Genomic DNA, 57,671 nt, shown 5'->3' with positions numbered 1-57,671 from the left:
TAAACAGTTAAAAATCCCTAGTTTTAGTCTAATTATTCTTCGTCATACCAGCTATAGTGATAAATACCCTCTTTATCAGTGCGTTCATAAGTATGGGCACCAAAGTAATCCCGCTGAGCTTGAATTAAGTTTGCTGGCAAGCGTTTAGCACGGTAAGAATCGTAATAAGAAATTGCTGAAGAGAAAGTTGGAACAGGAATACCTGCTTGAACAGCAATTCCTACAACTTCACGAACAGCTGCTTGGTACTTGCTTCCAATCTCTTGGAAATAGCTGTCTAGCATTAAGTTAGCTAAATCAGTATCTTTTTCGTAAGCATCTGTAATCTTTTGCAAGAATCGGGCACGAATAATACATCCAGCACGCCAGATTTTAGCAATATCACCAAATGGCAGATCCCAATCATACTCTTTTGAAGCAGCACGAAGTTGTGCAAATCCTTGCGCATAACTCATAAGCTTACTGAAATATAACGCTTCACGGATTTTTTCAACTAATTCTTGTTTGTCGCCATCGTATTTATACGGAGCAGGACCGCTTAAAACTTTACTTGCTTCAACACGTTCTTCTTTGTAAGCTGAAATGAAACGCGCAAAAACTGACTCAGTAATCAACGGAAGCGGCACACCCAAATCTAAAGCACTTTGAGAGGTCCATTTTCCGGTTCCTTTATTTCCTGCAGCATCTAAAATTACATCTACTACCGGTTTATCAGTACCTTCATCGTCTTTTCTAGTTAAAATGTCTGCGGTAATTTCAATTAAATAGCTGTCTAATTCACCCTTGTTCCATTCGGCAAAAACATCAGCCATTTCATCAACAGACAGACCTAACAATTGTTTCATTAAGTCATAAGACTCAGCAATTAATTGCATGTCTCCGTATTCAATACCATTGTGAACCATTTTAACGTAATGACCGGCACCATTTGCGCCAATGTAGGTTACACATGGTACGCCGTCTTCAGCCTTAGCAGCAATTTGTTCGAAGATTGGGGCTACTAGGTCATAAGCTTCCTTTTGACCACCAGGCATCATAGAAGGACCTTCTAAGGCACCCTTTTCACCGCCAGAAACTCCTGTACCGATAAAGTTGATCCCTGAGTTAGCCAATTCTTCATTTCTGCGCATTGTATCCTTAAAGAAGGTATTTCCTCCATCAATTAATACATCGCCTTTATCTAAATGAGGCAACAACTCTTGAATAGTGGCATCCGTTGCCGGACCCGCTTTAACCATTAACATAATACGACGAGGTTTCTCAATCGCATTTACGAATTCCTCAATAGAGAATGTTGCTTCAAAGTTGCGGTCTGGATGTTCATCCACCACTACTTGAGTTTTTGAGCCCGTACGGTTATACAAGGCAACAGTGTAACCTCGGCTTTCGATATTTAGGGCTAGATTCTTACCCATAACCGCCATTCCGACAACACCAAATTGTGCGTTTGACATAATATACCTCCTAATTATTCCGCTATCTTCTACATTATAGCCTAAGGTGCAAAAAATGAAAAAGGAATTGTGCGTAATAAATAAAAAACCTCAAGACTCCATGGTTAGTCTTGAGGTTTTTTGCTTTTCTATCATTAAAAAAGCTATTATGCTTCTTCTTTAGACATAACATCTTTTCCATCGTAGTAGCCGCAGTTGGCACATACGTGATGACTCTTTTTCATTTCACCGCAGTTTGGACATTCGTTCAAACCTTTGATGGTTAATTTGTAATGAGTACGACGTTTTGCTTTTTTTGCTTTTGAAGTTCTTCTAGCTGGTACTGCCATTGGTGTTACACCTCCTTGTAAAATGAAGTATCTTAAAATAGATACGTATTATTCCAATCTTACTTGTTATCCTCTTCGTTAAAAAGTTCGGACAATTTTGCAAGACGAGGATCAATTGCTTCTGCTTGTTCCTTTTTCGCGAAGTATTCTTCTTCAGAAACCACTTGCCAATCATTTCCCTTAGGTAATTCTTTAGCACTTTTCTCTTCATCTGATAATACTTGCAATGGAATTGCCAGCAGTATGTTGTCTTCGACAGAATCCGTAAGATCGATTGTGTCACTCTCTAACACAATGACTTCTTCTTCACGGTCTTCTTCCTGCGCCGACCATTGCTCTTTTGTCATGAATATCTCATCCACAGAAAGATCAAGTGGCAGGTCTACTGGTTCAAGCGAACGGGAAGACGGAACAGTTACAGTTGTCGTTAACCGATAATGTAAGATATATTCTTTTTTCCCGACAGACAAGATTCCTGTAACCTTTACAGGTGCTACTGCCAAAATTTCTGAATCGCGTTGTTTTAAAGAGTCATTAACATCCATTGTTTCTGAGAAATTTAATGGTTCTTCTTGATAACGTCGCAATTCTATAATGGACCATTTCATTATTCATCACCTCTAAGCAACAATCGATATTATACAGGTGGAAAAATTCTTTGTCAATGAAATTTTCTTGACACCTTAAAAAAACTGATGCTACTGCGTTTTTTTATCATCATTTTTATGAAAACAAGAGAAAAGGGTGAACCAAATTTAATTGGCTCACCCCAAGAAAGACAACCTTAGATGGCTGTAGTTTCTCCACGGTAAACAATTCCACGACGAGGGTCTACTGTTACTAACTCGCCATCAACAATAATTGTAGTTGCATCTTTAGCGCCAACAATAACTGGAATATCTTGTGCAATGCCGACAACAGCAGCATGAGAAGTTAATCCGCCATCTTCAACGATTAAAGCAGCAGCTTTTTCAATTGCAGGCATATATTCTTTATCAGTTGTTGGTACAACTAGAACCATGCCTTCTTTAGCGTTTTTCACAGCTTCTTCAGCAGAAGATGCGATCACTGCGTTTGCAACAACAGCTTTTTCACCAACACCTTGTGCTTCTAATAATTTAGAGCCAATTAATTGGATTTTCATAACGTTAGTTGTTCCGCGTTCGCCAACTGGAACACCTGCAGTGATTAGAATTAGGTCGCCTTCTTTAGCGAAGCCTAAATCTACAGCTTTTTTAGTAGCTAATTCAAACATATCATCTGTTGTAGTTGGTTTTTCTGCAACAGTTGGGTAAACACCCCAGTTTAACATCAAGCCGCGTTTTGTGCGTTCGTCAAAGGTTACAGCCAAGATGTCTGCATCTGGACGATATTTTGAGATCATTTTAGCAGTGTATCCTGATTCTGTTGCAGCAACAATGGTTTTAACACCTAAGTTGTGTGCAGCGCGTGCTACTGACAAGCTGACAGTTTCAGTTACATCTGTTTTATCAAATTCATTGATTTGGAAAGTACCCATTTCTTCAAGTGCTTTTTCTGCTTCTTGGTCAATCCGAGCCATAGTTGCAACAGCTTCTACTGGGTAGTCACCGTTTGCTGATTCACCTGAAAGCATAGTAGCATCTGTTCCGTCGAAAACAGCGTTCGCAACGTCAGACGCTTCAGCACGTGTAGGACGTGGGTTGCTTTGCATAGATTCCAACATTTGTGTAGCGGTAATAACTGATTTACCAGCAGCATTACATTTTTTGATAATTGATTTTTGAACCATTGGAACTTCTTCCGCTGGAATTTCAACACCCATGTCGCCGCGGGCAACCATGATACCATCAGAAACTTTGATGATTTCGTCAATGTTGTCAATACCTTCTTGAGATTCAATTTTAGAGAAGATTTGAACATGCATCATGTCTTTTTCTTCTAAAATTTCACGAATTTCTAAAACGTCTTGTGCTTTACGTACAAAGCTGGCAGCGATGAAGTCAATGTCGTTGTCCAAACCAAAACGAATATCTTCTGCATCCTTTTCAGTGATTCCTGGCAAGCTGATTGAAACGCCTGGTGCATTAACACCTTTGCGTGAACCTAACATACCAGCATTTTTAACGACAACAACTAGCTCACGTGCTGCTTCATCTTTTTCGATAATTTCCATGTCAATTAAGCCATCATCGAATAAAACGTGTCCGCCAACGTGAACATCCTCGAATAAGCCAGGATAAGTAACCGCAATTTTTTCTTTTGTTCCTTTATGTTCAGGGTTCATTGAAATACGAGTTTTATCTCCAACTTCAAATTGGATATAGCCCGCACGACCATAATCTGCTTCTGTAGTGTCTTGTACCGTTGTGCGAATTTCTGCACCTTTTGTATCTAAAAGAATACCGACGTCTTTTCCTGTTTTCTTAACAGCTTCACGAACAAGAGTCATACGACTTAATTGTTCTTCATGGTCACCGTGAGAAAAGTTGAAACGAAAGACATTTGCACCAGCCTCGATCAACTCTGAGATGATTTCAAGTGTATTACTTGCTGGTCCTAATGTACTAACGATTTTTGTTTTTTTCATTATATAAACGCTCCTATTCTTGTTGTCATTGCTTTTATAATTAAATAGCCTCGGGCTACCTAGTTAACGAGATTAAAATGAGATTGTTTGGTTCAGTTCATACAGAGATAAGTCAGGTTTATGTTTATTGTTTTCTAAAGTATCAATAATATCAGCTGCAACCACTTTATTGTTTAACATACCAATACACAATCCACCTTTTTCCTGTTGCAACAATTCGACTGCATACGAGCCAAATTTACTTGCTAATACGCGGTCGCGGGCGCTTGGAGATCCCCCACGCACAACATGGCCAAGCACACTAACTCGGGTATGGAAATCACCATACTCTGATAACTTATCCGCAAAATCATTGCCGCCCATGACACCTTCAGCAAGAACAATTAGACAATGTTTTTTTCCACGATCACGTCCCGCTTTAATTTTTTCAGCAATCTGAGCCATATTGAAGTCATGCTCTGGAATGACAATTTCATCTGCCCCACCAGCAACACCTGACCATAAAGCAATATCACCGGCTCCACGCCCCATTACTTCAATTACGAAAGTGCGTACATGAGAAGTCGCTGTATCACGAATTCTATCGATTGATTCCAAGACTGTGTTGATGGCTGTATCAAAACCGATAGTGAAATCTGTTCCTGGAATATCATTATCAATTGTCCCTGGAATACCCACTGCTGGGAAACCGTGTTTAGTTAATGCCATTGCTCCATGATAAGAACCGTCTCCACCAATAACTACTAATCCTTCGATCCCAAACTTTTTCAATTGTTCGATCCCTTTTAATTGACCTTCTTCAGTCGCAAATTCTGGGTAACGAGCAGAATATAAAAATGTTCCTCCACGTTGGATTTTATCACCAACATCAGCAACATCCAAACGTCGAATATCACCTGCAACCAAACCTGCAAAACCGTAGTTGATTCCATAAACTTCAAGACCTTCATAGATCCCTTTACGAACCACGGCACGAACAGCTGCGTTCATTCCTGGAGCGTCTCCTCCACTTGTTAAAATTCCAATGCGTTTCATTTTCTCACCTCAAAAAATTATTAATCAAGCATTGTTCTCAATTCATGGTACATTCTACCATCAAAGCCGCTAAAAGTCTTGGAAAGATGTTAGGAAAGTTTGATATACCTGAAAAAAGTTTTGAAAGTTACAAGAAATCATCGTAATACGACGTTTTTATTACCCAATATGTCACGTAAATCGGTCAATAAGTCCTCATTACGCCCTATCCAATACTCCTTTCCTAACACAATCTTTCTTTGATCTTTTTCAAAATAAAGAATTACCGGAATATTCCCAGGAGCGGTTTTCAGCTTTTCTGCAATTTCTTGATGAAGCGTACGGCTATCCTGTTCACTGGAAATTCTCAGATAAAGAATTTCTTCTGAGAGACTGTTTTCTACCGTGTCAGCTGACTCAAATTCTTCCACCAACAATTGCAATGATTGATCATAACTACTTTTTTCAATTTTTCCGGAGACAAGATAAACTTGGTCTAAGTGAATCATATTGCGAACTTTGCGATAAAGAATCGGAAAAATAGTTAGGGAGAGTTCTCCGCTTTGATCATTTCCGTTAAGAAATGCCATCTGCTCTCCTTTTTTTGTCCTTATTTCCCGTAGCTCTTTCAAGTAAATAAGTATGGTTGCATTTTGACCTGGCACAACATCACTGGTTAAACGAATATTTCTCTGTCGTTTTAGTTTCGGATAGTTTTCAGTTGGATGTCCCGATACATACAAGCCCAAATATTTTTCTTCATAATCAAGTTTTTCTGCTAATGAATATTCTGGAACTTCGTGCTCCTTCAGACTCATAACGTCTAGCAGAGAATCACTACCGCCACTATACAAAACATTTTGAATTTTTCCTTCCAATTCAACTTGCAATTGACGACGATTTTCATGAAGCTCATCAAATGCACCTACTACGATTAACGGTTCAATATATTCTTCCTTTAGCCATCGATCTTCAATTCTCAACAAGAAATTGTCTAACGATTTATAAAAACCTTGCGCTTTACGTTCAGCAAGAATACTCGCTACATAATCGCGCCTGATACCTTTAATCGCATCTAGGCCAAAGCGAATCGTATCCTTCTCGACTAAAGTAAAACTATAAAAGCTTTTATTGATATCTGGAGCCAATAAGCTAACTCCGGCCTGATTTGCCTCGGCTATATATTCACGCATCTTTTTAGCGTCGCTCCGAACTGATTTAAGTAAGGCCGCATAGAAAGGTCCTGGATAATGAACTTTAAGATAAGCCATTTGGTAGCCGACAAAAGAATAGGCAAACGCATGTGATCGGTTAAACCCATAATTGGCAAAACGCTCTATATAATCGTATACCTCTTCAGCGCTACTTTGTGTATAGCCTTGCTGAATTGATCCAGATACAAAGTGCTGCCTCTCTTCGTCTAATAAATCCTTTTTCTTTTTGCTAACAGCGCGCCGCAATATATCTGCCTGTCCTAGACTAAATCCGGCCATTCGCGCAGCAACTTGCATAATTTGTTCTTGGTAAACAATGATGCCATAAGTGTTTTCCAAAATTGGTTTCAGCGACTCTTCAGGATATTGAATGGCTTCTTTTCCTTTTTTCCTAGCGATAAAATGATCTATGTTTTGCATGGGTCCTGGTCGATACAACGCATTTACGGCTGCGATATCCTCAATCGAAGTTGGACCTAGGCGACGTAACACATTTCGAATGCCCGCAGATTCAAATTGAAAGACTCCGCTGGTTTCGCCTCGCTGAAAAAGTTCCAAAGTTTGAGGATCATCTAATGGAATCTGCTTAAGATTGATTTCTTGTTGATAAACTTTTTTTATATTGCGTAAAGCAGTATCAATAATCGATAGGTTACGCAGACCTAAAAAGTCCATCTTCAGAAGTCCAATTGTTTCGATATCGCTCATTGTAAATTGAGTTAGCAGAATATCTTCCGAACCATTTTGCAAAGGGACAATTGAAATTAATTCTTGATCACTAATGACTACACCCGCAGCATGAGTGGATACATGTCTAGGCAAACCTTCTAAACTTAAAGCTGTTTGAAACATCAATTGGCTTTTGGAGTTTGTGTTTACTAATTGTTTCAGCGTTTCAGATTGCTCGTAAGCATCTCGCAAAGTAATTTTCAACTGATTGGGAATGGATTTGGACCAACGACTCGCTTCACTTTGAGATAAACCGAAGACTCGTCCCACATCTCGTAAGACCATTTTGGCTGCCATTGTTCCAAAAGTCGCAATTTGAGCTACATGAAAACGACCGTATTTTTCTTTTACGTAATGCAAAATTTCATTACGTCGATTATCGGGAATATCCAAGTCAATATCAGGCATACTGTTTCTTTCTGGATTTAGAAAGCGTTCGAAGAGCAGGTTATATTGAATAGGATCTACATCCGTGATTGACAAAACATACGCTACCAAAGAGCCTGCGGCAGATCCACGTCCGGCTCCCGTCACAATTTGATTGCGGTGAGCATAATCCATCACATCCCATACAATCAGAAAATAATCATCAAATCCCATTGTGTGTATGATAGACAACTCTTTAGCCAATCGTTCTTGATAAACCGTTGATATATCGTTGACTCGAAGTGGCAACCGTTCCCAGCACAGTTTTTCTAAAAACTCTTTTGCATTTTGGTCAGTTTCCAACGGATAATGCGGCAGCAGCTTTTGATGCAAAGGGATTTCGAATTGGCAGCTTTCTGCTAATGAAATGGCATTACTAATAGCTTCTTCTCTTTTTTCCTCTTGAAAATAGTGATTAATTTCTTCTTCTGACAACAAGTAGCTGTTGCCTTTTTTTTCTACTAATGCGTCTTTGCTTATCTGCTTCCCGGACTGAATTTTTTTCATCACGTCGATAGCAAAAGCTTCTTCTGGCTTTAAATACTTTACCTCGTGCAAAGCAAGAAGAGGCAAACCGTGTGGTTGCCTAATAGCATCAATTTGTCTGCTGTTAGTCAAAGAACAGCCTAAAAATACTGTATCGTGGAAGGTTTCTTTTACTTCATCCATTATGTAATCGATGTTCTCTTCTAAAGTAATTTTACTTATAGGTAAAACAACCATCAAATTCTGGCTGTTAATTTCATACTCAGCTAAATGCTGTGACTTCTCTTCAATCATTCTTTGAGAAGAAATACGCATCAAGTTTTGATAACCTGCTAAATTTTTAGCATATAAAAGAAGTGTAAATGCCTCTTCAGCTTTTGATAAGATATCTAGTTCCATGCCAATGATTGGTTTTATATCCTGATGTATGCACGCCTGATAAAATTCAACTGCTCCATAAAGTACATGCTCATCCGTTAAGGCCAAAGATTTATAGCCCAACTCTTTCGCTTTTTTGACATATTCTGAAATTGTCAAGGTACTTTTCAGCAATGAATAGGAAGTTTTAGTATATAGTTGTGGAAAATTCATGGGGCCCTCCTATAAAATATTTTCATGAAGACTTTTCTTTACTTTTTTTGAAAAAATGCTAAACTAGTTCTAGAAATCTGCAAGAAAAGAGGTTTTGTTAATGAAATATCTCGTTACTTTCTTTTGGGCATTTGCCATTGGTCAGGCAGTTTGTTACCTGGGCGGCGCCTTGCAAAGTGCTACTTATGACTTCCAGCTTTCAACGATTGTTTCGCTAATTATTGGTGTTATTACAGTTTTACTTTCTTTTGCAATGAAGCCAACTCATCGATCAGCTAACCACTAGAAAATAAGCCAGTTACTTTATTGTAACTGGTTTTTTCTTTCTGTTGAACCTGTAAAAAAATCTTCCACTTAACTTATATTTTTGTTTTACTCATCAGAAGCCCTCGGAAGTTGAACAGACTAAGCAGAATATTCCCGAATACACAAGCGCTCGTAACCAAAAAGACGGCTGAATAGCCTAAAGAATGCGCTACAGTTGATCCAATCATCGGACCTAATACTTGTCCAAAATTGTTAAACATCTGATTATAGCTATATATACGGCTAACTCCTTCAGGTGGACTGATTTTGCCGATTAACGTATTAATAGACGGCATCAAAGCGCCTGTTGAGAATCCTAAGAAGAAACGAAGCACTCCTAATTGAAAGGGGGTTTTTACAAAAGCCATTGGAATAAAGCAGATGAAGGATAAAAACAACCCAAACAAAAGAATTTTATGATTTCCTATCTTGTCACCAATCTTACCTAGAGTCGGTGAAGAAATGACCGCTGAGACCCCTGCTGCCGAAATAATAAATCCACTAATCATCAACGCATTATTGCTGTTTCCACTTAATTGACGAATATATAGAGTTAAAATTGGGCTAATGCTTGTTGCTCCTAATTGTAGAATCAACGTACTTACAAACAAACCTACCAAGATTGACAGATAGTTTATTTTCTTCGTAAGTCCTCTCATACTGACCATATCCTGCTTTTCGATCGGCTGAAAATTTTCCTGGACCATAAAGATAGTTAAAATTGTACAGATCAACAAAATAATTCCAGTAATTATAAAAACGTTCTCTAAACCGAACCATTGAGCCAACACACCACCGATTGATGGTCCGATTAAATTGCCAGCAACTGCTCCCGTTGACAATGTTCCTAACGCCCATCCACTCTTTTCGCGAGGTGCCTGTGAAGCGATCATCGCAGTAGCATTGGGAATATAACCAGAAAGAACTCCTGTCATAAACCGCATGCCTAACAACCAATACACATTTGGAACAAACGCTAAAGATCCCATTGTGATAGTCATTCCAGCAGCTGCGCGAACCATCATTAGCTTTCTTCCTTTGCGATCAGCAAGATTACCCCAAATAGGTGAGACAATAGCTGCTGCAAAAGCCGTGACCGAAATTGCCAAACCAGCAAACATCTCTACTTGAGGTACCGGGGTTCCCATTTGTTCAATATATACCGGCAAGAAAGGCATGACCAAACTAAAACTTGCTCCTGTGAAGAAACAACCAATCCAGGATACGAACAGGTTTCTTCGCCAATTGATTTTCATTTTTTTCAGCTCTCTTTTTTACATTTTTCTTCAACTACTACTATAACAAAGATTGTCAAGCTTTGTAGTCATAAACAATTTTATCATTTACTAAATTTATTACTAGTTGGTTGCGTTTTTTATAAGATATGCTAGACTGAAACAAATTGAGACAAGGATGATTACTATGAAAAAGATGATTGCCATCGATCTGGATGGGACGACACTAAACGAAGAATCTAAAATATCTGAACGAACAGCAAAAACTTTAAAACGGGCAATGGAGGACGGCCATTCTGTCGTAATTGCTACAGGCAGACCTTACCGCATGAGTAGTGAATTTTATCGTGAACTGCAGCTAACTACACCGATGGTCAATTTTAATGGTGCCCTAGTTCATTTACCAGAAAAGCAATGGGATAATGAACTTGAAACTTCTTTTAACCGGAATATCGTCTTTGATATTATGCAAGAAAAGAAAAATTTGAAGTTGGACTTCATTGCAGCCGAAGACCGCAATACTTTCTTTATTGATGATTTGAATTTCTTTGACAAGCATATGTTTGCCAGTAAAGCAACAGCCGACAACTTGTTAACGACCGATTCATTAGTTAAAGATCCAACTTCTGTGATTGTACGCAGCCAGCCACAAAACTTAAAGAGTGTTGCCGAAGAACTAAAACAGCAATATGGCGCTTCTGTTGAAGTTAATACTTGGGGTGGACCTAACTCAATCTTAGAGATCGTGGCTAAAGGCATCCAAAAGGCTCACGGGTTAGCTCATATCGTTAAGGTTTTCGACATGAATAAAGAAGATATTATTGCATTCGGTGACGAACACAACGATGTGGATATGCTAGCTTACGCTGGCTGGGGGGTTGCTATGGCCAACGGAACTGAACAAGTGAAATCAGTGGCAAACGATATTACCGCCAAGCCAAACTCTGAGGATGGATTAGCTGATTACTTAGAAAAATATTTGGATCTATAAGTTGATGAATTTTTCGTCAGCTTTTTTCAGCAAAAAGACTTGTCATCTACAACTACAGAAGATGGCAAGTCTTTCTTTTAAAGTTCATCACAGATCAACGAATTTATCGTAAAACTCTTCCCCGAGTCACTCCTAACGCCTTTTTAGTCATTAGGATCCACAAGTGCTCAATAGCTATTATAGGTGTCATCATATTTTCCACAGCTATTTCTTTCGAATAATACTTTGTTAATAGCTGTTGCTTAATTTCTGCAAAAAAAGGAACCGTTTTTGAGTAAGAATCACAAAAAACTGGAACAGTGACAGGTATTAAATTACCTCAGCATTCCAGCTCTTTAGAAGATAAGATATAAGGAAGGTACGGGATTTGAACCCGTGCACCACATTACTGCGGCTCGCCGGATTTCGAGTCCGGTGCATTACCACTCTGCCAACCTTCCGCAAAATTCATCTTACCTTTTTTCTTTCAAAAGTCAAGCTTTTTTAGAGTTTATCTAAAACTGCTGTATCCTCTGTACTCAAAATACTGTCGATCGCACGATTAATTAGATGAACAATGTCTTCTTCAGTGGGTTCAATAATACCTGAAGACATCAACGTAGCAATCCCTGTAACAGTGATCCAAGTACCCACGTGTAAAGCATTAATATGCTCATCATCTAAGTTTTTATACTTCGGATGCTTTTTGATTAATTCATAGAAATATTTATAAGAAAAATCATGCATTTTTTGTCCGCCGCCGTATTCTTGTACGTATAAAGCATTGTATAAATTGCTTCTTTCTTTCGCAAAATACACATAATTTAATCCCAAATCAATGATTGTATCCCCAGTGCGCACTTCCGGGAAAATATCATAATACAAATGGTTGCAAATTTCATCCAGCAATGTATCCTTCAAATCTTGCATATTCTTGAATTCTAAATAAATTGGTTGTGTACTAATTCCCATCTTTTTAGCAATGTTCCGAGCAGTGAAACCAGAAAACCCCTCATTTTCCACAACTTCATAAGCAGCCTTTAGAATTTGATCCTTCGTGTACACTTTTCTTCTCATACTTTTTTCCTCCCAAGATGTTATTATTTTTCTTGTTAATTCATTTTAATCAAAAAGTGAACAGTTTTGCAACCCTAATATGTTACGTTATCTAAATTAGAGCAAAAATTCTTGAAAAACTTGTATTATTGCAGTGCAATTCCATATACTAACATCTGGAATCGTTTTATCACCCAGTGTTTTGATAACATGTGTTTTCCTAACACAGAAATACGTTATACTTAAAAGAAAAAAATTGCAAGAGTATTTTTTCAAAAGAAATGAATTTTTTTGTTCATCTGTTACTTTATCTCATATTATAGCAGGAAACCTTCGCTTTTTCTTGCCTATTTGACTTCTTTTTTTTAAGATGAGAGAGTTAATACTAAAAGGTGGTGTTTATTTGGCTCAACAAAGTTACGCTCAACTAGTCTTGATTACTTGCCTGAAGGCTGGGAAAATAATGATGGAATCGGGATCCGAGGTCTATCGGGTAGAAGACACTATGAAACGGATTGCGAAAAATGCAGGTCTTGAGGATATTCAAACCTATGTAACTGCTACAGGATTGATTGTCGGTTCACCCTCAGAAGAAAACAGTCAAGTTATTCAAATTACCCAACAATCCATCAATTTAGAAAAAGTTGCAGCTGTGAATCGTGGTTCTCGTTTATTTGCTGAAGGGCAACTGTCGCTTCCAGACTTTTATAATCATTTGAATGAGATTGATCATATTACTCCTGATTTCCCTTACACTTGGAAGATTTTAGCTTCCGGAGTTGTCAGCAGTACCTTAATGATTATTTTACGAGGCGACTGGCAGGATTTTATCGCTACATTTATCATCGGCATGCTGGGTTTTTCGGTCCATACCTTTTTTGGAAAAAAACTTGAAATGAAATTCCTAAATGACTTCTTAGCAGCTTTGCTAATCGGAGTTTTAGCTATCTGCTCCGTGCATTTATCACTAGCAAGAGAGATCAACAATATTATTATCGGCTCAATCATGCCACTAGTCCCTGGACTAGCAATCACTAACTCTTTTCGTGATATTATGGCTGGCCACTTAATTAGCGGAGTGGCTAGAGCTACTGAAGCCCTATTCGTTGCTGGAGCTATTGGCGGTGGAATTATTGTGGCATTCAATTTCTTTTAGGAGGAACCTAAATTGGTTTTTTTAATTAATTTTATTTTTAGTATGCTTAGCACGATTACTTTTGGTATCATAACTAACATTCCTCGTAAAGCCTTCATAACTTGCGGGCTAACTGGTGCGATGGGGTGGATGACTTTTTGGACTTGCCAAACGTACCTTGACCAAAATATTGGTTTCTCTAACTTTTTGGCTGCAATGGTGATTGGTTTAATGAGTATTTTTTTCTCTCGCAGAAAGCAAATGCCGGTAATCGTATTTAATGTTCCCAGTTTGGTTCCTTTGGTACCCGGTGGGCCCGCTTATTTAGCGGTAAGAGAAATGATGGATCAGAATTTTGATGCTTCCATGCAATATATTGCGATCGTATTAGTAACTTCTGGAGCAATCGCTTTAGGATTTATGTTCACTAACGTAATTGAACGTTTCTTAAAACGGACGACGGCGACATTAAAACGTGATAGAAGACGTTAATGCTAAAGATACCCAAATACTGATATTTATTCCGCATTTGGGTAAGCATTTTACTATTACTTTTTCGCTATAAACACAGAACAAGCTGAATTTTGAACCATGTAATCGGCTTCCTCACCCAATAAACTTCTGTGCTTCTTTTTAATTGACGATCCACAAATTAATAAACACAAATTAATAAATCAGGCCGGTAGGTGGGCAGAACTTTTTTAATAATTACCTTTGTTGGGCCTCCCTCATCTACAAAGGCTTCTGGTGCAGGAAGTCCTTTCCCCTCTGCTTTTCGAACATCTTCTTTTGCAAGATTTATAGCCTTGTCTTTCTGCTTGCGCAATACATCTGGATTCAAATATTCGTAGACGTTTAACTGGTCAATTTCAAAAATGGTCGCTACCACTATTTAAGCATTTATCAGCTGAGCGAACTCAACTGCGTAGTTAAAAACTGCAATAGATGAAGAAGAATTACTAACAGCAACTAATATCTTCTGAAAATCCATTTACTTCATCTCCTTAATTAGTAGCTGTTAATGTACTGTAAATCAAAAACAAATTCAAAATGGTCAGGATTATTGTAATCACCCAAGCTAAATATTTTTCCCAACGTGGATTAACAAATTTACCCATCAAACGTTTATCACTTGTAAATAAAGTCAATGGAATAATTGAAATCGGCAAAGCAACGCTTAAAAAAACTTGAGTATATAACAATAGGTCCTCTACAGCATTCTCATTTCCGCCGTATAAGATGACACAGATAATTACTGGAATAATCGCTAGTAGACGAGTAACCACCCGACGCATCCATAAAGGCATCCTTAAGCGAATGAATCCTTCCATCACAATCTGTCCAGAAAGTGTCCCTGTAATAGTAGAATTTTGCCCGGAAGCCAATAGAGCAACAGCAAATAAGGTGCTTAGAAGTGGGCTTGCAATATTACTGACAATCTTCGGGTCTTTTAGTGCATCGTAGAGATCAACAAATTTGCCAAGATCACTGTTGCTTCCATAAAAAAGCGCTCCACCTAAGATCAACAATAAACAGTTAACAATAAAAGCAACACTCAATTGAATATTTGAATCCCACGTTGTAAATCGCACTGCCTCAGCTATTTCTTGCTCGTTTTCCCGATCAAAATCTCTAGATTGTGCAATAGATGAATGAAGATACAAATTGTGAGGCATAACAGTAGCTCCAACAATTCCTAATGCTAATAAAAGCATTGAACGGTCAGTAGTAATCTCAACCGTCGGAATAAATCCACTAAATACCTCTCCCCAGTAAGGATCTGCCAAAGCGACTTCATAGCCAAAAACGCAGAAAATAACCGTAATCAGCACAGCAACAATCGCTTCGATTTTACGAAAGCCTAATTTAGTCAGCAAAAGAAGCAGTAATACATCAAAGGTAGTGATAAGTACACCAATCAATAGTGGCAAACCAAACAACAGCTGCAAGGCCACCGCTCCGCCAATTACCTCAGCTATGTCAGTTGCCATAATTGCCATTTCATTGACTACCCACAATGCAAAGCCTAACCCTTTACTCGTTTTTGAACGAGTCATTTGAGCCAAATCTTTTCCTGTAACAATACCAAGCTTAGCAGCCATGCTTTGGAGAAGCATGGCAATTAAACTTGATAGCAAAACTACGCTCAACAGACTGTATTTATACTCTGCTCCGCCTGCGATTGAAGTGATCCAGTTCCCAGGATCCATGTACCCAACAGCGACTAAAGCTCCTGGACCACTATATAAGGCCATCTTCTTCCAGAAGCTAGCATCTTTGGGGATTTTTACCGTACCATTTATTTCTTCAAGGCTCACTCCATCTGATTCATGGATTAGACCTTTATTCTTATTCACAAAGAACCCCTCATTTCACTTAGCAATAATCATCCTTCACAATTAGGATAGCCTATAATAAAAAAAGTGTAAAATATTTTAAAGTTTCTATCTTTTTGTCAAAAATCCGACGCAAGACCTATGCAGAAGATTGAAATCTGTCATATACTCCATGTAAGATGATCAATACTAAGGAGATGAGTTAATGAGTATCGCACAGTCACGAAGATTGCTTAATGCAATTTCTTTTGCCGGGTTGGCCTTTTCTATTGGTTTAGCTATCTATTTTTACCATCTAGGTGTTTTCAAGGATATGAATTCCTTGCAAAGCTTAGTTGGCCAATCGGTAATCGTCGGACCGCTCCTTTTTATCTTAATTCAAATGATTCAAGTGATCATTCCTATTTTACCAGGTGGAATTAGTTTAGCTGCAGGGGTCTTGATTTTCGGACCATTTTGGGGCTTTGTATATAATTATGTTGGAATTTGCGCAGGTTCAATTGTACTTTTTCTTTTAGGAAGGCATTACGGCAGACCGCTCATTAGTCATCTAGTTAGTGATAAAGTTTATCAAAAGTACAGTCACTGGCTGGAAAATGATAAACGCTTTGAAAAACTCTTTGCTCTAGCCATTTTTTTACCCGTCGCACCCGATGACGCTCTGTGCTTGATGGCAAGTGTCACAAATATGTCTTTAAAAAAATATACCGCGATTATTTTAATTGCTAAACCAGCTTCGATTTTCTTATATAGTTTAGCTTTGCTTCACGGTGGCAGCTGGCTTACAGGATTGCTGACTCACTAATACAGTGAGTCTTTTTTTATGTCTGAATTAATTAACTAAAACAGATATTTCGCACAACGAACTTACCGTTATTCTTTAATCGTAAAAGTATAAAGAAACTGTTTTTCTATTTAAATAAACAAGGAAGCATCGTTTTGCTTCCTTGTTTATTTAAATGTTGAATTCAATCACAATTGTTTGTTTTTTAAGCTGGGTGATCCAGTTCTATCTGGTTAGAAATCTCCTCATATTTCACTAATAAGCGATTTTGTAATTCAATCACTTTCGCTCGATCAATGGGATCATAAGTTACCACATTAATCATCGCAGTGTTGATATACAGCTGTTCTACAACCCCTACTACTTCCTTTTCCAAACCAATTGCACGACATAAATAAGTTCTACCAATCTCAATATTTTCCATTTACATCCTCCTCTTCCCATGTTCTTATAATAACATAATCATTTTCTAATGAAAATGAAATTCGACTAATTTTTTCTAAAATATATTTTCCCACACTGTAAAATATTTGATATATAAAAACCAGGAAGATTAATTACGTTCGTTATTTATACAACAACAGAATAATAACTCTTGTTCATCATCCACTTATTTCATATAAGTATTCAGAAGATATGTATAAGCATATAGTATTGTAATTTTTATCAGATATCTTTTATCTTATAAAAAAGCACATTAAGTATCTTCTATAAACAGAAGGTACTTAATGTGCTTAATAATAAATATTATAGACGTTCGTTCAATTCTTTAGCTAAATCTTCAAAACCAGGTTTGCCAAGTAGTGCAAACATGTTTTTCTTGTAAGCTTCCACGCCTGGTTGGTCAAATGGATTAACACCTAATAGGTAACCAGAAACACCTACAGCAATTTCGAAGAAGTACATAGCATAACCTAAAGTATAAGCATCCATTGTTGGGATGTTTAATACTAAGTTTGGCACTCCTCCATCAGTATGAGCTAACAATGTTCCTTCGTAAGCTTTAGTGTTTACAAAGTCAACATTTTTACCTTCCAAGTAACCTAGTCCATCAAGATCAGACTCTTGGCTTGGAATTGAAACAGATTTGCGAGGTTTTTGTACCTTCACGATTGTTTCGAAGATATTCCGACGGCCTTCTTGGATATACTGACCAAACGAATGCAAATCAGTTGAGAAGTTAGCACTTGAAGGGTAAATACCTTTCAAGTCTTTCCCTTCTGATTCGCCATATAATTGTTTCCACCATTCATTGAAGTATTGCATGCCTGGTTCGTAATTTACTAAAATTTCGGTTACCTTACCTTTACGGTATAGCAAGTTACGCATTGCTGCATATTGGTAAGCTTCATTTTCTTCCAATTTGTCACTCGAATAAGCATCACGAGCATCGGCAGCCCCTTGCATCAAGGCATCAATGTCTGCGCCACTTGCAGCAATTGGCAATAAACCAACGGCAGTAAGAACAGAAAAACGTCCGCCAACATCATCAGGGATAACAAAAGTTTCCCAGCCAGCCGCATCTGCTTCAGTTTTAACAGCTCCACGAGCTTTATCAGTAGTAGCATAAATACGTTTGTTTGCTTCTTCTTCCCCGTATTTCTTCACTAACAGTTCTTTAAAAACACGGAAAGCAATTGCCGGTTCAGTTGTAGTACCAGATTTAGAAATGACATTGACTGAGAAATCACGGTCACCAATAACTTCAATTAAATCAGCAATGTAAGTTGAGCTGATTGAATTACCTGCGAAAAATACTTGTGGTGCCTTGCGGTCTTGTTTATCCAAAACGTTAAAGAATGATTGGTGTAAAAATTCGATTGCGGCACGAGCTCCTAAATAAGATCCTCCGATTCCGATAACAACCAGTACTTCAGAATCCGATTGAATTTTTTCTGCAGCTTTTTTGATGCGAGCAAATTCGGCCTTGTCGTAGTTAACTGGCAAATCGATCCAACCTAGATAATCGTTCCCAGCACCAGTTCCTTCACGTAATTCTTTGTGTGCTAAGGCAACCTGACCTTTGATATACTCCATTTCATGTTCATTGACAAATGGAGCGACTTTCGAATAATCGAAATGAATGTGTGACATGCTTTTTTCCTCCTTGAAAATCACTTCGTACAGGTTATACTTTACGTTTCTTTTGCTTTTTTTTCAAGCCTCAGCCATCAATTTTTGCGATTAAACCAAACCTTGAGCAATCATTGCGTCAGCAACCTTAGCAAAGCCAGCAATATTAGCGCCTGCAGCGTAGTTATCCTTTTCAGAATATTTTTCAGCTGTGTCACGACACGTTTCATAAATATTTTTCATGATTCCATCTAGTTTTTGATCTACTTCGTCTTTTGACCAAGCTAAACGTTGAGAGTTTTGACTCATTTCCAAAGCAGAAACGGCAACGCCACCAGCGTTAGCTGCTTTACCTGGTCCGTAAAGAACGCCTTTTTCATGGTAAACCTTCACTGCATCCATCGTACTTGGCATGTTAGCACCTTCAGCGACTACCTTTACACCGTTAGCCGCTAAACGTTCAGCCTTGGCTTGATCAATTTCATTTTGAGTTGCACATGGTAAAGCAATGTCTGCTGATTGCTCCAAATCCCAAACAGAGCCTTCATGGTATTCGGCATTGCTGCGCTCCTTCACATATTCAGTTAAACGGGCGCGACGAACTTCTTTAATGTCCTTCAGTAAATCAAGATCAATACCATCTTTATCATAAACATAACCGTTTGAATCAGAACAAGTAACTGCCTTGCCGCCAAGCTCATGGACTTTTTCAATTGCATAGATAGCTACATTTCCGCTACCGGAAACTAGAACCGTTTTTTCTTTGAAAGAATCGTTTCTATCTTCCAATAAATGCTTAACAAAGTAAACAGCACCGTAACCGGTAGCTTCAGTACGTCCTAAGCTACCGTTAAATCCTAATGGTTTACCAGTTAAAACGCCTGCATCGTATTCACGTAATCGTTTATATTGGCCAAATAAATAACCGATTTCACGACCGCCAACACCAATGTCTCCAGCAGGAACATCCAGATTAGGACCGATATGTTTAGATAATTCAGTCATAAAACTTTGGCAGAAACGCATAATTTCAGCATCTGATTTTTCTTTTGGATCAAAATCAGAGCCACCTTTACCGCCGCCGATTGGCAGGCCAGTTAAACTGTTTTTGAAAATTTGCTCAAAGCCTAAAAACTTCAAGATACTTAAATTCACGCTTGGGTGGAAACGTAAACCACCTTTATATGGTCCAATAGCAGAATTGAATTGAACACGGTAACCACGGTTAACGCGCCAATTTCCTTCATCGTCCTGCCAAGGTACACGAAATTGAATCATCCGCTCTGGTTCTGTGATGATTCCTAAAATATTATGCTCAATGTATTCAGGATGTTCTTCTAAAAAAGGCACAATTGTAGGCAAAAACTCTTCCACAGCTTGCAGAAATTCCGACTGATTTGGATCTTTTTCCTCTAGATACTGTTGAATCTGTTCGACATATTGCTTTGCTTCCATAAAACTCCTCCTCACATTTGATACTCATAGTTTACATCATTTTCTAATAGAAGTGTTGAAAAATTCATGATAAACTTTGCAACGAGGTGAAAAAAATGGAAAAACAAGTGGATGTAATCGTAGTCGGCGCAGGTCCGTCAGGTATGATGGCGGCTATTGCGGCGGCATCTAACGGCTCTAAGGTTGCGCTCTTCGATAAAAATAAACGGCTGGGAAAAAAATTGCTGATGACTGGCGGCGGTCGCTGCAATGTTACCAATAATCGTCCGGTTGAGGACTTAATTCGACATATTCCTGGAAATGGCCGTTTTCTTTACAGTACCTTTTCACAATTTGATAATGAGGATATTATGAGTTTTTTTGCTGAACGAGATATCCCTTTGAAGGAGGAGGATCATGGTCGGATTTTCCCAACAACCGATAAGTCAAAAACGATCGTAGACGGTCTAAGAAATGAATTGGAACAATTAGGCGTTACTATTATTTATCAGTCAACTGTTGAGAAGCTTATCCATGATCAGGAAAAAGTTACTGGTATCCGAACTTCTGATGGGGACTATTCGGCTAAAAGTGTAGTTTTAGCTACGGGCGGGTTAACTTACCCTTCTACGGGTGCTACGGGCGATGGCTACCGCTTGGCCAAACACGTGGGTCATCATGTGACTCCATTGTACCCAACGGAATCACCGGTTTTGTTAGATGAGGCTTTTATCCAGAAGAAGGAATTGCAAGGACTTTCCTTACGCGACATTGGTTTAAGTGTCCTGGATGAAAAAGGAAAGACCGTTACTTCCCATGAAATGGATGTATTATTTACCCATTTCGGCTTATCTGGTCCGGCAGCGTTGCGCTGTTCTAGTTTTATTAATCAACTGCTGAAGCAGCAGGATCGGGTTACCTTGACCCTCGACTGTTTCCCGAATACTAGTAAGCAAGAGTTAATTCAGCAATTAGAGAATCAGCTGCAGCCTTCAACCAGACAAGTGAAAAATGCGCTGAATGGCTTTTTACCAGAACGACTTCTGAAGTATTTCTTAGAAAAGTTAGACATTGACGATTTAGGTGCGAATCAAATGAAAAAAACAAAAGTGGAAGCTTTAGCGGAACTATGCAAGAACTGGAAATTATTAGCTAAAGGAACTTTTGGCCTAGAAAAATCTTTTGTTACTGGTGGTGGCGTTGACCTAAAGGAGATATCTCCAAAAACGATGGAGAGCAAAAAAATCACCGGTTTATTTATCGCTGGTGAATTACTAGATATTAACGGGTATACTGGCGGTTTCAACATAACCAGCGCTTTTTGTACTGGTTATGTCGCTGGAACCCATGCAGCCTACCACTCATTTGCTTAACTATTTACCAACGATGCGAACTGCCCTTTTGTCAATAGTAAAATTGATGAAGGGGACAGCTCCATCTGCAAGCCGCGACGACCAGCAGATACAGCAATTTTCGCAAAATCTTTTGCTGATTCGTCTAAAAAGGTTGGGAACAACTTTTTCATTCCAATTGGTGAACAGCCCCCACGAACATAACCAGTGGTTGCTTCTAACTCCTTTAGATGCAACATTTCAACTTTTTTATTACCGCTTACTTTGGCGATCTTTTTTAAATTCAGCTCATGGTTGCTGGGAATAACCGCTACCACTGGGCCAGTCTTATTCCCAACAGCTACCAGTGTTTTGAAAATTCGTTCTGGTTCTATCTCGACCTGCTCGCTCACATGCCCAGCTCCTAAATCATCTTCGCTCCACTGATATTCGTGTTCAACATACTCAAGCTTTTTTTTTTCAACTAAACGAATTGCATTGGTTTTCGTAATTTTTTTCTTTGCCATTTCTCCCACCTCATTAAATGCACATCAAAGAACCTCAGGTCAGATAATTAACAAAAAGAACGTCATGCTTATCGTACACAAAACGTCCTTAATTGATTAACTAAGTTCCTCTAATATTGCTACTAGTTTCTCTACCTCAATCTGCCCCTCTGCAGAAGAATGACCTGGAAGGCATCCATAAGTCATACAAGAACCGTCCAAATAACCTGCTAATCTTGAAAGCTTGCCCAGCTTACCAATCGATACTGTGATAGTTGGTAATGTTACAAAGGTTTGCGCATTCATGGTCATTTCCATTAAACGAATGACATCCCCTTCGTTCTCTGGAACAACCACAATTTTAGCAATATCTGCTCCCCAATGCTCCATCATATTTAAGCGAAAAAGCAATACAGCATTTTCTGGAGTTCCTTCATAATTGTGATCACTCAAAATCACTTTAGTATCCAAAGCTTGCATCCATTTAATGAAAGTTGAGCCCAATTTATCGACATGACTTAACTCGATATCAGCAATGTCAATAGCTCGAGAAGAAACAGCGAATTCATTAATACGGCGATAATCTCGCAGAGTCAGCTCAACTTGTCCACCTTCTAGTTTAGTCCGCAGATTAAAGATTAGTGGAATCTCTCGTAGCTCATCACGTAAGGCCAGCAAAGTAATCAGTAATTCTTCATCATCTAAGAGATCTTTATAATAATCCGCCCGCCATTCAATCACATCTGCATATTTTTTTGCTAGGCTGGCCTGTTCCATAATTTCTTCAAAGGTAATACCAATCAGCGGTACACAAATTTTCGGTTTCCCCGCATCAAAGCGCATATTTCTCACTTGTACATCCATCATTGTCATCGTCTCCATCACCGTTTTTGAATTTCGTATACTAAGACTTTTAAATAATTGCTTTCGGCTAGCTGTTCAATTACAGGAAAATCCGCTGGCAAGCGATAGCTATCATTTAAGCTATAGCTGACTTTTTGGTCCTTAAGTACTTGCTCGATTGCTGTTTGAAATTTTTCAATGGCATAATTTGAAGCATTCGTAGAAGCAACAATTGTCCCCTTAGAAGATAAAATGTTTAAACTGCCTTCAATTAACCGTCCATAATCTTTTAACACAGAAAAAGTTTTCTTTTTATTTCTGGCAAAGCTTGGTGGGTCTAAAACAATCAGATCATATTTCAGATTCTTTCTGGCAGCATAGCGGAAATACTCGAATGTATCCATTACAACGATTCTGTTCTGTTCCAACGATAGGCCATTTACCTCAAACTGTTCCTTAGTTTTAGGCAGGCTGCGTTGAGCCAAATCAACACTAGTTGTTTCTACAGCACCACCATAAGCAGCAGCTACGGAAAAAGCTCCCGTGTAACTAAACATATTGAGCACTCTTTTTCCTAAAGCAGCACCTTCAGTTAAACGACCTCTAACCTCTTTTTGATCCAAAAATATTCCGGTCATATACCCCTCATCTAGATAGGTAGCATAACTAACACCATTTTCTAAAATTATCAAAGGTTCGTGAGGCTTTTCACCAGAAACCCAGTTACTTTCAGGCAACTCACTAGAGAAACGAATTTTCTCGACGATTCCTTTGGGGTGAAGTATCTTCTGCAAACAGTCCGTAAGCATCCGGCGAAAGTGATGAATGGTTTCGTTGTACCAAGAAACAACTAAATAACCATCGTAATAATCCACAGTTATTCCGCCCAAACCATCCCCTTCTCCATTAAACAAGCGAAAAGCGGTGGTATTATTATCCGATAAGAAAAACTGACGCTGGTCAATAGCCTTTTGAAACAGTTGATCAAAAAAGACCGGTTCCATTGATGCTTGCGAGCGATCTACTACCCAGCCAACACCCTTATTTTGTTTACCCAGGTATCCGGTTGCTATATATTTTCCTTGTTTATCGATAAACTCTACCCATTCTCTGGGTAGTTTTTCATCGTTTTTCTTCAAGTCTTCTTTTTGAATTAACGGAATTCCGCGGCGAATTTTCTTCGCTGCCTGATCTTTTATTTCTATGCGCACAATTAATCCCTGCTTTCTTACTTAATAGTATAGCAAAGAAATCGCTGTTGTTGTGCTTATAAAGTTTTTTTAAATATCATTTCTTCAGCTTTGGGAAAGATTGACGTACCCCCTTTGAGCAGGTAGAATGACAAGGAGTGAACATAATTCACATTCTGACACTTCTTCTATAGAAAGGAAGTCATTCATTGAAAAATTTAAAATCACCCACTTTTTTGAACAAGCGTCTCGGCTTTTACGCTTTATTAACATTTCTTCTGTGGGCGAAAAGCATCTTTGCTTACTTATTTGAATTTAACTTAGGAATTGAAAGTCTTCGTCAATACTTCATTTTATTTCTAAATCCAATCGCTACGACAATGTTCTTATTGTCGATTGCTTTATATGTTAGAAGACCTAAAGCAGCCTATCGAACCATGCTGTTCATCTATGCTTTAGCAACTATTCTGCTTTTCTCTAATGTTGTTTATTATCGAGAATTTACGGACTTTATTACAGTTAACACCCTGTTAGGTACAGGGAAAGTTGCCAGTGGTTTGGGAGAAAGTGCGATTCGCCTTTTCCGTCCTTATGACCTACTGTTTGTTCTGGATTTAATAGTTCTTCCATTTTTACTTTGGAAAAAAGTGATCAAACGAGAAGAACGCCCAGTTAGAGCAAGAATGGCCTTTGCTATGACAGCATTATCTGTAATGGTTTTCTCAGCTAACCTATTCCTAGCAGAAGCAGATCGTCCAGAATTGTTAACTCGGACCTTCTCACGGGATTACTTGATTAAATATTTAGGAGTTAACGCCTTCACAGCCTATGATGGCATTCAAACTTACAAGACTAATCAGGTTCGAGCAGAAGCCAGTCCCAATGATCTAACGGAAGTAGAAGCTTATGTAAAAGACCATTATGCTGCTCCTAACGATGACTTGTATGGTATTGCTAAGGATAAAAATGTTATTTATATCCATTTAGAAAGCTTGCAACAATTTCTAATTGATTACAAACTGACCGATGAAAATGGCCAAGAGCATGAAGTAACTCCATTTATTAATAGTATTTTCCATGAAAACAGCACCTTCAGCTTTGATAACTTTTTCCATCAAGTAAAAGCAGGAAAAACTTCTGATGCTGAAACTTTATTAGAAAATTCATTGTTCGGACTAAATCAAGGATCTTTATTTACCCAATTAGGGGGTAAAAATACCTTTCAGGCAGCTCCAGATATTTTAAAACAGGAAGCTGGCTATACCAGTGCCGCTTTCCACGGGAACTCTGGGAACTTCTGGAATCGTACAGAAACTTATAAACGTTTTGGCTATGACTACTTCTTTGATTCATCTTATTATGACGTCAATGAAGATAATTCATTTCAGTATGGTTTGCATGACAAACCTTTCTTCCAGCAATCAGTGAAGTACTTGGAACATTTGCAACAGCCTTTCTACTCTAAGTTTATTGCGGTATCTAACCACTATCCATATAGTGAATTTCAAAATGACGAAGCTGGTTTCCCCATGGCTAAAACGAGTGATGAAACCATTAACGGCTATTTTGCAACAGCAAATTACTTAGACAAAGCTGTTGAAGAATTTTTTAATTACTTAAAAGCTAGTGGATTGTATGATAATTCAGTTATCGTGATGTACGGTGACCACTACGGAATTTCGACTTCTAGAAATCCTGAATTGGCACCACTACTTGGAAAAACTAAAGAATCTTGGACGAACTTTGACAATGCACAAATGCAGCGAGTTCCTTATATGATTCATGTACCTGGACAAGAAAATGGTGGTATTAACCATACTTATGGTGGTGAGGTGGATGCCTTACCGACACTGTTGCATTTACTGGGAATTGATTCAAGCAAATACATTCAGCTGGGACAAGATTTATTATCACCGGAAAACGATCAGCTGGTTGCTTTCCGCAGCGGTGACTATGTAACACCAGACTATACTTACTATGGTGGCAGTCTTTACGATAACCACACTGGTTTTATGGTTACTGCCCCTGATGAAAACCTGCAAGCGAAGGCTGACGGTTGGAAGCAAGCTGTAAGTGATCAATTAAGCACCTCTGATGATATAAATAATGGGGATCTGTTACGCTTCTACACCGGAAGCGGCATGAAAACTATTGATCCAAGTGACTATGACTATAAAAATGGATTGCAACAGCTTCAGAAAACCGAAAGCAAACTGGGAGAGAAATCAACCAGTGTTTACAGTAGGTTAGGAACCTCAACCGAGGATATGTACAACACCCAAACCTACAAGCAGTACCACGGTACTGAAGAACCCGCTCCCACTCCTGTTCCAGAGTAATTTTAGGCCATCTAGTGAACTCACTAGATGGTTTCTTTATGTTTAGAAATAGCTGTTTCTTTCATGAACAAAAAAAGTACTGCTTTTTCTTAGAGACTTCATACTTCTTTCAAATTCACTTTCTATACTAGTAGTGTGAGGTGAGATGGATGAATTCCATACAAACAGCTTTGAGTGGTCTTACTAAAAGTAAAGTCTTCTTTTATTTTTCCTTTGCTTTTGCCAGCATTGCTCTATTTACGTTAACAACATTGCTTTTACTGTATTCAATGATTTCACAATTACATTCTAGTTTGATAACCTATGATATTCAATTTTTTACGTCCGGTGAGGTCCAAGAGATCCAGTCTTTTTATGTGAACTGGTTTATGTACAGCTGTCTTGGCATACTGATTGTCCTGTTTTTCAGTTTCATGTTTCTTTTACTTAAGCGAAAGAATGTTTTTAGCTACTTGACGTTGAACCCCCTTAGCTTTAGTCTTCGTCTGTTGTTTATTCTTTTGTTATCTTTTGTCTTTTTGATGGCTTTGTTTGTAGTGTTTGAATCAACTTATCAGCAATTTTTGCAACGCTTTTACCAGTACAGCTTAGATAAATTTAATGATCTGCCGAATTTTGTATTAAGCAATGGAGACAGTGGTTTCGCTTTTTCCGTTAGGTGGCCTCTTTCATTAGATATTTCTTCTAAAACTTTTTTCCAGCTGTTTATGAGTTCCTTAGTTAAAGCCGTTAGTCTGTTGGCCGTTTTAGTTCTCCCCATCAGTCTTTTCTTCCGATTATTGATCAAAAAACAGTCTCTTAGGAGTGTTCGTGAGTAAAACACGAACATTCTTATTTTTTTTATCCGTTTCATTCTACTTTCCATTGAATTACTAAGCCAGATTTCATATAATCGGAAAGTATTCATTATTACTAATTAATTTTAAGGAGCGTTTATTCTGATGGAAAAGTTTTTCAAGTTGAAGGAACACGGAACCACAGTTTCAACTGAAATAATGGCTGGAGTCACTACCTTCTTCGCCATGAGTTACATTTTATTTGTTAATCCTTCTATACTATCTGCCTCTGGTATGCCGTTTCAAGCGGTCTTCTTGGCAACAATTATTGCTTCAGTAATCGGTACTTTAGTTATGGGCTTATTCGCCAATGTTCCTTATGCGCAAGCGCCAGGAATGGGACTGAATGCTTTTTTTACTTATACAGTAGTATTCGGTTTGGGATATTCTTGGCAACAGGCATTAGCGATGGTTTTTCTTTGCGGAATTATTAATATCCTAATTACCGTAACAAAGATTCGTAAACTGATTATTCACGCTATTCCAGAAAGCATGCAACATGCGATTGGTGGCGGGATTGGTATTTTTGTCGCTTATGTAGGAATTAAAAATGCTGGATTATTGGCTTTCTCAGCTGATTCAGCGACTATTACTAGTAGTGTAGTGGAAAATGGTAAAGCGACTAACGTTGCTATGAACAGCGGTGTTGTTCCCGCTTTGGCAAATTTCAATAATGCACCAATTATTTTAGCAGTGATTGGCTTAGTGCTGACCACGATCTTAGTAGTAAAAAACGTGCGGGGGGCAATCCTAATCGGAATTGTGACAACGACTGTGATTGGTATTCTAATGGGTGTTGTTCAATTAGGTTCAATTGATTTCCAAAGCAATTCATTAGGCAGCTCAATTCAGGAGCTGGGAACAACTTTTGGTGCGGCTTTTGGTTCTGAAGGAATGGGTTCTTTATTCTCGGATTCTTCCAAATTACCACAGGTATTAATGACTATCCTAGCCTTCAGCCTATCCGATACCTTCGATACAATTGGTACCTTTATTGGAACAGGACGTCGAACCGGGATTTTCTCTAAGGAAGATGAACTTGCTCTAGAAGCGGCGAATACGAAAGGTTTCAAAACCAAGATGGATCGTGCTTTATTTGCAGATGCAATTGCTACATCCATCGGCGCAATTTTCGGAACTTCTAATACCACAACTTATGTAGAATCAGCTGCCGGGATTGGTGCTGGCGGACGAACAGGTCTAACTTCAGTGGTAGTTGCTGTTTTCTTTGCTTTAAGTAGTTTATTCTCTCCACTGATTGCGATTGTTCCAAGTCAGGCAACTGCACCAGCTCTAATTTTGGTAGGGGTAATGATGATGGCCTCTTTTGCTGATATTAACTGGTTGGATTTGGAAGACGCTGTTCCTGCTTTCTTTGCAAGTATCTTTATGGGACTATGCTACAGCATTTCTTACGGGATTGCTGCTGGCTTTATCTTCTATGCTATTGTGAAAGTAGTAAAAGGCAAAGCCAATGAAGTTTCACCAGTATTATGGGTGGTAAATCTACTCTTCATTTTAAACTTTATCATTTTAGCAATTCTATAAAAAAAGCGGAGCAGCCATTATGGTCGCTCCGTTTCCTTTTGTGCTTCTACTTCCTCGTCGGGAAAACTAACAGTAAACGTTGTGCCCTTTTCAAGCTCACTTTCAACTTGAATACTTCCCTTATGCAGTCGAACCAGTTCTTGAACAATTGACAATCCTAGTCCAGATTCCCCATATTTCGTGTTCTTCCGAGAAGGATCTACCTTGTAGTAACGGTCCCAAATATTTTTGATCTGGTCCTCACTCATGCCAATTCCTGTATCCGATATTTGAACTACTGTCTTCTTCTCTTCTTTATGCACACCAATGGCAATCGTTCCATCAGTAGTAAACTGAATTGCATTTTGGATAATGTTCACCATGATTTGAATGAAGCGATCATAATCAGCGTAAACATCAATGGATTCATCTGTATTTAAAATTAATTGATCGCCAGAGGCTTTTGCTTTAGCCTCTAACTGAGTTAAGAGACCACGTAAAGCTTTTGTGGCATCGAACTTTTTAACGACCATGCTGATTTGGTTGGTTCGGATTTTTTCGTAATCTAGATTCTCATTCACTAAACGAATTAAACGTGCTGTTTCGTTCTGCATTAGACTAATCGCTTTACTTCGCTGGTCCTCTGGAATAGCGTTGTACTGCAATCCCTCCAGCAATCCATTGATGGTCGTTAGTGGTGTACGCATTTCATGAGCAGCATCCGCCATAAATTGGCGCCGACGCTCTTCCTGTCGTTCGATTTCCTCTTGCGATTCACTTAACGAGATAGCCATGCTGTTAAAATCAGCTGCTAAGTCATCAAACTCATCCTTACCATTATCAGGAATTGTTACATCAAAATCACCACTAGCAATTTTTTTTGTGGCTGAGCGCATCCGATTGATTCGTTTCACCTGTCGTGTTGCAAAAAAGTAACTAACAAAGATAGCTACTACCGAAGCCACAATAAAGCCTTTGAATAGATCGCTAGTGACTGATGCCACACTATCACTAACGTTTCCTGCTGGTTGTGTTACGATCAAAACACCGTAAAACTGTTTCTTTAAAAAGAAAGGAGCCATTGCATAGGAAGTCGATCTTTCGTTACCAAGAATATCCTTCGAACGAGTCATTTTTTGTTCTTCCCCTTTGCTCAAGGATTCCCATTGACTCTTTGTAATCAAGGTTTGTTCTGCAACCTTTGTATTACTAGGATATTGAATTATTTGGTCACTGCTAATAAATACAAATTTAACATTTTGTGGTTCCAGCATACTTTCGGTCAACGCAATAGCTGCCAAAAAAGCTTCATCCTGCGTTCGATAATAATAAGGATTATCTTCTAACAAACGGGATGTTGTTTCTTGAATCGAACGAGTATAGCCAATGAGTTGATTGTAATTACTTTCTTCCATCGAGTGCCGAGTAAACTGAGTAAAGGTAACTCCTAAAGTCAACAGTATTAACAAAATCAACCCACCAAAGGCTAACAGCTGTTGGTAGAGGTATTTCATTTATCGACTCCAGAGTCATCAAATTTATACCCGACCCCCCAAACAGTTTGGATCACCTGTGGTCCTACTTTTTCAATTTTTTGACGCAATTTTTTAATGTGGGCATCTACGGTTCGTTCGTCACCAAAGTATTGATAGTCCCAAACTAATTCCAGCAGTTGTTCACGAGTAAAAACCTGACGCGGCTTTTTCGCCATAGTGTACAGCAAATCAAACTCCTTAGGTGTTAAACCATCAATAGGTTGATTTTCTAAGTAAGCTTCCCGCGTTTTTAAATTCATCTTGAAATGCTGTGTTTGAATATCAAAGGTTCCTTCAGCAGCTCCCCCGTTTTGTTGTTCGTTCGCTAATTCACTACGGCGGTGCAGAGCTTTGATTCGAGCAATTAACGTTAACGGTGAGAATGGCTTAGTCACATAATCGTCAGCTCCCATTTCCAAACCAATTACTTGATCACTTTCCGAATCTCTAGCGGTTAACATGATAATTGGAACGGTGCTTGAAAGTTTTCTAATTTCCCGGCCAACTTCCATGCCATCCATACTGGGCAGGTTCAAATCAAGTGTAATCATGTCCCATTTTTCCGGATCTTCCTTAAAAGCGTCCAGCCCTTCTTTACCATCATACTTGAATGTTGCCTCCCAACCTTCGTTTAAAAAGAACATTTGCATCATTTCTGATACAGATTCATTATCTTCAATCATCAGTATATTCATGTCATTTCCTCCAATGTCCGTATTTCTCTCTTAAATAGTATACTCTAAATCAGTCTTTTCAACCATTACCTTACCAGTATATTCAATAAGTATTTGTTTTTTCTTCAATAATTGCTAAGATAAGGGAAAAGGGATAAAGGGGATTTTTCATGTACGAAGGAATTGCTTTTTTTGATTTAGATGGTACGTTATTAGATGGCAAGTCGCAAATCACTCCTGAGATTAGTGAAGCGATGAGTCAATTAAAGCAAAACAATATTTTGCCAATTATCGCCACTGGTCGCAATGAGCGAGAAATCCAGAAGATTAAGCAGGCGGCTAACGTTTCCTCCTGCATCACAATGAACGGCATGCTGGTAAAAGTAGAAGAAACTATTGTTGAAGCCAATGAAATCGACTCCAATGATTGTGCGACTATGCTGGACTTTGCTCGCGAGTTGAAGGATGAGCTGGCCTTTCACTCAACTAATCAACTATTCATTTCTGGAGTAAATGATTATGTGAGAAAATCCTACAATTTTTTTCATTTAGATTTACCACCTGTTCACCCGACCGCTTATCACGAATATGTCACTCATATGATTCTGGTTTTATCCGAAGGCAATGATTCAATTTATCGGGAAGCTTTTCCAAAATATACTTTTTACCGGAATGGACCACTTTGTATTGATGTGGTGAATAAGGGCATTTCAAAAGGAACGGGTGTCCAATCGATTAAGAATTATTTGCAGCTTCAGGAAATTCCGACCTTTGCGTTTGGTGATGGTATCAACGATTTGGATTTATTAGACGCCTGTGATCACAAAATTGCAATGGGAAATGCCTTACCAGAAGTCATGGAACGGGCCGACTATATTACCGACAAAAATACCAATGGTGGAATTATCAAAGCTTTAAAGCATTATGATTTGATCTAAACATAAGAATCCCTTTTTGCTTTTTTACTACAAAAATGGTATACTCATTTTTGCAGTAAAATTCAATAAAGGGGACGTTACGGATTCGACAGGCATAGTTTGAGCCCGAATTGCGCTTCGTAGGTTACGTCTACGTAAAAACGTTACAGTTAAATATAACTGCTAAAAACAATAACAACTCTTACGCTTTAGCTGCCTAAAAACAGTTAGCGTAGATCCTCCTGGTATCGCCCATGTGCTCGGGTAAGGGTCTCAAAATTAGTGGGATACGTTTTAACTTTCCGTCTGTAAGTTAAAAAAGAGAACATCAGACTAGCAATGCCTGCGGCCTGTCATGCGGCAGAAGGCAACGCGAAATTTAAATAGTATGACTATGAGTGTAGATTTTTGGGTAGTCAATATGTTTGGACGCGGGTTCAACTCCCGCCGTCTCCATCGCTTTAAAAGCAAAATCCATTTGGGTTTTGCTTTTTTGCTTACTTAAAATCATGCCTCCGAAAAGTGTATTCACTAGTTTTATTACTCATTTTTTATTGTCCTCATTTCTCTCAGCGATTTTTAGTTTTTTTATTAAAACAGTAACTTCCACTAAATACTACCCTTTTTACAGTATCTAAAAACGGCAGGTAAACTCTTTCTTTCAAGTCTTGACTTGTCCTCAAGGTGAAGGTCTATACTTTGGATAGAACTTTTAAAAGAGGACATTATTTTATTGCACGGTGCTACCCTGGGTGGAACTGGCAAGTAGTGAGTATACCAGCACAGATTGTGCGTATCTACCAATCTGCTGCCGATAAATTCATAAAAAGGTTATTCTCACTGGATCTACCTCAGCCAAGTAATGCTAAAAGAACGAAAATTCCACCAGATATTGTCTGAAAGAGTAGAGTATCCAATAAACCTTTTTGATACAAACGAATGAATGCACTCTCCGCCACTGAAACTCATTACAATATTTAACTCGTTACACATTTTGGCTCGAATAAAATAAAGCTTCTGATTGTTTTCTTCCTAGTATATCTATATAGGGCCCAAAATTTTTCTATCCAAAGATACTAACCAGTTTTGACTAACAGGCAAAGCATTGACAGTTCACTTCCAACATTCTTTTTCTCCACGGTAAGACTTTACCTAGATGTTAAATCAATGCCCATTCACAAATTCAAGAAAATTGCATTTTTCAATTGACTTAACCTGAACTTTAAGTGTTAAAGTGACTTTATCCTATAGGATGACCCATGCTAAAGAAGGAAGAAATGCCCCATTCAATCAGAGAGTTGGCGAAAATTTTAGAGTCCAATGAGCAAAATTTGCATTTCTACGAAATAATCAAGACGGCTTTAGACACTACACTACGAATATTCGACTAGGGCTAGCATTTCTCTTGCTACTAAAGGGTTCGTTTCTGTCTATTTTGGAGCTGCAGCACTCTACTCAAAAAAGGAATCCCAACAAGATCTATTATTGCCATCCTGCTACATCCGTCAAGAGTGGTGATAGTTGCTTGCGTATTAGCAAGCAATAGTGCAAAAGCTGGAAGAATCCTAGCAATTACAAACTTAACTAGAAAAAGGAAATGAGGAGAACTATGAAAACTACTATTGATCAACAACACTTAACTGGAGAACGAGCATTATTTGGAAGTGATGGCCTGACCATTAAAAATTCTGTCTTTGAAGATGGTGAATCACCATTAAAAGAAAGTCGTAATCTTGATATTAGTGACAGCATTTTCCGCTGGAAATACCCTCTGTGGTATTGCGAAAATATTAACGTTACAGACACCACCCTTTTGGAAACGGCTCGCTCAGGAATTTGGTACACCAACAATATTGCAATTAAAGACAGCATAATCCAAGCACCAAAAACCTTTCGTCGGGGTCAGGACATCCAATTAACTAATGTGCATCTGCCTAAAGCGGAAGAAACCTTCTGGAACTGCGAAAACATTATCTTAAACAATGTACAGGCGGAAGGAAATTACTTTGCTATGAACAGCAAAAATATCACTGCTCACGATTTTTCTCTAAGTGGAAACTATGCCTTTGACGGAGCATCCAACCTTGAAATCTATCATTCCAAATTAATTTCAAAGGATGCCTTTTGGAATTGTCAGGATGTGACTGTCTATGATTCCGTGATCATTGGCGAATATTTAGGCTGGAATTCAACTAACCTGCGTTTTATTAACTGCTATATTGAGAGTGAACAAGGGCTATGCTACGTGGAAAATCTAGTGATTGAACATGGCAAAATCGTCAATACTGACTTAGCATTCGAGTATTCGACAATAGATGTCAAGATCTCCACTACCATTGACAGTGTAAAAAATCCGATTTCTGGCCATATCCAAGCCAAAAATATCGGTGAATTAATTATGGAAGCCAGTGAAATTAATCCAGAAAAAACTCGAATTTGCCTGACCGATGCCTGTACAAAAATACTGGCACTGGATGAACAAATCCGATAAATACAAAATAAAGGAGCGAAAATAACCGAGTGAACATTTTATCACGAATAAACGGTCCCCAAGAATTAAAAAACTTAAATCCGCAGGAGCTTGCAGCTTTAGCTGACGAACTTCGTGCAGCCGTCTTGAATCGAGTCAGCAAGGTTGGTGTTCATGTTGGTCCCAACCTCGGCATTACTGAACTGACTATCGCCTTTCATTACGTTTTTCAATCACCAGTGGACAAAATTATTTGGAATGTCTCCCACCAATCTTATCCTCATAAAATCCTTACTGGCGTAAAAGTGGCTATTTAGAGGATGATGCCTTTGATGACATCTCTGGGTATACATCTCAGAATGAAAGTGCTCATGATTTCTTTAAAATCGGTCACATTTCAACATCCATCCGCTTAGTACCTGGATTAGCCAAAGCGCGTGACTTGAAACAGAAAAAGAGGAATGTGATTGCTTTGGTTCTCTCTGCAGCGGTTTAGCCCTTAAAGTACTAAACAACAGATCGGAATTGAACTCTAACCTCATTATTACATTAAATGATAATGAAATGTCGATTGATGATAATTTTGGTGGACTGTACCGTACTCTAACTGAACTGCGGAAAACCAAGGGTAAGTCTTCCAAAAATTTATTTAAAGGTATAGGCTTTGATTACCAATATATAGAACAGGGCAATGATGTAGCTGCGATGATCAAAGCCTTTGAAGCAATCAAGGATATTGACCATCCTATTGTACTGCACGTTCATACAGAAAAAGGACATGGTTATTCGCCGGCTGTTGAAGAGAAAAGCTTGTTTCACTGGCGACCACCCTTCGATTTAGCAACCGGCGAAAGTTTGTCCCCTAACAATCAGCCAACATATAGTGAACTAATTGTTGAAACACTGCTGAAAAAAATAGACAGCGGTACTAAGAATTTAGTCGCAATTACTGCAGTAATTCCAGGGATGTTTGATTTGGCACCCCTTAAAACACAACAGCCAACTCATTATTTTGATATAGGGATTGCAGAAGGGCATTCAATTAGCTAAGTGTCAGCTGGATTAGCGAAAAATGGGCTTCGACCAGTATTGTTTCATTCTAGTTATTTCTCGCCGCGAGCTTACGATCAGCGGTCTCATGTCTTGACGGTTAACCAGCTGCCAGCAGTAATTATTGTAGGAAACGGACACCTAACAGAAAGTGATAGTACTGATCAAGGTATTTTAGATATTTCAATGATCAACAGCATACTAATATTAAATACTTGGCACCAAGCAGTAAAGAAGAATCATTGACAATACTCGATTGGTCCTTAATTCAAACACAAGGACCCGTAGCCATTCTCTTGCCGGCTGGACCGGTCGTTTCCCGACCAGCAGCCTATCAGGATCATTCTCAGCCTCACTATGAAATCTGTTATCAAGGACAATCGGCTGTCATTCTAGCCTTAGGGAATTTCAATTCCTTAGGAGAGGCGGTACGTCAGCAACTAGAAAGACACCTGGGAGTCTCCCCCCTTAGATCAATTCGCTGATGATTACAAAGCTAGACTAGGACTGTTTATCGTAGCTTAAGGCAAACCATTCAATTATTATTACTTTAGAAGATGACCGTTTAACCGGTGGATTTGGTGAAAAGGTAGCAGCTTATTATGGCGATTCTTCCATAAAGATTTCAAATTTTGGCGCTTTAAACGAGTTTACAGATAATGTAGTGCTGAATGAATTAGTGGAACGTTATCAGTTGCATCCAGAAGTAATTGTAGCAAAGGTACTAGATGCGATTAACTAGAAATTAGCAAAATAAAGCCGAATGACTGAACCTCTGCCTTAATCAATAGAGGTCTAGTCATTCGACTGTTTAATGATTGTTAAAGTAGTCTTCGGCACTTATCCAATTAGCTCATCGCTTCTTTTGTCGTCCAGTTTGGCAGCCGTTTTTCTGCTTCCTGGAACTTACCATTTTCATAATCTTCAATTTTACCGTTTAGCCGTTGAATTGTCGCACCAATTTCTTCGTACTTGGCTACTAGCTGATTTCGCTCTTCCTGTAGCAGGCGTTTACGTTCCTCCAAGGTAGCATCCCCCTGCTGATACAACGTTGTATATTCAATTAATGATTCTACCGAGAGTCCTGAGCTGCGCATGCACTTGATAAATTCAATCCAGTTCAAATCTTCTTGCTGAAAATCTCTAACCCCACCGTTTTTTCTAGTGACCGGAGGAATCAGCCCAACTCGTTCATAGTAACGTAACGTGACCGCTGTAACACCCATTAATTTCGCAGCTTCTGATATGTTCATCTGCTTCACCTCAAGCTCTTTCTACTTATACTATAGCATGTATTTTAACTTCTAACGACTTTCTCGACAGCTTCACTGACTTTTAAATCCCTGCACTCCGTGAAGAAGGCGGTCCAGGCCATCCTTCACTTTCTCTTTAGTTGTAGCATAATTTAATCGGATAAAGGCCTGACTATTCGCTCCAAAAATAGCACCAGCTGTCACATATAATCCGGTTTTTTTGCGAATAAATTGACATAATTCCTCGGCATTATCGGTCAGCTGCGAACAATCTAACCATGCCAGATATGTGGCTTCACTGGAAACCACCTTGATTTCTGGCAGCTGTTCGGTAACGAAAGCTTCGACTGATTGACGGTTTTCATAAAGATAGTGATTCAGCTCGGTGAGCCAAGTCTCCCCCTCATTAAACGCCGCTATCGCAGCCTGAATTGCAAAGCTGTTCGGTTCCGCTACTTCATCCGTATTGATTCCTCGACTAACTAGCTTGCGTAATTTTTCATTTTTCACGACAATTGCCGCTGTCTGCAGCCCCGCGATATTAAACGTCTTTGTGGGAGCGCAGCACATAATCACATTTTCTGTTACCTCAGCGGAAGCCGCATAAAAGGGATGATACTGTTTTCCTGGAAAGGTCAAATCACAATGGATTTCATCACTAATAATCACCACTCCATGCTTCAAGCACAATTGTCCCACCTTTTCTAAAACTGCTGGTTCCCAAATTTTCCCAATCGGATTATGAGGGTTGCAGAAAATCAGTAGCGATGTATTCTCGAGAGCCAGCTTGTTCTCCAAGTCGGCAAAATCAATAGCATATTGCCCTGCTTCATATTGTAAATCACTGGATAAAACAATGCGGTGATTATTAACAATCGAGTTATAAAAAATATTGTACACTGGTGAAAAAATCAGTACCTGATCACCGACCTTGGTCAATTTGCGCACAATAGAAGAAATCGCCGGAACTACACCTGTACAATACATAATCCATTCTTCTTGGAGCATAACACCGTGCCGCCGCTTCCACCAATTGGCAACCGCTCGGTTAAACGTCGGCGGTACCGTGTTGTAACCAAATACTCCATGGGCTGCTCGCTGATTAATCGCATCAATTACTGCTGGTGCTGTTTGAAAATCCATATCTGCTACCCACATCGGCAGTTCATCTTTTGCAATACCCCACTTATACGAATGGGTATCAAAACGATCAATTGCCTGATCAAAATTTGCCATAAAAAGCCTCCTTGTTCTCCGTGATTTCAGATCAAGTATAGACCTTAACCTTAACTTTAAGTCAAGGGAAAATAAAAAAGTTGTTTATCATTTTCAGACAAACAACCCATGTAATAGAAAGCTCTCGGTATTTCTATTTAATGTACGCCAAACACAACCCTCTACTTTTTTAACAAGACGGTTGTAAGGTGTTGGAACTATGGATACGAATTTCAGCTAGTAAAAAAATACCCACACAGTAATTAACACGCCTGAAAAATTTTTCATCGGTCAATCGCTGTCCCAGCATATTTCTAAGCCACAACATGTCGAAACGGTGATTACATGTCCAAATGATCGATTTTGGCTTAGCTTCTTCCACCGATCAATTGCAGAAATTTCCAGCTTAAGGGAAGACTTTGCAATTTTGCTCAGCTTCAGAGCGTCGCCTTTGTTCTGTTCATCATCAGCTTGAAGAAAACTCCCTTTTTGGACGCAACAAACTAACGATTCTTTTTGCCTCGTTTTTTCTTGCCTGATCCGGTATTTCTCAGCTGACTCTTCAAGCGTTCCAGCTGAGGACTGCTTTCCTTAGACGACGCACGCAAATCTTCGATGTTGAAATTCGTCAAGACCATTCCCTTTGGCAATTGAGAAGTGACAAAAGCTATCAGCTCCTGATCGCTCATCGCTGCTACCGTTTCTTCTGGCAGCAGGATTTCCATCAAACCTTGATCGCGCTCGCTTTTTGGCGGTGTGATCACTGGTCGATTCATAGATGTATGCTGGTTTAAAGTGATTTGTGATTGGATATTTTTAGGTTTTGCGGCTGCTAAGACTTCACTTAATTGCATCGCTTGGACTGCCGGGTTTAAAAGTATATTAGACGCTTGATGAACTGCTGATTTGCCAACTGTCTTTGGTACTTTTACAGCAGATTTAGCTGGGACAACTGGATTCAACACAGTCTTTAGCTTTTGATCAGATTTGGTCATTGCCGAAAAAGAGCATTGTGCTTGATCAATCATCGCTTCAAAAGATTTTTTAGGTACTTGAACCGAAGCAACCACGGATTGAGGCGATTTGGTTGTTGGTTTATTGGTTTGAACAGTCTCTACTGCTGGTTTAGCTGTAGTAACTGTTTCTTTGATAGTTTTCATTGTGGATTTAACTGGAGCTACCACCCTTTGAGCAGCTTTCCCCATTGAGGATTCCGCAGATTCAAGCGATTTGGTGGTTGTATTTGACGGAACAGATTGCTCCATTTGCATCGCTTTAAGATCAACTTTGCCTTTGCTGAAATCAAACAGTGGACGTTCAATGGTTTCAACGAATTTTGCGCTGATGACTTTGGTGAACAGACGAACACCATCTTTCTCAAATAAAGGCAAATTTGCCATCGCTTCTAAAGCAGCCCGAATTTCTGCTGCTGGTTTATTGGGATCAGGATTTTTAAAGGTCCAGTTCTGACGACTGCCATCACTATTTTCAAAAGTTGCTACTAAACTTAACATATCTCTTTTCTCTCTTTCACTCAGTTTTATGTTTGCGGTTTCATTTATTCACCAGAATCCTGCAAAAGTCAAAAACGGTATCTGGATATTTTGGGTTCTGATTTTTCATGTATCGACGCCTATAGAGTATCGAAACATGAAAAGGCTGTCAATAGTTTTTTTTCAAAGAAGAGAAGTAACCTGTGAAAAAAAGCGCCAGATTAGTTTTTGGAGAACGATAATTTTTTTCAAGTTCCGATAGAGTTTAACTCCTTGAAAGACGAAAATACCAAAAATTGTTAGGTACAAGGTCATATCTTTCATTTAATCTTGTACCTTGTATTTTCGCCTTCACCTGTAGGATCACCATGCTAATTATACAGATTGTTATTTTTCCACGTGTTTCCAATTTTTTCAATATTTCCAAAGTATAGTCTATCCCATTTACTTTAGACTATACTTGAAATTATTACCAACATTTCCCCACTTAAACTCTTCTTTATTACTCTGCTAACTCAACGGAGATTTCCACGCTGCACTGCCCCAAAGCCTGTGTTAAGTCAAGCAAATCATTCCTCGCAATTGTCAAGGACAGGACTGCTTTGAAGGCTTTCGCAGTTTCCATATTAACTAACATTTCGCGAAAAATTTACTTACCAACAATAATTAGTAAATGGTTCATAGCTGTTCCTTCCTCATTTTCGATTACTTGACTAGTCATCGCTGTTTCGGCACTAAAAGGAGTTTGAATTATTTGACTGAATTCTGCTTCTGTTTTCATGTTATAAACGTTATTTTCATAATTACTTTCCTGTGTGTTTCTACATCCGCTTAGCAGCAAAGTCAACAACAAAATCAATTCATTTACTTGTCTTATATCATTACTCTTAGTCTTAAAGTAAAGTTAATAGAAAAAACTTTTTCGATAAGAGTTTTTCATCTTTAGAAAACAAACCACAATAGAGGAAGAGGTGCCTCGTGACACTTCCTCCTCTACTCCAGTTTTTGTCGATCTCCCATTATATAATCTGCATCCTTTGCCAGTTGAAAGTTCCCTTCCAACCCCTTTGTTGCATAAATCTGATTGTCCTTGCTAACAAAAATGGCATCAGTATTCTCATCGGTTTCTTTTTCGACATAGTTCAGTCCTGCCTTGATACCTTTGCTATAAACTAATGTTGACAGAGCGTCCCCATCAATCGATTGGTTGGTGATAATCGACACACCGGCTAGGTCATTGTCGTAAGGATAGCCGGTAGTAGAATCAAAAATATGGTGATATATCTGATCGTCCATCTCCAGCTTGCGTTCGTAAATCCCTGATGTCACAATGGTTTGATTGGTGGTACGGAGGGTTCCAATTGTTACGCCCCGTGCCAAATTAGGGTCCTGAACCCCCACTGTCCAACGGCCATCCTCCTGATTAGGATTCTTCCCCAGCACATAAATATTGCCGCCTAAATCCAGAATAGCCGAGGTCACGCCTTCTTGCTTTAAGGTCTTCGCAACCTCATCAGTAATATATCCTTTGGCAATTGCCCCTAAATCAATTTGCATACCGGCTTCCTGCAGAAAAACAGTTTGTGCCTCATCAGAAAAGGTAACCTTGTGATAATCAACTTTTTTTACTGCCACCTCAATTTCTGACTGCTCTGGTTTGCGGGCATCTTCACGACCGATACACCATAATTGGGTAATAGCACCAATCGTATAATTGAACCCTCCCGCCGATTCTTCACTATACTCAGCTGCCTTCTTAATTAGTTGATAAGCATCTGATGAAACCTTGACCGGATGAATTCCAGCCTGTGCATTGATTTTTTCTATTTCCGAGGTATGTTCTTCTGAGTCAGTAGTCAGCTGCGCCTCCAATTGGTCAATCCGTTGAAAGGCTGGCTCCAGTGCAGCTTCTTTGTCTTCATCATAAATTCGAATCCGAATATACGTGCCTAGCGAAAAACTTTCCTTTGAATAAGGCTCTTCTCGCAAATCGTTTTGTCGACTGCAGCCAGCTAAAAAAAACATGCATAGCAATAGGCTGAGCAAACTGCTCCTTCTTTTCATTTCCTTCACCTTTTGTTTTCTATTCTCGTTTTACTTATGATACAGTAAAAGTATAACTTACTCTGAGAAGAAAAAGCAGCTTTTTACTTAGAAAAGGAGGCGACAGCCATCAAACTAAACCATTTTTTTGATAAAAGTTTATGGCGGCCCTGGGATAGCATTATCATCAGACTGCTGCTAGTCGGTTCTTTGCTTCCTTTATTGTTTTTTTCCATTTATCAAAAACAAGCCGCAGCCAATAGTCTGGAAGCTGTTCTGCGCATTGACGGTGAAGAGATTCGCCGCTTCGATCTGGTTGAGGATCAAAAGACGTTTACCTATCAATATGAGGACACAGATGGTGATTACAATATCATTGAAGTAACCGATCAGAAAATCCGAGTAAAAGAAGCCAGCTGCCGCGATCAAGTCTGTGTTCGTCGAGGATGGATTGAAAAAAAAGGGGAAACGATTGTCTGCCTGCCCCATAAACTAGTGATTGAAATTGTCTAGCAGAAAGGAGCTCAGCATGGCAAAAACTAAAAAAATGCTCTTTATTTCATTACTGGTAGCCCAAGGAGTTGTTTTAGGGCTACTGGAAAATATGCTTCCGTATCCCTTTGCTTTTGCACCAGGAGCTAAGCTGGGATTAGCCAATCTGATCACCGTCATCTCCTTATTTACCATGCGCAACCGAGACAGCTTTTTCTTGATTTGGTTGCGACTGCTGCTGACTACCTTGCTAGGAGGAACCGTTTCAACATTTCTTTACAGTGCCAGTGGGGCTATGCTCAGCTACGGTGGAATGTTAGGAGTAAAAAAGCTAGGGCCTCAACGAGTAAGCATTGTTGGGATTAGCGCTGCCGGCGGCTTTTTGCACAATATTGGACAGCTGATTGTTGCTGCTATGATTGCACAATCCTGGTCAGTCATGCTCTACCTGCCAATCCTCTTGTCTTTAGGTGTTTTATCCGGTATTTTTATTGGTATGGCCTCAAATTACTTGCTGCAACGGGTTAAAACCTTGCAGGAATTTCAATTGGCTTATGAACGAAGAAATCTTACCAAATAACATCAAAACATTAGAAAAAGAGAAAGAATCGGTGCTTTAAAGCAGGATTCTTTCTTTTTTTTAGTGCTTTCTATATCATTTCCCTTAATCATTATTTAAGCAAAATACGGTAATTGTTTTATTCTTTCCAAAACATTTGGCCGCTACTATGACAAATACTATTTTTTGAGTGGTCAAATGCTCAAGACTCAGAGGTGCCAATAACTAATGAAGGAGCATTGACCGATGGAACATGCTGTATCCCATAAATTTGATTTATCCGCCAACTTTCTTAAGTATCTGGCAATCGCTGCAATGTTTTTAGATCATTTCGCCAGTGTCTTTATTCCTAGCGACCAACCAATTTGGTTCGTTATGCGGGTTTTCGGTCGTTTGTGTGCGCCGATTATGTGTTACTTCGTGGCTGAAGGGGAGTTTTTTACCTCGAATCGAAAAAAATATTTACAACGCTTAGTTCTTTTTGCTTTGCTGGCACATTTTCCCTATGTCATTTATTTTAATCTACCGCTGTTCGGCGCCACCAGCGTTTTGTGGGGATTAGCACTTGGATTAATGGCCTTAATTTTCGTCAAACACTCAGCAGCTAATCTCGGGATAAAGATTGCTTTTGTAGGATTATGCTGCTTGCTAGCTATTTGGGCGGATTGGAATTTCGTCTCTGTACTTTGGATTCTTGGCTTTGGACTATTTCGCGGCAACTTCAAAAAACAAATGCTCAGTTTTCTGTTGATAGGAATCGTCTTTCATTTATACCCACTGTTGCGGGATTACGGAACAGCTGATTTGTATCAAATCGGAATCGTACTGGCTATTCCGGTGCTGGCCTTATATCATGGAAGAAAAGGACGCGGCGGTAAATGGATGAAATGGGGCTTTTACTTGTTTTACCCAGGACATTTACTCCTGCTTGAGCTGCTAAAAATATTGATCAGATAGGAGTCAACATGAAATCAATTGCATTACTAGTTACTACTGGTGTTCTATTATTGACAATGGCCGGTTGCCAGCAAAACAACGAAACTTCTGAATCCGGCAGTAGTCAAACAACAGAAACAGCCGTCCCCTCTAAAGAGTCATCTTCAATTAGCCAAGAGACTGCTTCAACCGAGGAAACTCCGGAGCTTACGGGTGAAGTTTACCAGGGACAATACGAATTACCACTGCAGGGTGCAACCGGTTATGTGTCTATCACCCTTCCATTGAGAGAGGCCAATACTATTCAAAGCACTGAGCTAAGACGTTTAGAGCCAGGAACTGGTTTTACCATTTTAAAGGAAGAGAATGGCTGGCTGCAGGTAAACGTCGAGGGCCAAACGGGGTGGCTGGATAGTAATTATTGTATGGTGAATTTGCCGGATTTGATTCCTTCGATCCAATACAACATCACGAATAATACTAAATCATTATTCACTTCCTCTGGACACACTATTCCTAATGTTACTGGACAGGTGTTGTATGAAAGCCGAGATTTAAATGACCGGTTGGGTAAGGAAGAATACATTGTACCCGTCTTATACAATATGGCTGGAAAAATTATGCAAGCTCAAACAGCGGCCTTGTCGGAGGGTAATACCTTAGTCATTTATGAAGGTTTTCGCCCATTACCAGTACAGTTAAATGTTGCAAATCAGCTGATGCAGCTAGCACAAGCGACACCAGAAATTATGGCAGGTATCGCTTCACAGCCCTGGCAAATCGATTGGTTCATTTCTACTAAAGTGTCTAACCACCAAGTAGGCTATGCAATTGATGTAACGGTTGCCAAAATTGACACTTCCAAGCAGAAGAAAGTTGGCAAGTATTTAATCACGGAGGTAGAAAACTCCACTGAGTATCCGATGCACACAGCTATGCACGAATTGAGTACACAATCAGCTATCTACACTCAGCCGGTGGCCGCCAATGATCGCACCGCTTGGCAAAGTGCTGTTGCAAATCCTAATAACAGCGGCAATGTTGCCTTACTTCAGCACTACCTAATCACTATCGGCGGATTAACGCCATTGGCTTCGGAATGGTGGCATTTCAACGATCTTGATGCCTTAGATGTTTTACAAAATCAAAAAGGAAACGGCGATTTTGTATTGTCTTCTACCTACAGCGAAATACCCGAATAATCACTACAAGGAGATAAACCGGTTGGCTTATCTCCCTGTTTCTGTTGCATTAGACTACCTGTAATTCTGTTGTCGCCTTGGTCTCCGCCAACAAAATACGATCAATCAGCTCCATTACTCTGTGTACCTCATGATTTTTCACAATCGGTTCTGCTTGATGACGAACTACTTCATAAAAATTGTGATAAAAGGACACATATTCAGCTTTAGGCTTTGTAAACGGTAGCTTAATAGTTGAATCCTCAGAAGGTGGTGCCATGGTCTTCGTTAATCCGACACCAGCTTGAATCGGCTGCGGTGCGGATAAGATCTCATTTTTTGAAGCAACGACCATTTCGCCAGACAAATCCCAATCCTCAATTTTAGCCGTGCCTTCAGTTCCTTTCACATACCAACGCGGTAATTTTGTGTAGTTGGTGGTGCCTACCTCCACTACAGCCCGCAATCCATTTTCAAAAGTCAGGACACAGCTGAAGCCATCATCCACTTCATCACCTAAAATATAACTCAAATCAGTAGATACTTTTTGGATAGGATAATCTACTAAAAACAATAATTGGTCAAAAAGATGAACGCCCCAGTCCAACACCATTCCACCACCATGAGCCTTCAAGTGACGCCAATCACCTGGGATTCCATTGGCGCCCTGTACTCGCGATTCAATTTGGAAGATATCACCCATTTTCCGATTTTTGTAGAGCTCACGAATAATAAGAAAATCCGGGTCCCAGCGACGATTTTGATGCACCATAAAAACGCAATCGGTCTCATGGGCAACCGCCAGTATTTCATCAAACTCTTTTGTTGTCAACGTCACCGGTTTTTCACAAACCACATGTTTCCCAGCCTGTAAAGCCTGGATCGTTAATTCCTTATGCACATCATTGGGAGTGGCAATTAGTACTGCTTCAACTTGTTTATCTAATAATACTGCTTCATAACTAGGATAAAGTATATGCCCATTTTCTGCGGAAACAGCTTGACGTTCCTCGGACACATCATAGGTTCCGATCACTTGAACACGTTCTTGTTCTTTTGGCATGATAGTATGCACATGATAGCTGCCCATACCGCCATACCCGATAACCGCAAAATTGATTGGTTTCATTTATTTCCTCCCTATGCCCACCACATATCAGCTGGCTGATCCTTGATCATAATACCTTTTAGGTTTGTAACTGCTCGCGTTAGCCCTTCATCAATTGACATAATTGGGTCTTCATGCTCGATACTTAATACATAATCGTAGCCATACAAACGCAATGCCGAAATAATATCTGACCAAACCTTCAAGTCATGGCCACAACCAACAGTCCGGAAAGTCCACGCCCTAGTTTGTACATTGTTATATGGCTGCATATCTGTTAAACCGTACATATTGATATTGTCTTGATCCAAGTAGGTATCTTTGGCGTGGAAATGATGGATGGCGCCTTCTTTACCCAGAATTTTGACCGCGGCTACTGGATCAATCCCCTGCCACCACAAGTGACTCGGGTCTAAATTACAACCGATTGCTTTTCCGGTTGCTTCTCGCAGCTTCAACATCGTATAAGGCGTATGACATAAGAATCCACCATGCAATTCGATCCCTATTTTTACACCCGCAGCTTCAGCAATCGTATTGATTTCTTGCCAATAAGGAATTAGCTTTTGTTCCCATTGGTAATTGTAATTATCATTATAAGCAGTCGGCCACGGCAATACCGGCCAGTTTACCTGCGTGTCAGATGGATTGCCGCCGGAAACACCTGAGAAACCATTGACTACAGAAACATTCATTAAGCTTGCTAATTTAATTGTTTTGCGCAGTAGCTCATCGGCTTCCTGAGCCGTTTCTTTTACTGGTGAAATCGGATTGTGATGACAGCTTAAAGCAGAAATACTTAATCCTTTATCAGCTAATTTTGCCAAATACTCCTGACGCGCTTCCCTGCTGTTTAACAGCTTGTCAATATCCAAATGAGCATTTCCTGGCGATCCGCCTGTTCCGATCTCAACAGCCTGTAAACCTTGTTTAGCTACTGCATCAATCATTTCCTCAAAGCTTAAATTGTTAAATAGTGGGGTAAATACACCTAATTTCATCGCTTGTTCCTCCTATAAAAAGACTGGCTGACCAGTGGTTGATGATTCGTAAATGGCCTCTAATATTTCTGTTACGACTAGCGCCTGCTCCGGCTTCACTATCGGCTCTTGATCTTCTAAAATTGCAGTAATCCAAGACTGAGCCTCTGTCAACGCCGGGTCGTCTCCTTCACCATCGTAAAAATCGACACCGCCTGTTTCTAATTCGATTTTCTTTTCAAACAATAAACTATGATCTTCACCATTCAAGGTCAATCCAGCATTCATATCTGCTCCACCCTTAGTTCCGCAAAGTGTCGTCTTCGCTTCCTTCACACCTAAGCTGTTTAACGCCCAGCTGGATTCTAGGAAGATACTGGCCCCATTCTCCATCACAATAAAACCAAAAGCTGAATCCTCCACCTTGAACTTTTCCGGGTCCCATGATCCCCAGGCATTAGCCGCATTCTCCGTATCAGCTAGCTTATGATAAGCTTTGCCGACTACATATTTAGGCTGATAATTATTCATCATCCACAAAGTCAAATCTAATGCATGTGTACCAATATCAATTAATGGCCCACCTCCCTGCGCTTCTTCATCAAGGAAAACACCCCAAGTAGGAACTGCTCGGCGACGAATCGCATGCGCTTTACCAAAATATATATCTCCTAATGCACCTTCTTGACAAACCTCTTGCAAATATCGTGAATCTGTCCGGAAACGGTTTTGGTAGCCAATGGTCAATTTTTTGCCGGTTCTTTCAGCAGCTTCGATCATCTGCTTCGCCTCAGCCGAGGTTTTAGCCATGGGTTTCTCACACATTACATGACAATCTGCCTCTAAAGCAGCAATCGTTAATTCTGCATGAGAAGAGTTAGGGGTGCACACATGCACTACATCCAATGACAATTCTGCCAGCATTTCCTTGTAATCAGTAAAAACCTTAGCATCCTCGGTTCCAAAGATTACCTGTGCATTAACCGCACGTTCCAAAATAACATCGCAAAAAGCTACTAATTCGACTTCCTTAATTTGCTCTAAAGCCGGAAGATGCTTTCCTTTAGCAATTCCACCGCACCCGATAATTCCAATCTTCAGCTTCATAAATTCCTCCATATTCTTTATTTACCTATAGTATAGTGAAACCAATCTAGGATTTCTTCCTTTATTCCTAACCAAAAGTTCCCGAATTTTGCGTTTTTTTACTCGATGCTAAACATTTATAATTCTCTCAAAAAAAGTTAAGATAACAAAAAACCAGCATCCTCCGTGAGATACTGGAATGAAACTACTGATCTATTTGTTTCTGAAATTGCTTTGGCGAGATGCCAACCTGAGCTTTAAACACATGGTGAAATGTCTTTACACTGGCAAAACCTGATTGACTGGCAACTTCAGTTAAGGGTTGCTCGGAGGTGCCTAAGATGTATTTGGCAATATTAATTCGATATTCAGTCAAATACTGAATAAAAGAAGTCCCTACATGCTTTTTGAAAAAGCGAGAAAAGTACGAGGGGCTAAAGCCCACATAATTTGCGACCTCCTCCATGGTAATTGCCGTCAAAAAATTACTTTCCACATAGGTGAAAACTGAATTCAAGCAAGCCATCACTTCCTGATTTTTCATAGCTTGACGCGACTGGTTAACTGACTTTTCGATCGTCGGAAGCTTGTAAAAATATGCAATCAGTTGATTCAGCAAGCCAGCCATTTCATATTCAGTTCCTTCTTCCGTTTGAGTCGACCAATGAAACAGCTTCAGCAAAAGATCGGTGATCTTTTCTTTAATTGACTGTGGCCAGATCATGCTATAACTGGGAATGCTGCCAAATAAATCATACAAGGATCGGTTGGAGATCATCAGATTCTCTATGTTATGAAAGAGTTTTAAGTCAAATTGATAAACAATTCGCTCGCTATCAGGCGAAGCCAAAAAGAAGTGAGCCTCGCCACTAGGGAAAACATAGGCATCCCCTTCCTTCAGTTTAAGTACCTGCTCGTTGACACCCAAGTTGACCGTCCCCTTTAAGCAATAAATAATTTCGACTTCCTTGTGCCAATGAGGATAGGTAATATCCCAGCCATAGGAAATAAACGTACGAAAGGGAAACAGTGGATTTAGCTGCGGCGTTTCAATATATTTACTCATAGAACTCCTTGTTCTGCTTAAGGCATGGTAATAACTTCTTCGGTTTCTGTATCGAAAAAGTGTGATTTATTTAGATTGAAGGCCAACTGGATTTTTTGCCCTGGCTGATAGACCTCACGAGCATCTACTTTAGACACGAATTCTGTGTTTCCGCTCTTAGAATACAGCATGATTTCTGCTCCTAGCAGTTCAGATACTTCAATCTGCGCTTTTACTGTCGTTTCTGGTGAAGATTCCAAAACAATTTGTTCATTATGAATATCCTCCGGACGAATCCCTAAAATGACTTCTTTGCCTTCATAACCTTTTTGCAGCAATACTTTATTTTTTCCTTCTGGTACTTTCAATTCTAACCCTTGTCCATCACGAATAACACCCTTATTTAGAGTAACATGGAAGAAATTCATAGCCGGTGATCCAATAAAACCCGCTACAAAAACATTTCTAGGAGAATTGTAGACCTCTTTTGGTGAACCAATCTGCTGAATAAATCCATCCTTCATAATGACGATTCGATCTGCCATAGTCATTGCTTCTGTTTGGTCATGAGTGACATAAATTGTAGTAGTTTCCAAACGTTGATGCAGCTTGGCGATTTCCGCTCGCATCGCTACCCGTAATTTGGCATCTAGATTGGATAGAGGCTCATCCATTAGGAATACCTTCGCATCTCGTACAATTGCCCTGCCCAATGCGACCCGTTGTCGTTGTCCACCTGACATCGCGGCCGGCTTCCGATCCAAATACTCAGTTAAGCCTAAGATACTTGCAGCATTTTCTACTCGTTTTTGAATATCTTCCTTTTGGTATTTGCGTAATTTCAACCCAAAAGCCATGTTGTCAAAAACTGTCATATGAGGATACAATGCATAGTTCTGGAAAACCATAGCAATGTCTCGATCCTTTGGTGCCACATCATTCATCAGGACGCCACCAATCAATAATTCTCCTTCAGAAATATCCTCTAAGCCCGCAATCATTCGTAAGGTTGTCGATTTTCCACAACCAGAAGGGCCAACAAAGACAATAAACTCCTGATCCTTAATTTCAAGATTGAAATCCGTTACTGAATACTTGTCATTATTACCATATTTTTTATGCACACCTCTTAAAGCTATATCTACCATAAATGCACCTCTTTTATTTATTGTCGACTATTACTTGGTCATTTTCCACGATGCGAAAGTTCTTATTCTCTAAATTTGCTTCCAGACGGGCGGCTGTCTGCCCATCCTGACTGGTTCTAACAATGATAATCTCTTGTGCAGAAGGTGTTTCCACGTTAATTTCTCCTTCTAAGTCAAAAGCAGCTGAAGTATTTCTAAAACGTAGCAAGTCGAACAATGCCTGAACGACCGGACGCTGGACTTCTACTTCAATTTCTTCTATTGAATAGTAATGACGATTAATGTTGCGACCCTCTTGTGTTCGTTCTAAGAGTTCAATATCATTTCTACCAGCAAATAGACCTACATAATAAATTTGGGGAATTCCCGGAGCAAAACATTGGAGTGCTCTGGCTAACAAATAGCTGTTGTCATTGTCCCCTAGTGCACTGTAATAAGTGCTATTAATTTGATAAATATCCAAATTATTGTAGCTTTCAGAAGAGTAAATCTTCTTCACGTTGGCTCCAACTTTATATAGCTCTTCTGAAGTATAATTTAATTCTTCGTCAGTCAATAAATCCTTTGCATCCACTACTCCGATGCCATCGTGGGTATCTAAGGTAGTAAACTGTCTCATAGGACTCATACGCAACCAAGCTGCCAGCCGCTCGCTTTTCCCGCTGTATAAAGAATACAAGGTAAGCATCGGCAAAGCAAAATCGTACACATAATAATTATGATCAGAAATTTTCATTTGAATCGAGTAATGCTCATGGATTTCAGGCAGTAGCTCCACTTGATGTTCCGCTGCTTCTTCACGAATGTCATCTAATAATTGCCATATTTCCGGTTCTACAAAAAAATCATCGGTGTCCAGCTTTTTAATTGCATAAGCGAAGGCATCTAAACGGATCAGAGAACAGCCATGTTTAGCCATGTCCGCAATAGTTTCTCGAATAAAAGTTTTGGTTATTTCCTTAGTTACATCCAAATCTATTTGTTCTTCCCCAAAGGTATTCCAAACCTGTTCAGTTTCACCATCAGCAAAAGTTATCTTCTGAAAGGGCGCCTTATCCTTACGCTTATAAATCAAATCAATGTCTTCAGCCGTCGGACGATTCTTCGGGAAAAACTTATGAATGCGAATGAACATCTCTTTATAAAGAGAGTTCTCATGCTTTGCCTTGAAGTCTTGAAAGAACTTCGACTCCCGCGAGATATGATTGACCATAAAATCAAACATCAAATAATAACTTTCTCCTAGAGCTTCTACATCCTGCCAATTGCCAAAAGCAGCATCTACCACAGTATAGTCGCTGGGGGCAAAGCCACGGTCGCCAGTAGAGGGAAAGAAAGGCAGCAAATGTACACCACCAACGACTCCTGTTAACTGACTGTTTAGGATCTGTTTTAGCTCCTTTAAATTGCTGCCCATGCTGTCCGCATAGGTAATTAGCATTGCTTCATTTTTAACCTTCACATTCTCACTCCTTTTAAAAATTAGCTAACACGACGCTTTCGTACGGGCGCAAGTTAAGCTGAACTCCCACTTGGTATGGCTGATCGTAGTTCCCTAATAGATACTGATCAAATTCAGTTGAAATCTCAGTTGATTGAGATTGATTTGTATAGTTGATAGCTACAAGAACTTTTTTCCCATCTAGGATTCTTTGGTAGATGATCGTTCCATTCTCTTGCTCATTCGTTGGAAAAAACTTTCCATAAACCAATGTATCTTGATAACGGTTGTCTCTTCTCAATTGAATCAACTGACGATAGTAGTGAAAGACCGAATCAGCTTTGACTAATTCAGCTTCTGCATTGATCGTATGATAATTCGGATTCACCTTCATCCAAGTCTTTTCAGCTTGAGAGAAACCACTATTCTTTGAAGTATTCCACTGCATCGGAGTTCGGGAATTGTCGCGACTTCGGCGATTCATCGCAGCTAAGGCTTCCACGGGTGAAAAACCTGATAGAACCGCTCGACTGTATTGATCATGAGTTGCAATATCATCATATTCATCCATACTGTCCATTTGAATATTGGTCATACCCAACTCCTGCCCTTGATAGATAAACGGTGTCCCCCGCAGGAGCATGAACAAAGTTGCCAGCATTTTTTTGCTGTAGTCATTGATATCTGCAGCCGGAATATATTTATCAATTGAACGAGGCTGGTCGTGGTTTTCCAGGTAAAGAGCCCCCCAACCGTTTTCTTGAGTCACCAGCTGATTGGTAAAGATATGCTTTTTCATCAGCTCCCAGGTCCAGCCGCTGAACTTAAACCACTCACCTGTACTGGGTACATCAATATCGGTATAGCTGAAATCAAAAACCATCGAGAAAAATCCTTGCGATCCAATGTATTCCTTCAATCGCTCACTAGGAACATTAGCCTCAGCTACTGTCATGCTATTGTGAGGTCGGAAAGTTCGGTCATTCATTTCCTTCAACCAAACTTCAATCCCTGGTTGATTCAAAATCCAATGGCCAATAAAAACTAATCCATCTTCCCCATCTGGTTCAAAGAAGCCTTTTTCAATTCTCTTTTTGATATTTAAAATGGCATCAATCCGAAAACCACCCAGGCCTTTATCTAGCCAATAATTAATCATCTGATAAATTTCTTCCCTCACCTGTTGATTTTCCCAGTTTAAATCGGGCTGTTTCTTAGTAAAGGCATGTAAATAGTACATATTGTCTTCCTTGGGAACCGGCTCCCAGGCTGATTCACCAAAGTAGGTGCGCCAATTGTTTGGCGGCTGTCCATCAATCCCTTCACTAAAAATATAATAATCCCGATATTTACTCTCAGGATCCCGCAAGGCTTCTTGGAACCAAGCATGTTCATCAGAAGTATGGTTGACTACTAAATCCATTAAAACCTTCATACCTAGCATCTCAGCTTTTTCAAGTAACTCATCAAAATCTTTATTAGTTCCAAACATATTGTCAATGGTATAATAATCAGCAATGTCGTAGCCGCCATCATCCATTGGTGATTTATAAATTGGACAGATCCAGACTACATCAACACCAAGCTCCTTCAAGTAATCCAGCCGCCGGATAATTCCTTGGATATCGCCAATACCGTCACCGTCACTATCCTGAAAACTTTTGGGATATACTTGATAAACGACGGACTCTTTCCACCATTCCCTATTTTCCATTTACAGAACTCGCTTCTTCCAAAATAATTCCTTGGTAAGGTAATAATGTTAACTGTCCAGTTTGACAGTCAAGCTCAGCATAATTGTTTAATAAGACTTCAAACTCAGCATCGTAATCTACCGCTATAGTTTGATTTGTTAAGTTGCATAAAGCACTGATTGTTTGTTCCTCTAATTTTCTTTGATACGTAACTATTCCAGATGCCTCCACGAAACCAGGAACCGCTCTTCCATAAACAAGCAATTCTTGATAGGTCGGATTCTTTCGCAGCTGAATCATTTCTTTATAAAAGCTCAACAAGGAATGTGGATCCTCTTTTTGCTGCTGATAATTCAGTCCGGGATAATTTGGATTCACCGCAAACCATGGAATTCCTTTTGTAAAACCCGCATTAGTCTGAGAATTCCATTGCATTGGTGTCCGACTGTTTTCCCGATTTTCAATGTTTATTTGCGCTAAGGCTTCTGTTTCACTTAACCCATTTAATAGATAATCTTGATAGTTATTGTGAGTGGCCAAATCAATATATCCGTCGATGGTTTCCTTTGGATAATCCACCATTCCAATTTCCTGCCCCTGATAAATTACTGGAATTCCTCGCATAAAGAAGTAAAACATCCCTAATACAGAAGCACTATGGAAACCAATCTCTTCTTTTGGAATGAAACGATTCAATGCTCGCGGCAAATCATGATTTTCGATAAAGTTGGTAAAGAAGACTCGACCGTTGGCTAATTCCTGTTTTTTATATACTAGCGGTTTTAAAAATTCGATAAACTTCTCAGAATCATTGGCAAATTCCTTTCCTTGAATCGAGTACGCCGTGTGGTAAAAATCAAAGATCGAAGAAAAGTAGCCATTGTCGCCAAAGTATTCTTCCCATTTTTCCGGATCCACTACATCCATTTCAGCAATTGTCAAAATATCCTGCTTACTGAATACTCTGTCCCGTAATTCACCCAAAAATTCTCCAATTCCCAGAGCATCGCGGTAGTTTCCCCAAACCGTCACCAGTCCATCTGGTCCGTCAGAAGGTAAATTTTCTTCGTCATAAATTTTTTTAATGTGAGAAATCGCATCAACTCGGAAGCCTGCCAGCCCTTTTGTCAGCCAAAACTCGATAATTTCATAAAGCTCCTGCCGCAGCTCTGGATTTTCCCAATTTAAGTCTGGCTGATCAACTGTAAACAAATGCAGATAGTATTTATTGGTTCCAGGGATTTTTTCCCAAGCACTGCCGCCAAACATCGAACGCCAATTATTGGGCGGCTCTTCACCACGACCCTCCCGAATGACGTAGTAATCGGCATACTTACTGTCCAAATCTGCCATTGCTTGCTTAAACCATTCATGCTGAGAGGAAGTATGGTTAATTACTAAGTCCATTAAGACTTTAATTCCCCGCTTTTCCGCTTCTTGAATGAGCAATTCAAAATCCTCGTTTGTACCAAAGGAAGGATCTATTTGTAAATAATCGCTGATATCATAGCCATGATCAACCATCGGAGACAAATTAATTGGGCTGATCCAAATCACATTAATACCTAAGTCACTTAAATCATCTAAATGTTCAATCATCCCAGGGATATCGCCAATCCCATCGTTATTCGTATCTTGAAAACTCTTGGGATAAATTTGATATCCAATTGCTTCGTGCCACCATTTTTTATTTTGTACAACCATTTTTTTCCATCATCCTTTAACAGAACCACCAGTGATTCCTTCTACATAGTATTTTTGTAAGAATATAAACAAGAGTGTAATAGGGATTGCGATAATCACACAACCAGCCGTAAAGGCCATATACAGATTATCAGCGTTGTCCCGAGTCATCATTGAATACAGTCCAATCGCGACTGTGTATTTTTCTACTTTGTCTCCCATGATTACTTTGGCAAAAATAAAGTCCATCCAAGGCATCATGAAGGCCTGCAACGCTGTGTAAACGATGATCGGTTTAGAAAGTGGTATCGTTATCTTAGTAAAGATCTCGAATTTCGTTGCGCCATCAATCATAGCTGACTCATCTAGTGACGTCGGAATTGTGTCAAAAAAGCCTTTGGCTATATAAAAGGCTAATGCTGCTCCTGAAGAATAGATCAAAACTAATGCCAACAAACTTTGAGTCAGGTTCAGTGCCTTCAGAATGTAATAAACAGCAATCATACTCATGAAACCGGGAAACATGTTCAAAACCAACGCTACCTTCAAAAATTCTTTTCGCAAACGGAAACGTAAGCGAGACAGTACGTAGGCCATCGAAATTGTAATTGCCGTGCTTAGTAAACAAGAAGCAACTGCTACAATCAGTGTATTCCAAAACCATTTGAGGAAAGGATAACTGGAATTATTTGTGAATAAGAACTTGTAATGGTCCAGCGTAAATTGTTTGGGAATAATATACGAAACAAACTGGCCACCCTCTGCTCGAAACGAAGTTAAAAATATCCAAAGAATCGGGAAGACCCAGATTGCTGCCAAGAAAATCAGCGCTGCATAAATTACTATCTTTGAGCTTTTGCGATTTTTTTCCATTTAAAATGCCCCTTCTTTTTTGTATGATCCTGAGCGGGTGTACGCAAATAGTGAAAAGACTGCACTAAGCACAAACGTAATAATTCCGATAACAGAAGCAATGTTGTAGTCTGCCACCTCAACTGTCAGCTTATATAACCAAGTAACTAATAAATCAGTTTCTCCAGCATTATAGAAATCACTGTTTAATGGTCCACCACCTGTCAGCAGATAAATCACATTGAAATTATTTATGTTTCCAATAAACTGCTGAATCAGACTCGGTGCCATAACAAACAAAATTTGAGGAAAGGTTATATAACGAAAAACCTGAAGCTTATTTGCGCCATCCATGTGAGCTGCTTCAATTTGATCTTCTGGCAAATTCATGATGATCCCAGTAGTTACAAGCATGGACACAGGAATACCAATCCACATATTTACTACAATTACTGAGATTTTCGCTATCAATCCACTAGTTAGAAACGGAATCGGATGGTCAATCAGGTGAATCTGCTGCAAGAAGGCATTGATCGGTCCAGAAGCGTGCAGCATGTTTTGCATGATCAATAGTGAAATGAACTGTGGGACTGCCATTGTTAATACAAACAGAGTTCGAAAAACTTTTTTCCCTTTAATTCCTTTTGAATTAATCAACAAAGCCAACAGCACTCCGAAAAAGAAACTAGTTGCTGTGGCGCATAAGGCCCAAATTAACGTCCATCCCAGAAGTGGGAAAAAAGTTCCAGAAATACGGCCACTTAGGACATTACCAAAATTTGCCAAGCCTACCCAGTCAAATAAGCTTTTTGGCGGCAAATGATTATGATCATAACTGGTGAAAGCTAACGAGATCATATACATCAAAGGCAGCACAGTAAAAATAATTACGCCAACCATTGGTATAGACATCAACGTAAGATGGAAACGTTCATCTAGCAATGAACGTATATCCTGCATAAACGTAGGAATTGCTAAATCATGACTTCTTAAGTAGTAAAGTTGTTTCGTACTTTTTAAATTGGTTTTATACAATAGGATAAAAATGATAAGTGCAATAATTGTAGCAATTCCATAAATCAATAGCAGCATGGAATTATCGCCAGTCACTTGTACATTGATACCCAGTGTTTCATCAAATATCCAGCCTTGCTGGTTTGTCCCCAAAGTAATCAATCCATGAAGATTACTAATTCCCTTCATAAAAAACCAGACCAGAAAACCGATCTCACTAATTAGAAACAGCAGCCCTTTAATAATTTGTTTGTCGGCAAGATTTCCTGCCCCCATAATCACAAAGGCAACCTTCTCCCCCAGATTGCCATTAGAAAGAATTTGCTTGTAAGAGGTTTGCTGCAATGCTTTATTTTCTTCCATTTTTCCACCTCATTTTAATGATCGCAGGATACCTGCAAAAGCATCCTGCGAAGTGAATTAATCTTTAGTTGCAGATGTGTCATCAACTAATTGTGTCAATTTCTTTTCCATTTGATCCTCTGGAATTTTGCCTTTGTAGCTGTCACTTATAACTGATAAAGCACCTGGCCAAAAGCTGACCATTTCGGGAATTTTAGGCATCAATTCAGTAAATTCTGGCTGAGCCATTTTTACAACCGTACTTGCTAAAGGATCATTGACAACTTTTTCAGACTGCTGCAATTCCTTATTAGAAGGAATGGTATTCATTTTTTCGAAGGCTTGCTCCTGTGCAGTTTTGCTGGAAAGATAATTGGCTAATTCCATCGCTTCTAACGGATGCTTCGTATTCGCATTTACACTGTAAAGTTTCACTCCTAAGAAAGCTTTCATTTGAACGGTGCCATCGCCAAAATCATTCGTGGGATAAGTAGTAATTCCCATATTATCCCCTAAAATTTTTTCGATGTTCTCACGTCCCCACGGTCCACTAACCAAAGCCGCGATTGAACCGTTCTCCAGTTGACTCATTAAATCAGCATTGGCTTGAACAACATTCGGATTTTTGCCTTGAGCAGCAATCCATTTTAAGGTGTTAACGCCTTTAGCATCATTGAATGTGGTTCCTGAAGCATCTTCCCCATCTTCTCCATACAGCTTCGACCCATTTGATACAAAGAATGGAAC

The 57,671-nt window shown here is 39.3% G+C and carries 49 protein-coding genes, 1 tRNA gene, 1 other RNA gene and 1 pseudogene (1 of these 52 cut by a window edge); 17 read left to right on the top strand and 35 right to left on the bottom strand.

Going from position 1 to position 57,671, the window contains the following annotated elements; translation table 11 throughout:
* Positions 1–32: 32 nt before the first annotated feature.
* The 6 genes from gndA to dnaE form a co-directional block, all read right to left on the bottom strand.
* Positions 33–1,454 (bottom strand): NADP-dependent phosphogluconate dehydrogenase, encoded by a 1,422-nt coding sequence (gene gndA / locus IGI46_RS11745; RefSeq protein WP_429973502.1) that lies wholly within the window; start codon positions 1,452–1,454, stop codon positions 33–35.
* Positions 1,455–1,600: 146 nt separating this feature from the next.
* Positions 1,601–1,783 carry a 50S ribosomal protein L32 gene (gene rpmF / locus IGI46_RS11740; protein ID WP_207702966.1) on the bottom strand — a complete coding sequence of 61 codons (183 nt, stop codon included), beginning with the start codon at positions 1,781–1,783 and terminating at the stop codon, positions 1,601–1,603.
* A gap of 59 nt (positions 1,784–1,842) precedes the next feature.
* Positions 1,843–2,391, bottom strand: coding sequence for a YceD family protein (locus IGI46_RS11735; RefSeq protein WP_429963322.1), 549 nt, complete (start codon positions 2,389–2,391; stop codon positions 1,843–1,845).
* A gap of 176 nt (positions 2,392–2,567) precedes the next feature.
* Positions 2,568–4,352, bottom strand: a complete 1,785-nt coding sequence (pyk, locus tag IGI46_RS11730; RefSeq protein ID WP_207702968.1) for a pyruvate kinase — start codon at positions 4,350–4,352, stop codon at positions 2,568–2,570.
* A gap of 72 nt (positions 4,353–4,424) precedes the next feature.
* Positions 4,425–5,387: a 6-phosphofructokinase gene (gene pfkA, locus IGI46_RS11725; protein ID WP_429963321.1), complete on the bottom strand. Its 963-nt coding sequence runs from the start codon at positions 5,385–5,387 to the stop codon at positions 4,425–4,427.
* A 137-nt stretch (positions 5,388–5,524) separates the two neighbouring features.
* Positions 5,525–8,812, bottom strand: a complete 3,288-nt coding sequence (gene dnaE / locus IGI46_RS11720) for a DNA polymerase III subunit alpha (RefSeq protein ID WP_429963320.1) — start codon at positions 8,810–8,812, stop codon at positions 5,525–5,527.
* A gap of 100 nt (positions 8,813–8,912) precedes the next feature.
* Here dnaE and IGI46_RS11715 point away from each other — a divergent pair, with 100 nt between their 5' ends.
* Positions 8,913–9,098, top strand: coding sequence for a YjzD family protein (locus IGI46_RS11715; protein ID WP_429963319.1), 186 nt, complete (start codon positions 8,913–8,915; stop codon positions 9,096–9,098).
* Positions 9,099–9,171: 73 nt separating this feature from the next.
* Here IGI46_RS11715 and IGI46_RS11710 read toward each other — a convergent pair whose 3' ends face one another.
* Entirely contained in the window at positions 9,172–10,374 is a 1,203-nt protein-coding gene (locus IGI46_RS11710) for a multidrug efflux MFS transporter (protein WP_429963318.1), read from the bottom strand.
* Between the two features lie 166 nt (positions 10,375–10,540).
* On the opposite strand from IGI46_RS11710, the gene IGI46_RS11705 reads away from it, so the two are divergent.
* Complete coding sequence (locus tag IGI46_RS11705) at positions 10,541–11,344, top strand: Cof-type HAD-IIB family hydrolase (RefSeq protein WP_429963317.1); 804 nt, start codon at positions 10,541–10,543, stop codon at positions 11,342–11,344.
* A 352-nt stretch (positions 11,345–11,696) separates the two neighbouring features.
* Here the strand turns inward: IGI46_RS11705 and IGI46_RS11700 are convergent.
* A tRNA-Ser gene (locus IGI46_RS11700) sits at positions 11,697–11,784 on the bottom strand.
* Between the two features lie 43 nt (positions 11,785–11,827).
* Positions 11,828–12,400: a TetR/AcrR family transcriptional regulator gene (locus IGI46_RS11695; RefSeq protein WP_207702974.1), complete on the bottom strand. Its 573-nt coding sequence runs from the start codon at positions 12,398–12,400 to the stop codon at positions 11,828–11,830.
* A gap of 349 nt (positions 12,401–12,749) precedes the next feature.
* Here IGI46_RS11695 and IGI46_RS11690 point away from each other — a divergent pair, with 349 nt between their 5' ends.
* Together IGI46_RS11690 and IGI46_RS11685 are read left to right on the top strand one after the other, a co-directional pair.
* A complete protein-coding gene (locus IGI46_RS11690; RefSeq protein WP_429973501.1) occupies positions 12,750–13,535 on the top strand; it encodes a threonine/serine exporter family protein in 786 nt (261 codons plus the stop codon).
* 12 nt (positions 13,536–13,547) lie between these two features.
* Positions 13,548–14,006: a threonine/serine exporter family protein gene (locus IGI46_RS11685; RefSeq protein ID WP_429973500.1), complete on the top strand. Its 459-nt coding sequence runs from the start codon at positions 13,548–13,550 to the stop codon at positions 14,004–14,006.
* A 160-nt stretch (positions 14,007–14,166) separates the two neighbouring features.
* On the opposite strand, the gene IGI46_RS11680 is transcribed toward IGI46_RS11685, so the two are convergent.
* Positions 14,167–14,403: a hypothetical protein gene (locus IGI46_RS11680; protein WP_429963315.1), complete on the bottom strand. Its 237-nt coding sequence runs from the start codon at positions 14,401–14,403 to the stop codon at positions 14,167–14,169.
* 115 nt (positions 14,404–14,518) lie between these two features.
* A complete protein-coding gene (locus tag IGI46_RS11675) occupies positions 14,519–15,871 on the bottom strand; it encodes an Nramp family divalent metal transporter (protein ID WP_429963314.1) in 1,353 nt (450 codons plus the stop codon).
* Positions 15,872–16,055: 184 nt separating this feature from the next.
* Here IGI46_RS11675 and IGI46_RS11670 point away from each other — a divergent pair, with 184 nt between their 5' ends.
* Positions 16,056–16,655 carry a TVP38/TMEM64 family protein gene (locus tag IGI46_RS11670; protein ID WP_429963313.1) on the top strand — a complete coding sequence of 200 codons (600 nt, stop codon included), beginning with the start codon at positions 16,056–16,058 and terminating at the stop codon, positions 16,653–16,655.
* Between the two features lie 184 nt (positions 16,656–16,839).
* On the opposite strand, the gene IGI46_RS11665 is transcribed toward IGI46_RS11670, so the two are convergent.
* The 3 genes from IGI46_RS11665 to gdhA all read right to left on the bottom strand — a co-directional run bounded on the left by IGI46_RS11665 (position 16,840) and on the right by gdhA (position 20,162).
* Positions 16,840–17,058, bottom strand: a complete 219-nt coding sequence (locus IGI46_RS11665; RefSeq protein WP_207704992.1) for a hypothetical protein — start codon at positions 17,056–17,058, stop codon at positions 16,840–16,842.
* Positions 17,059–17,381: 323 nt separating this feature from the next.
* Positions 17,382–18,728 carry a glucose-6-phosphate isomerase gene (locus IGI46_RS11660; protein WP_429963312.1) on the bottom strand — a complete coding sequence of 449 codons (1,347 nt, stop codon included), beginning with the start codon at positions 18,726–18,728 and terminating at the stop codon, positions 17,382–17,384.
* 90 nt (positions 18,729–18,818) lie between these two features.
* Positions 18,819–20,162: an NADP-specific glutamate dehydrogenase gene (gene gdhA / locus IGI46_RS11655; protein ID WP_429963311.1), complete on the bottom strand. Its 1,344-nt coding sequence runs from the start codon at positions 20,160–20,162 to the stop codon at positions 18,819–18,821.
* Positions 20,163–20,257: 95 nt separating this feature from the next.
* Between gdhA and IGI46_RS11650 the strand changes: the two genes are divergently transcribed.
* Positions 20,258–21,514 carry an NAD(P)/FAD-dependent oxidoreductase gene (locus IGI46_RS11650; protein ID WP_429963310.1) on the top strand — a complete coding sequence of 419 codons (1,257 nt, stop codon included), beginning with the start codon at positions 20,258–20,260 and terminating at the stop codon, positions 21,512–21,514.
* Here the strand turns inward: IGI46_RS11650 and ybaK are convergent.
* The 3 genes from ybaK to IGI46_RS11635 form a co-directional block, all read right to left on the bottom strand.
* Complete coding sequence (gene ybaK / locus IGI46_RS11645; RefSeq protein WP_429963309.1) at positions 21,511–21,999, bottom strand: Cys-tRNA(Pro) deacylase; 489 nt, start codon at positions 21,997–21,999, stop codon at positions 21,511–21,513. The genes IGI46_RS11650 and ybaK overlap by 4 nt on opposite strands.
* A 96-nt stretch (positions 22,000–22,095) precedes the next feature.
* Positions 22,096–22,845: a type I 3-dehydroquinate dehydratase gene (gene aroD, locus IGI46_RS11640; RefSeq protein WP_429973499.1), complete on the bottom strand. Its 750-nt coding sequence runs from the start codon at positions 22,843–22,845 to the stop codon at positions 22,096–22,098.
* Positions 22,846–22,859: 14 nt separating this feature from the next.
* Positions 22,860–24,032, bottom strand: a complete 1,173-nt coding sequence (locus tag IGI46_RS11635; RefSeq protein ID WP_429963307.1) for a class I SAM-dependent rRNA methyltransferase — start codon at positions 24,030–24,032, stop codon at positions 22,860–22,862.
* 188 nt (positions 24,033–24,220) lie between these two features.
* On the opposite strand from IGI46_RS11635, the gene IGI46_RS11630 reads away from it, so the two are divergent.
* From IGI46_RS11630 to IGI46_RS11620, 3 genes are all read left to right on the top strand, one after another.
* Positions 24,221–26,350, top strand: a complete 2,130-nt coding sequence (locus tag IGI46_RS11630) for an LTA synthase family protein (protein ID WP_429963306.1) — start codon at positions 24,221–24,223, stop codon at positions 26,348–26,350.
* Positions 26,351–26,499: 149 nt separating this feature from the next.
* A complete protein-coding gene (locus IGI46_RS11625) occupies positions 26,500–27,168 on the top strand; it encodes a hypothetical protein (RefSeq protein WP_429963305.1) in 669 nt (222 codons plus the stop codon).
* A gap of 123 nt (positions 27,169–27,291) precedes the next feature.
* Complete coding sequence (locus IGI46_RS11620) at positions 27,292–28,734, top strand: NCS2 family permease (RefSeq protein WP_429963304.1); 1,443 nt, start codon at positions 27,292–27,294, stop codon at positions 28,732–28,734.
* A 17-nt stretch (positions 28,735–28,751) separates the two neighbouring features.
* On the opposite strand, the gene IGI46_RS11615 is transcribed toward IGI46_RS11620, so the two are convergent.
* Together IGI46_RS11615 and IGI46_RS11610 are read right to left on the bottom strand one after the other, a co-directional pair.
* Positions 28,752–30,227 carry an ATP-binding protein gene (locus IGI46_RS11615; protein ID WP_429973498.1) on the bottom strand — a complete coding sequence of 492 codons (1,476 nt, stop codon included), beginning with the start codon at positions 30,225–30,227 and terminating at the stop codon, positions 28,752–28,754.
* Positions 30,224–30,943 carry a response regulator transcription factor gene (locus tag IGI46_RS11610; RefSeq protein WP_207704981.1) on the bottom strand — a complete coding sequence of 240 codons (720 nt, stop codon included), beginning with the start codon at positions 30,941–30,943 and terminating at the stop codon, positions 30,224–30,226. Before IGI46_RS11610 ends, IGI46_RS11615 begins: the two co-directional genes overlap by 4 nt.
* Positions 30,944–31,092: 149 nt before the next feature.
* Here IGI46_RS11610 and IGI46_RS11605 point away from each other — a divergent pair, with 149 nt between their 5' ends.
* The 4 genes and pseudogenes from IGI46_RS11605 to IGI46_RS11590 all read left to right on the top strand — a co-directional run bounded on the left by IGI46_RS11605 (position 31,093) and on the right by IGI46_RS11590 (position 36,101).
* Positions 31,093–31,860 (top strand): Cof-type HAD-IIB family hydrolase, encoded by a 768-nt coding sequence (locus tag IGI46_RS11605; protein WP_429973497.1) that lies wholly within the window; start codon positions 31,093–31,095, stop codon positions 31,858–31,860.
* 70 nt (positions 31,861–31,930) lie between these two features.
* Positions 31,931–32,298: a transfer-messenger RNA gene (gene ssrA, locus IGI46_RS11600) on the top strand.
* Positions 32,299–33,448: 1,150 nt separating this feature from the next.
* Positions 33,449–34,330, top strand: a complete 882-nt coding sequence (locus tag IGI46_RS11595) for a DUF3737 family protein (protein WP_429963301.1) — start codon at positions 33,449–33,451, stop codon at positions 34,328–34,330.
* Between the two features lie 29 nt (positions 34,331–34,359).
* Positions 34,360–36,101 (top strand): annotated as a pseudogene (locus IGI46_RS11590) (1-deoxy-D-xylulose-5-phosphate synthase).
* Between the two features lie 106 nt (positions 36,102–36,207).
* On the opposite strand, the gene IGI46_RS11585 reads toward IGI46_RS11590, so the two are convergent.
* From IGI46_RS11585 to IGI46_RS11565, 5 genes are all read right to left on the bottom strand, one after another.
* Complete coding sequence (locus IGI46_RS11585; RefSeq protein WP_429963297.1) at positions 36,208–36,612, bottom strand: MerR family transcriptional regulator; 405 nt, start codon at positions 36,610–36,612, stop codon at positions 36,208–36,210.
* Between the two features lie 72 nt (positions 36,613–36,684).
* Positions 36,685–37,848, bottom strand: a complete 1,164-nt coding sequence (locus IGI46_RS11580) for a MalY/PatB family protein (RefSeq protein ID WP_429963296.1) — start codon at positions 37,846–37,848, stop codon at positions 36,685–36,687.
* A gap of 482 nt (positions 37,849–38,330) precedes the next feature.
* Positions 38,331–39,341, bottom strand: coding sequence for a DUF2922 domain-containing protein (locus IGI46_RS11575; protein ID WP_429973496.1), 1,011 nt, complete (start codon positions 39,339–39,341; stop codon positions 38,331–38,333).
* 628 nt (positions 39,342–39,969) lie between these two features.
* A complete protein-coding gene (locus IGI46_RS11570) occupies positions 39,970–40,101 on the bottom strand; it encodes a hypothetical protein (protein ID WP_429963294.1) in 132 nt (43 codons plus the stop codon).
* A gap of 212 nt (positions 40,102–40,313) precedes the next feature.
* Complete coding sequence (locus tag IGI46_RS11565) at positions 40,314–41,384, bottom strand: FAD:protein FMN transferase (RefSeq protein WP_429963293.1); 1,071 nt, start codon at positions 41,382–41,384, stop codon at positions 40,314–40,316.
* A 108-nt stretch (positions 41,385–41,492) separates the two neighbouring features.
* Here IGI46_RS11565 and IGI46_RS11560 point away from each other — a divergent pair, with 108 nt between their 5' ends.
* The 4 genes from IGI46_RS11560 (at position 41,493) to IGI46_RS11545 (ending at position 44,552) form a co-directional block, all read left to right on the top strand.
* Positions 41,493–41,876 (top strand): NusG domain II-containing protein, encoded by a 384-nt coding sequence (locus IGI46_RS11560; protein WP_429964959.1) that lies wholly within the window; start codon positions 41,493–41,495, stop codon positions 41,874–41,876.
* Between the two features lie 16 nt (positions 41,877–41,892).
* Positions 41,893–42,435, top strand: a complete 543-nt coding sequence (locus IGI46_RS11555) for a Gx transporter family protein (RefSeq protein WP_429963292.1) — start codon at positions 41,893–41,895, stop codon at positions 42,433–42,435.
* A 225-nt stretch (positions 42,436–42,660) separates the two neighbouring features.
* Positions 42,661–43,371: a TraX family protein gene (locus IGI46_RS11550; protein WP_429973495.1), complete on the top strand. Its 711-nt coding sequence runs from the start codon at positions 42,661–42,663 to the stop codon at positions 43,369–43,371.
* 8 nt (positions 43,372–43,379) lie between these two features.
* The gene (locus IGI46_RS11545; protein ID WP_429963290.1) at positions 43,380–44,552 is read left to right on the top strand and encodes an SH3 domain-containing protein; all 1,173 of its coding nucleotides are present in this window, start codon (positions 43,380–43,382) and stop codon (positions 44,550–44,552) included.
* A 49-nt stretch (positions 44,553–44,601) separates the two neighbouring features.
* On the opposite strand, the gene IGI46_RS11540 is transcribed toward IGI46_RS11545, so the two are convergent.
* The 11 genes from IGI46_RS11540 to IGI46_RS11490 form a co-directional block, all read right to left on the bottom strand.
* Complete coding sequence (locus IGI46_RS11540) at positions 44,602–45,660, bottom strand: Gfo/Idh/MocA family protein (RefSeq protein WP_429963289.1); 1,059 nt, start codon at positions 45,658–45,660, stop codon at positions 44,602–44,604.
* Between the two features lie 11 nt (positions 45,661–45,671).
* Positions 45,672–46,640, bottom strand: coding sequence for a sugar phosphate isomerase/epimerase family protein (locus tag IGI46_RS11535; RefSeq protein ID WP_429963288.1), 969 nt, complete (start codon positions 46,638–46,640; stop codon positions 45,672–45,674).
* 12 nt (positions 46,641–46,652) lie between these two features.
* Positions 46,653–47,726 (bottom strand): Gfo/Idh/MocA family protein, encoded by a 1,074-nt coding sequence (locus IGI46_RS11530; RefSeq protein ID WP_429963287.1) that lies wholly within the window; start codon positions 47,724–47,726, stop codon positions 46,653–46,655.
* 184 nt (positions 47,727–47,910) lie between these two features.
* Positions 47,911–48,771, bottom strand: coding sequence for an AraC family transcriptional regulator (locus IGI46_RS11525; protein ID WP_429963286.1), 861 nt, complete (start codon positions 48,769–48,771; stop codon positions 47,911–47,913).
* Between the two features lie 17 nt (positions 48,772–48,788).
* Positions 48,789–49,898, bottom strand: a complete 1,110-nt coding sequence (locus tag IGI46_RS11520; RefSeq protein ID WP_429963285.1) for an ABC transporter ATP-binding protein — start codon at positions 49,896–49,898, stop codon at positions 48,789–48,791.
* A gap of 13 nt (positions 49,899–49,911) precedes the next feature.
* Positions 49,912–51,360 (bottom strand): sucrose phosphorylase, encoded by a 1,449-nt coding sequence (gene gtfA / locus IGI46_RS11515; RefSeq protein WP_429963284.1) that lies wholly within the window; start codon positions 51,358–51,360, stop codon positions 49,912–49,914.
* 13 nt (positions 51,361–51,373) lie between these two features.
* The gene (locus tag IGI46_RS11510) at positions 51,374–53,053 is read right to left on the bottom strand and encodes a glycoside hydrolase family 13 protein (RefSeq protein ID WP_429963283.1); all 1,680 of its coding nucleotides are present in this window, start codon (positions 53,051–53,053) and stop codon (positions 51,374–51,376) included.
* On the bottom strand, positions 53,043–54,737 hold the full coding sequence (locus IGI46_RS11505; RefSeq protein ID WP_429963282.1) for an alpha-glucosidase: 1,695 nt from the start codon (positions 54,735–54,737) through the stop codon (positions 53,043–53,045). The genes IGI46_RS11510 and IGI46_RS11505 overlap by 11 nt, the downstream gene beginning before the upstream one ends.
* Positions 54,738–54,746: 9 nt before the next feature.
* A complete protein-coding gene (locus IGI46_RS11500) occupies positions 54,747–55,589 on the bottom strand; it encodes a sugar ABC transporter permease (RefSeq protein WP_429963281.1) in 843 nt (280 codons plus the stop codon).
* A complete protein-coding gene (locus IGI46_RS11495; RefSeq protein ID WP_429963280.1) occupies positions 55,590–56,945 on the bottom strand; it encodes a carbohydrate ABC transporter permease in 1,356 nt (451 codons plus the stop codon).
* Positions 56,946–57,002: 57 nt separating this feature from the next.
* Positions 57,003–57,671 carry the 3' portion of an extracellular solute-binding protein gene (locus tag IGI46_RS11490; RefSeq protein ID WP_429963279.1) on the bottom strand. Its footprint extends 558 nt past the window's final position, so only the last 669 of its 1,227 coding nucleotides appear in the window; the start codon falls outside the window, past its right edge — the gene reads right to left on this strand; its stop codon occupies positions 57,003–57,005.

The organism is Enterococcus sp. AZ163, assembly GCF_050498925.1.
GTDB classification, from domain to species: domain Bacteria; phylum Bacillota; class Bacilli; order Lactobacillales; family Enterococcaceae; genus Enterococcus_A; species Enterococcus_A ferrettii.
This window is presented reverse-complemented; position numbering and strand designations above follow the sequence as displayed.

Bases quoted from the DNA above. Each gene is read 5' to 3' on its own strand.
- IGI46_RS11585 (WP_429963297.1), bottom strand. From the start codon at position 36,612: ATGAACATATCAGAAGCTGCGAAATTAATGGGTGTTACAGCGGTCACG.
- IGI46_RS11710 (WP_429963318.1), bottom strand. From the start codon at position 10,374: ATGAAAATCAATTGGCGAAGAAACCTGTTCGTATCCTGGATTGGTTGT.
- IGI46_RS11615 (WP_429973498.1), bottom strand. From the start codon at position 30,227: ATGAAATACCTCTACCAACAGCTGTTAGCCTTTGGTGGGTTGATTTTG.
- IGI46_RS11550 (WP_429973495.1), top strand. From the start codon at position 42,661: ATGGAACATGCTGTATCCCATAAATTTGATTTATCCGCCAACTTTCTT.
- IGI46_RS11660 (WP_429963312.1), bottom strand. From the start codon at position 18,728: ATGTCACACATTCATTTCGATTATTCGAAAGTCGCTCCATTTGTCAAT.
- gndA (WP_429973502.1), bottom strand. From the start codon at position 1,454: ATGTCAAACGCACAATTTGGTGTTGTCGGAATGGCGGTTATGGGTAAG.
- IGI46_RS11545 (WP_429963290.1), top strand. From the start codon at position 43,380: ATGAAATCAATTGCATTACTAGTTACTACTGGTGTTCTATTATTGACA.
- IGI46_RS11540 (WP_429963289.1), bottom strand. From the start codon at position 45,660: ATGAAACCAATCAATTTTGCGGTTATCGGGTATGGCGGTATGGGCAGC.
- IGI46_RS11625 (WP_429963305.1), top strand. From the start codon at position 26,500: ATGAATTCCATACAAACAGCTTTGAGTGGTCTTACTAAAAGTAAAGTC.
- aroD (WP_429973499.1), bottom strand. From the start codon at position 22,845: ATGATGGATGTACAAGTGAGAAATATGCGCTTTGATGCGGGGAAACCG.
- pyk (WP_207702968.1), bottom strand. From the start codon at position 4,352: ATGAAAAAAACAAAAATCGTTAGTACATTAGGACCAGCAAGTAATACA.
- pfkA (WP_429963321.1), bottom strand. From the start codon at position 5,387: ATGAAACGCATTGGAATTTTAACAAGTGGAGGAGACGCTCCAGGAATG.
- rpmF (WP_207702966.1), bottom strand. From the start codon at position 1,783: ATGGCAGTACCAGCTAGAAGAACTTCAAAAGCAAAAAAAGCAAAACGT.
- gdhA (WP_429963311.1), bottom strand. From the start codon at position 20,162: ATGGAAGCAAAGCAATATGTCGAACAGATTCAACAGTATCTAGAGGAA.
- IGI46_RS11580 (WP_429963296.1), bottom strand. From the start codon at position 37,848: ATGGCAAATTTTGATCAGGCAATTGATCGTTTTGATACCCATTCGTAT.
- IGI46_RS11535 (WP_429963288.1), bottom strand. From the start codon at position 46,640: ATGAAATTAGGTGTATTTACCCCACTATTTAACAATTTAAGCTTTGAG.
- IGI46_RS11510 (WP_429963283.1), bottom strand. From the start codon at position 53,053: ATGGAAAATAGGGAATGGTGGAAAGAGTCCGTCGTTTATCAAGTATAT.
- ybaK (WP_429963309.1), bottom strand. From the start codon at position 21,999: ATGGCAAAGAAAAAAATTACGAAAACCAATGCAATTCGTTTAGTTGAA.
- IGI46_RS11505 (WP_429963282.1), bottom strand. From the start codon at position 54,737: ATGGTTGTACAAAATAAAAAATGGTGGCACGAAGCAATTGGATATCAA.
- IGI46_RS11565 (WP_429963293.1), bottom strand. From the start codon at position 41,384: ATGAAAAGAAGGAGCAGTTTGCTCAGCCTATTGCTATGCATGTTTTTT.
- IGI46_RS11520 (WP_429963285.1), bottom strand. From the start codon at position 49,898: ATGGTAGATATAGCTTTAAGAGGTGTGCATAAAAAATATGGTAATAAT.
- IGI46_RS11705 (WP_429963317.1), top strand. From the start codon at position 10,541: ATGAAAAAGATGATTGCCATCGATCTGGATGGGACGACACTAAACGAA.
- IGI46_RS11665 (WP_207704992.1), bottom strand. From the start codon at position 17,058: ATGGAAAATATTGAGATTGGTAGAACTTATTTATGTCGTGCAATTGGT.
- IGI46_RS11495 (WP_429963280.1), bottom strand. From the start codon at position 56,945: ATGGAAGAAAATAAAGCATTGCAGCAAACCTCTTACAAGCAAATTCTT.
- IGI46_RS11570 (WP_429963294.1), bottom strand. From the start codon at position 40,101: ATGAAAACAGAAGCAGAATTCAGTCAAATAATTCAAACTCCTTTTAGT.
- IGI46_RS11575 (WP_429973496.1), bottom strand. From the start codon at position 39,341: ATGTTAAGTTTAGTAGCAACTTTTGAAAATAGTGATGGCAGTCGTCAG.
- IGI46_RS11650 (WP_429963310.1), top strand. From the start codon at position 20,258: ATGGAAAAACAAGTGGATGTAATCGTAGTCGGCGCAGGTCCGTCAGGT.
- IGI46_RS11555 (WP_429963292.1), top strand. From the start codon at position 41,893: ATGGCAAAAACTAAAAAAATGCTCTTTATTTCATTACTGGTAGCCCAA.
- IGI46_RS11690 (WP_429973501.1), top strand. From the start codon at position 12,750: ATGAGAGAGTTAATACTAAAAGGTGGTGTTTATTTGGCTCAACAAAGT.
- IGI46_RS11595 (WP_429963301.1), top strand. From the start codon at position 33,449: ATGAAAACTACTATTGATCAACAACACTTAACTGGAGAACGAGCATTA.
- IGI46_RS11620 (WP_429963304.1), top strand. From the start codon at position 27,292: ATGGAAAAGTTTTTCAAGTTGAAGGAACACGGAACCACAGTTTCAACT.
- IGI46_RS11695 (WP_207702974.1), bottom strand. From the start codon at position 12,400: ATGAGAAGAAAAGTGTACACGAAGGATCAAATTCTAAAGGCTGCTTAT.
- dnaE (WP_429963320.1), bottom strand. From the start codon at position 8,812: ATGAATTTTCCACAACTATATACTAAAACTTCCTATTCATTGCTGAAA.
- IGI46_RS11525 (WP_429963286.1), bottom strand. From the start codon at position 48,771: ATGAGTAAATATATTGAAACGCCGCAGCTAAATCCACTGTTTCCCTTT.
- IGI46_RS11670 (WP_429963313.1), top strand. From the start codon at position 16,056: ATGAGTATCGCACAGTCACGAAGATTGCTTAATGCAATTTCTTTTGCC.
- IGI46_RS11500 (WP_429963281.1), bottom strand. From the start codon at position 55,589: ATGGAAAAAAATCGCAAAAGCTCAAAGATAGTAATTTATGCAGCGCTG.
- IGI46_RS11610 (WP_207704981.1), bottom strand. From the start codon at position 30,943: ATGAATATACTGATGATTGAAGATAATGAATCTGTATCAGAAATGATG.
- IGI46_RS11530 (WP_429963287.1), bottom strand. From the start codon at position 47,726: ATGAAGCTGAAGATTGGAATTATCGGGTGCGGTGGAATTGCTAAAGGA.
- IGI46_RS11605 (WP_429973497.1), top strand. From the start codon at position 31,093: ATGTACGAAGGAATTGCTTTTTTTGATTTAGATGGTACGTTATTAGAT.
- IGI46_RS11715 (WP_429963319.1), top strand. From the start codon at position 8,913: ATGAAATATCTCGTTACTTTCTTTTGGGCATTTGCCATTGGTCAGGCA.
- IGI46_RS11735 (WP_429963322.1), bottom strand. From the start codon at position 2,391: ATGAAATGGTCCATTATAGAATTGCGACGTTATCAAGAAGAACCATTA.